This window comes from Aminobacter sp. BA135 (assembly GCF_050859125.1).
GTDB lineage: Bacteria > Pseudomonadota > Alphaproteobacteria > Rhizobiales > Rhizobiaceae > Aminobacter > Aminobacter ciceronei.
Genome location: NZ_CP139572.1, coordinates 1,627,008 through 1,681,954, shown reverse-complemented (window position 1 = coordinate 1,681,954; position 54,947 = coordinate 1,627,008). Strand labels below are relative to the sequence as shown.

Genomic DNA, 54,947 nt, shown 5'->3' with positions numbered 1-54,947 from the left:
CGAGGCGCGCATGGTGTCGATGCGGATGTCCTCGGAACGGATCTCGATGTCGACTTCCTCGGCTTCCGGTAGGACGGCGACGGTGGCAGCGGAGGTGTGGATGCGGCCGCTGGCCTCGGTCGCCGGCACGCGCTGGACGCGGTGCACGCCCGACTCGAATTTCAGATGCGCGAACACGCCTTTGCCCGAGACACCCGCAATGATTTCCTTGAAGCCGCCGGCATCGCCGTCGCTTGCCGACACGACTTCGAAGCGCCAGCCCTTGGTAGCGGCGTAGCGCTCGTACATGCGGTAGAGGTCGCCGGCAAACAGCGCCGCCTCGTCGCCACCGGTACCGGCGCGGATTTCGAGGATGGCGTTCTTGTCGTCCGCGGCGTCCTTGGGCAACAGCAGGATCTGGATCTCGCGCTGAAGCGCCTCGATACGTTCCTCGACCTCGGGCTTGTCCATTTCGGCAAGCGCCCGCATCTCGGCGTCGGTGCCCTTGTCGGACAGCATCGCATCGAGATCGACGAGCTCCTGCTCGGCGGAGCGCAATTCGCGGATCCTGGCCACGAGGTCCTGGATGTCGGAGTATTCGGAGGCGAGCTTGACGTAGACGTCGGGCGCCGGACCGGCGGCCATCTGCGCTTCGAGCATGTCGAAGCGTTTGACGACCTGGTTCATTCTGTCGTGGGGCAGGCTGATCATAATGGTATGGAACGGTCGTCCGCAAAGGCCTGGAGCAGCGCGCGCATCGGCAGGCGGGCGGCAGGACCGGCAAGGTTGTCGTCGAGGAAGGCGGTAAGTTCGCCAAGCGGCAGTTCGGTCAGCATCGCCTTGACCGGACCGATGGAAGCAGGCGACATCGAGATAGAGCGGTAGCCGAGGCCAAGCAGCGCCATCGCGGAGATCGGCTTGCCGGCGAGCTCGCCGCACAGCGTCACCGGCGTGTGGTTGCGCAGGCCGGCATCGGCGATCTGCTTCAGCACGCGCAGGAACGGCACCGACAGCGTGTCGAAGCGGTCGGCAAGCTGAGTGTTGCCGCGGTCGGCGGCCATGACGAACTGAAACAGATCGTTTGAGCCGACCGACACGAAATCGACGGCCTGCATCAGCTCGTCGAGTTGCCACAACAGCGACGGCACCTCGATCATCGCGCCGAGCTTCAGGCTGGTCGGCAAATGGTGGGCGAAGCGGGAGAGGTGGCGGACCTCGCGGTCGATGATCTCGCGCGCCTGGGCGATCTCGCCAAGCTCGGTGACCATCGGCAGCATGACCTTGAGCTCACGGCCGCCGGCAGCCTTGAGCAGCGCGCGGATCTGGGTACGCAACAGGCCGGGACGGTCGAGCGTGAGGCGGATGGCGCGCCAGCCAAGTGCGGGGTTTTCTTCTTCCTGCGCCGAGCCCTTGAAATAGGGCAGCACCTTGTCGCCGCCGATGTCGATGGTGCGGAAGGTGACGGGACGGCCACGCGCAGTGTCGAGCACGTCGCGGTAGAGCTTTTCCTGCGCTTCGGCGCGCGGGAACGTCGAGGCGACCATGAACTGCAGCTCGGTGCGGAACAGGCCGATGCCGGCAGCACCCGCCTCGGCGAGCTGCGGCAGGTCGACGGCGAGGCCGGCATTCATCAACAGGTCGACCTTGACGCCGTCCTTTGTTTCGGACGGCTTCTTGCGCAGTTCGCGGTAGAGTTCCTGGCGGCGGGCGCGGAAGCGCACCTTTTCAGCATAGGCTGCTTCGAGATCGGGCTGCGGCCGAAGGTGGACAGCGCCTTCGACACCGTCGACGATGATCGGATCGCCGTTCTCCGACATGGAAACGACGCCCTTCATCTGTCCGGCGACGGGGATGCCCATGGCGCGCGCGACGATGACGACGTGGGACGTCGGCGCACCGTCTTCCAGCACCAGGCCGCGCAAGCGATCGCGCGGATAGTCGAGCAGCTCGGCCGCCCCCATCGAACGCGCAACGATGATGGCGTCCTTGGGCAGGCTCTCGGCGATGGTCTCGGGGCCGCGACCCAGCAGCTGGCGCAAAAGGCGGTTGGCGAGGTCGTCGAAATCGCTCATCCGCTCGCGCAGATAGGGATCGGTCATGTGCATCATGCGCGCGCGCATGTCGCTCTGCACCTTTTCGACCGCGGCTTCCGCCGTCAGGCCGTTGCGGATCGCCTCTTCGAGACGGCGCACCCAGCCACGGTCGTTGGCAAACATCCGGTAGGCTTCGAGAACCTCGCGGTGCTCGCCCTCGAAGGCGACGTCGCGGCGTTCGAGCATGTCGTCGATCGACAAGCGCAGGGAACCGAGCGAATCCTCGAGCCGGCGCAGCTCCTCGTCACTGTCTTCATTGAACAGGTTGGTGACGACGATGCGCGGCTCGTGCAGCACGACATGGCCGAGGCCGACCCCTTCGTTGAAGGCAATGCCGGTGAAGCTCGCCGGGCGCGACAGATCGAGTTCGAGGCCGGGACGGCTGAGGCGACCAATGTCGCCCGAGGCGATCATCTCGGCAATCACCATGGCGGTGGTTTCGAGCGCCTCGATCTCATCGTCGCGGTAGTGCCGCATGGTCTTGTTCTGGACGACCAGAACGCCGAGCGTGCGCCCTGCCCTGAGCACCGGCACGCCGAGGAAGGAATGGTAGATCTCCTCGCCTGTCTCAGGCAGGTAGGCGAAGGCGGGATGTTCCTGGGCGTTGGACAGGTTGAGCGCGCGGGCGCTGGCAGCAATCGTGCCGACCAGACCCTGGCCGAGACGCAACTGCGCCAGGTGGACGGCGTTGGGATTGAGACCGACGGTCGCATAGAGCTCGAGCACCGAGTCGGCGCGGAGCACATAGAGCGAGCAGACTTCGGCCACCATGTTGGCGGCTATATCGCGCACGATCCTGTCGAGCCGTTCCTGTGGCTCGAGGGGCTCCGCCATCAATTCGCGGAGCCGTTTCAGAAGTACGCGCGGCCCGGCGGCCATGTCACGTATCATTCACCGTCTCCATGGTTGGACCCGGCGCGGCACGTGCTTGCCACGCCGGCAACGCGGTGACGCTCGACTCCTAATACTACTGCTTATCCAGACCGTAGACGGAATGCAAAGTCCGAACCGCAAGTTCAGTATAAGGCCCGTCGATAAGGATCGAAATCTTGATCTCGGAGGTGGTGATGGCGCGGATGTTGATGCCCTTGGCGGCCAGTGCCTGGAAGGCGGTGGCCGCGACGCCGGCATGGCTGCGCATGCCGATGCCTATGACCGACACCTTGGACATGCCCTCGTCGTGCTGGACGGCATCATAGCCAATGTCGGGGCGGATCTTCTCAAGCACGGCGAGCGCCTTGTTGACGTCGCCCGATGGCACGGTGAAGGTCATGTCGGTGAACTTGCCGTCCTCGGAAATGTTCTGGACGATCATGTCGACATTGATGTTGGCCTCGGCCAATGGGCCGAAGATCCCGCCTGCAACGCCCGGCCGGTCGGCGACACGGCGCAGCGAGACCTGGGCTTCGTCCTTGGCATAGGCAATTCCGGTGACGACCTGCTGTTCCACGATTTCATCCTCGTCACAAATGAGAGTACCAGGCGGGTTGAGGAAATCACCCATGCCGGGCGCATCGGGATCCTCGAAGGAAGAACGCACAAAGGTACGGACCTTGTGCACCATGGCCAGTTCGACCGAGCGGACCTGCAGCACCTTCGCGCCGAGCGAAGCCATTTCGAGCATTTCTTCAAACGAAATGCGCGACAGGCGACGCGCCTTGGGCTCGATGCGCGGGTCGGTCGTATAGACTCCGTCGACATCGGTGTAGATATCGCAGCGATCGGCCTTCACCGCTGCCGCGATTGCGACAGCCGACGTATCGGACCCGCCACGGCCAAGCGTGGCGATGCGGTTGTCCGGGCCGATGCCCTGGAAACCGGCGACGACAGCAACCTGGCCTTCCTGGAAACGCTTGATCAGGAACGAGCCGTCGATGTCGAGGATGCGGGCGGCACCATGGGCGTTGTCGGTCTTGATCGGAATCTGCCAGCCCTGCCAGGAGCGTGCATTTATCCCCATCGCCTGCAGCGCAAGCGCCAGCAATCCCGACGTCACCTGCTCGCCCGAGGCGACCACGGCGTCATATTCGCGGGCGTCGTAAATGTTGAAATTGGCGCCTTCGGCCTTCGAAGCCTCCTGCACCCAGCCGACCAGCTCGTTGGTCTTGCCCGACATCGCCGAGACGACGACAGCGACTTCGTGGCCGGCGTCGACCTCGCGTTTGACATGACGCGCCACGTTGCGGATTCGGGCGATGTCGGCGACGGATGTCCCGCCGAATTTCATCACGATGCGCGCCATAGAAGCGAAATGCCCTTGCCATATACGCCGGCCCCGACGGGGCCGGAAAATGAGTGAAAACACCGATGAATTGCACGGTGTCGAATGCGCGGCCTGCATAGCCAAAACCCACGCATTCCGCAAGGACGCCCGGCCAGACAAATCACCGCGACCTTTTTTTGCCGGCACAGCGGCATGGGTACGGCTCGCGGGGCAGTGCATGGGTGCTCGCGGAAATGTCGCCTTGACAATCGGGACGCCAGACCCGACTTCCTTGCGCTCGCCCAACGTCCTTGCGCCCGACGGAGACCACAGCAATGCCAGATCCCCGCCCATCGACGATCGATGCCGGAGAAGTCGAGCGGTTCTCGGCGCTCGCAGCCGAATGGTGGAACCCCAACGGCAAGTTCCGTCCGCTGCACAAATTCAACCCCGTCCGCCTCGGCTACATCCGCGACCAGGTCGCCCAGCGTTTTGGCCGCGACACTCACGCCGCAAGGCCCTTCGAGGGCCTGCGCATCCTCGACATCGGCTGTGGCGGCGGCCTGCTGTGCGAGCCGATGGCACGCCTGGGCGCCGAAGTGGTCGGCGCCGACGCCTCCGCCACCAATATCGAGGTAGCCAAGATCCATGCCGCCGAAAGCGGCGTGAAGGTGGATTACCGCGCCACCACGGCCGAGGATCTCGCTGACGCCGGCGAGAAGTTCGACATCATCCTCAACATGGAAGTTGTCGAGCACGTCGCCGACGTGGAGCTGTTCGTCAGCAAGTGCGGCGAGATGGTCAAGCCCGGCGGCATCATGTTCGTCGCCACCATCAACCGCACCTTCAAGGCGCTCGGTCTCGCCATCGTCGGCGCCGAATACGTGCTGCGCTGGCTGCCGCGCGGCACCCACCAATACGGCAAGCTGGTGCGCCCCGAAGAGCTGGACAAGGCGCTGACGGGCGCCGGCCTTGCCACCATCGACCGCACCGGCGTGATCTACAATCCGCTGGCCGACCGCTGGCAGAAATCCCGCGACATGGACGTCAACTACATGGTGTTGGCGGAAAAGGCGGCCTGAGGCCGCCTCTCCCGTCGGTCCGACATCAGGCGTCGAGCGGCCGGTAGCCGCCGCGCCAGTAGAGCAGCGCCTGACCGGCATCCTGCGTCCTGACCGCCTCGACCGAGCCGATGATGATCGAATGCGTGCCGCGATCAATCATCTCGTCGAGGCTGCAATCGAAAGCGGCGACCGCATCCGACAGCACCGACGCCCCGGTCTTCAGCGTGAGCCAGTCAGCACCTTCGTAGCGTTCATTGCCCTTGATGCCGCCGAAGCCGGAAAAACGCTCGGCGACCTGCTGATGCTGCGGCCCAAGCGAATTGACGGCGAAATGGCCATGCCGCTCGATGACCGACCAAGTCGACGACGACCGGTTGACGCAGGCGATGACCTTGGGTGGCTCGGCCGACAGTGAAACGACCGAAATCACCACCAGTCCTGAGCGGTCATCGCCGACGCCGGCGGTGATGACGCTGACATTGCCGACGATGAGCCGCATGGCGGCGCGGAAATCAGCGGCCCCCACGGGGACGAGAGGAACGGAAACGGGGATCGTCATGACCTCGTCGCCCTTCACGCCGCCGAACGCTGCGCCAGAGGCGGGATGCGTATGCCTCGCGCCTCCAGGATCGGCAGCACGTTGTCACGGAAATAGGGGAATTCCTCCGCGTAATCGACGAACGACAAGGTGGTTCCGCGGAAGCCTGTTTCATGAAGCGCGGTGATGCCATCCGCCACCTGCTCAGGCGTGCCGACAAGCGGGAAGCCGCCATGACCCGCCGCCATGCGGTCGCGGATGAGTGCGAGCAGATCGTGCGGGAAGGACTGTGCATGGGCGAACTGTAGCCGGACGAGATTGTCGACGGCCTCCCAATCGGCGTTCTCCCGGGCCGAATAGTTGAGGAAGTCGAGCGCCTCCCTTTCAGTCGGACGGCACACGACATGCGAGAAGGTCAGCACATCGACGGCGCGGCCGGCCTGCTTCGACTGCGCCTTCAGCGCGGCGATCTCGTCCTTCGAGCGGGCCAGGTCGATCGCCGGGGTGAACAGGAAGTCGGCGTTCTGGATCGCGAACTTGCGGCCATGATCGGAGCCGGCAGCGTTGAGGATCGGCAGGCGCGCCGAAGGCCTGGGATCGCCAAGGACCTGCTTGAGCTTGAAATAGGTGCCGTCCCAGTCGAAGGCCTCGGCGCGGCTCCACAATGCCCTGACCACGTCGAACCATTCCTGGGCATAGCCATAGCGGGTGACGTGATCGTCGGGCAGCGTCAGGCCAAGCGCTTCATATTCGGGCTTGTTCCAGCCCGCGACGATGTTGAGGCCGACGCGTCCACCGCTGATCTGGTCGATCGTCGCCAGTTGCTTGGCAACGACGACAGGATGGTTGGCGACAGTGTGGATGGTGGCGAAGACCGTGATGTTGCGGGTGTGGGCTAGAAGCGCCGTCGCCCAGGTCATCGTCTCCAGCACGTTGCCGTGGAAATTGGTCTCGCCGCCATAACCGATCCAGCGGGCGATCGGCAGCATGAAGTCGATGCCGGCGTCGTCGAGAAGCTTGCCGAGGCGCAGATTGTTGCCCCATGAATTGTCCCAGCGATCCGGGATCCTGGTGACGGTCATGCCGCTGGAACAGTTGGACGCAAAGGTGCCGAGAAAGAAGGGTTGCACTGCGGGTGCAGTGGCGCCGAGCATGCTCATGTTTGGGTCTCCTCCCCATAAAATGAACTTTATAATAGAAAGTCTATCATAAATTCATGTGGACGCAATGTGCTGCGCCAAGGCATGGTCCGAAGGATCAGGAGGGCGAAGAATGAGCAAGGAAAACAAACCCGTACCGGGCTCCGAACTGCTTGATCGCGGCTGGCATCTCGCCCGGACGCCGCTCGAAATCGACGTCACCGAAGTGGAATATGCGTTGATGCGCTCCTACGAAGCATTCGGACGCTGGCAGGCGGAATGCCTCGCCACGGTGATCGAATTTTCGGCGACGGGTGCAGAGAACGCCTTGCTGCACGTCATCCGAATGAACGATCGGCCCAAGACCATCCACGACCTCGCCCACATGACCAATCGCGAGGACGTTCCCAACATCCAGTACAGCCTGCGCAAGCTGATCAAGGGCGGTTTCGTCAAGCGCACCGGCAGCGGCAGGACCGGCGTGACCTATGAGGTGACGCCGCTCGGCCATCGCGTCACAGAGCGCTACGCCGATATCCGCTCGGTGCTGCTCATCGATGCGGTGACCCGCGTGCCCGACCTGGCCGCCAAGCTGGCCGACGCAGCACACACGCTGGAATTGGTGACAGGTATCTACGAACAGGCCGCCCGCGCCGCCGCCACCCACCGCCGCCGCCATCCGCAGCTCGATCCCGAGGCCGAAGGCGACTGAGGACGTCCTCGGCAGCGATTTGGTCGTGAAGCGCCCCTGCGCAACTTGCGCTGTCCGCGGCAACTCTCGACATTAAGGGCAGACAATTACGGGTTCGAATACCATGACACCAGAAGATGTCAGACGCATCGCCCTGGAACTGCCAGGAGCGACCGAGAAATCGCATTTCGGCAAGCCCGACTTCCGTGTCCGCGACCGTGTCTTCGCCACCCTGCCCGGGGACGGCAATGCCGTGATCAAGCTGACGCGCGACCAGCAGGAAGTGATGTGCGGAGCGGAGACCACGGTGTTCCGGCCGGTCGAAGGCGGCTGGGGCAAGCAGGGCTGGACGCGGGTGATGCTTCAAGCTGCCGACGAGCCGACGCTGCGCAGCGCGCTGGTGGCCGCCTGGCGCAACACCGCACCAGTCACCTTGCGCAAGGTCTTCGACCTGGCGGGTGGCTGACGACGATCGCGGCTGAGGTGCGACGGGTCTTCCCTCATGTCCGTTTCCATGCGAGCTTGCCCGCAGGACACCGCTCCTCACCTGGTATGCGCATTGCCGCCCCTGCCTTTTCGCCATCGGGAGCACATTATGAGTCCATCCCCCATTCATTCGATCAGCTTCGGCCGGGCGGCCCCAGGCCTTGCCGTCCGTGACATCCAGGCGGCATTCCGCTTCTACTCCGAGATCCTCGGCATGCAGAAAGTGTTCGAGAACGGCAGTCCCGTGGGTTTCATGGTGCTGAAGAAGGACGCCGCCGAGATCCATCTGAGCCAGAGCCGCGACCACGCGCCTTCAACCGTCAACGCGTTCCACATGTTCGTCGACGACATCGACGCGCTCTACGCCATCTGCGAGGCCGCCGGCGTTCGGATCATCAAGTCGCTGAAAGACAAGGACTACGGCCAGCGGGCCTTCGTGTTTGCCGACCCCGACGGTAACAGGATCGACGTGGGACAGCGTATCTAGCTCGGCGCCGAGGACGCGGCAGACCTTTTCGGGAGAAGAGGAACGTCTCCGGCTCAGTTCCGGTCGTCGGGGAACACCGGAAGCGGCATGAATTCGATGCCGTCTTCGGCAAGGCCCTTGGCCTCGTCGAGGGTGGCGGCGCCGTAGATGCCGCGGGCTTCGGTCTCGCCAAAATGGATCTTGCGCGCCTCCTCGGCGAACTTGTCGCCGACATTCTCGGCATTCTCGCGAACCTTCTCGGACAGGTCCTTGAGGGCGGCCATCATCTTGCGCTGCTGCTCGCCCATGGCGAGCGCCACCTTTTCCTGCTTGCGCGAGGTCGAGACGGCCGGCGCCATCAGCGCCTTTTCGACCTTTTGCGAGCCGCATTCCGGGCAGGAGACGAAACCGCGCTTGCGCTGGGTCTCGAAGTCGTCGTTGCTGCGGAACCAGCCCTCGAAGTCATGCGCGTGGTCGCAATGCAGCGAAAAGCGGATCAAGATGCGGCTCCCCGGAGCGCTCCCTGGCCCGCGCGAAGCGCGACGCCGAATTCGCGAGCGTTCTTGAGATTGGGGATCTTCTTGCGTGCGTCGGCCGAATGCTGGGTGTCGATCTCGGCGATGATGACGCCCGGCTCGTCATGGTCGGCTTCGGCCAGGATGCGGCCCCACGGATCGATGATCAGCGAATGGCCGAAGGTCTCCCGGCCGTCCTCATGCTTGCCGCCCTGGGCGGAGGCGATGACGAAGGCGCCGTTTTCGATGGCGCGCGCCCGCAGCAGCGGATGCCAATGGGCAAGGCCGGTCTGGCGCGTGAAGGCGGCGGGAACGGTGAGCAGCTCGGCACCGGCCAGCGCCTCGGCGCGGAAAAGTTGCGGGAAACGCAGGTCGTAGCAGATGGCAAAGCCGATCTTTGCCAGTGACGTGTCGGCAACGATGGCTTCGGTGCCCGGCTCATAGGCCGAAGATTCGCGCCAGCTTTCACCATTGTCGAGGTCGACGTCAAACATGTGGATCTTGTCGTAGGTGGCAAGCGTGCCGCCGTCGGGGCCGAACAGGAAGGCGCGGTTGGCGAGCTTGCCATCGGCGCGCACGATCGCGGTCGAGCCGACATGCAGATGGATGCCAAGCTCGGCTGCAAGTTTGCGGCCCAAGGCGATGATCAGGTCGCGATCCTCGGAGGTGAAGGCCGCGGCGCGCGCATCCTTGTCGCCGACGATGGCGCCGGTCATTTCGGGCGTCTGCACATAAGTGGCGCCGAGACCGGCAGCCTCGCGCACCAGTGCCTCGAAATCGCGCGCATTACGCTCCGGCTCCTTGCCCGAACGCATCTGCACCGCTGCCGCCTTGAAAATCGCCATTGTCCGTCCTCAGGTCTATGCGCCGGCGGCAAGAAGCTGGTCGAGCCTGCCTTGCGCGTCGAGGTCATGCAGGTCGTCGCAACCGCCGACATGGGTGTTGCCAATGAAAATCTGCGGGAAAGTCGCACGGCCGTTGGCGCGGGTGATCATTTCCTGCCGAAGCTCGGGCGAGAAGCTAGCGTCATGCTCGGTGAATGCAACGCCCTTGCGCTCGAGAAGGCGCTTGGCCGCAGTACAGTAGCCACACATCATGCGCGTATAGATAGTCACATCGACCATGACGAAAATCCGTTGTCCTTGGTCGACTATATAGTGTCCGTATCGTCGGGCCGGAAGTCCCCCGGCAAAACCCTGGCGAAAGTCAGCACATCGACGGCGCCGGCGCCGCCTTTCCTGAGCGCACGCGTCACCGCCGCGACAGTGGCGCCTGTCGTGTAGACGTCGTCGACCACCAGCACCCGCCTGCCTCTGACGTCGATCTCGGCTTCGGGCGGGACCAGGAAGGCCGCACGCACATTGTCCTCTCGCTCGCGCTGGCCAAGGCCGATCTGCTGTCGCGTGCGCCTGGTGCGGCGCACCGCCATCGGCGCAAACGGCAGGCCGGAGAGCGACGCTATGGCACGGGCGAGTTCCGCCGACTGATTGTACTGGCGCCAGAAGAAACGCCGCCAGTGCAAGGGCACGGGCACGATGACCTCAGCATCGGCAACGAGCTCGGCGCCCGCTCGCAGCATCCAGCGCGCCATCCACGGCGCGAGGTCGGTGCGGTCGTGGAACTTGAGGCCCTGGACCATGCGCCGGGCGATGCCGGTATAGGCGACGGCGGCGCGGGCCCTGCTAAAGGGCGGCGGGTTGGCGATCGCTTCGGCGGACAGGAAGCCGGTGCCGAAATCATGGCTGAACGGCGTGCCCATCACCTCGCACCAGGGCTTTTCGAGGAAGCGCAATTGCGGCCAGCAGGCACCGCACAAGGCACCGGGTTGCGTGACCTCGCGGCGGCAACCGGCGCAGACCGGCGGGAACAGCATCCGCGCCGGCCAAGCGGCAACTGACAATGCGAGGCTCTTGATCTCAGGCATCGGATCGGCCACGACAGGTTCGGGTCGGGCGACCATAGCAGAAACCCGGCAAACAAGGACATCTCGACGTGCAAGCCATTTTCGACGCCAGCCTCGTGATCGCGCACCGGCGCCGAGCCCTGGCGCAAGCTACACCAGGCGCCGACTTCCTGATGGCCCGCGCGGCTGAAGACCTCGGCGAACGTCTCTCGACGGTCGAGCGCAAGTTCACGCGCGGCGCAGCGATCTTCTCGGTCAGCCCGGCGGCAACCGCTGTTCTGGCTGCCAGCGGCAAGGTCGACGAATTGCTTCGCGTCGAAGCCGACAGGGCCTTTCTCGGCGGCGGACCGGGCGTCGTGTCGGATCCCGAGACGATCGAGCTGGATCCGGCGAGCATCGACATCGCCGTATCGCTTCTGGCGCTGCAGGAAGCCAACGACATCCCCGGCCAGTTGATCCAGATCCGCCGCGCACTGAAGCCGGACGGGCTGTTCCTCGGCGTGCTTGCTGGTGCCGGCACGCTCGTCGAACTGCGCGAAAGCCTGCTCGCCGCCGAGACGGAGCTTTCGGGCGGCGCCAGCCCGCGCGTTATCCCCTTCACCGACGTACGCGATGCCGGCGGGCTGCTGCAGCGGGCGGGCTTTGCCTTGCCGGTCGCCGATGTCGAGACGGTGACGGTGCGCTACGACACGATGTTCGGGCTGATGCAGGACCTGCGCGCGATGGGGGCGACCAGCGCGCTTGCCGACCGGTCACGGAGACCTGCGACACGCCGGCTGTTCCAGCGCGCGGCCGAGATCTACGCCGAGCGCTTCTCCGATCCTGATGGACGGGTGCGGGCGAGCTTTTCATTCGTCTGGTTGTCAGGCTGGGCGCCTGATGCCTCGCAGCAGAAGCCGCTCAAGCCGGGTTCGGCGCAGGTGTCGCTGACAAAGGTGCTTGGCGAGGACGGCAAGCAATAGCGGTTACAATTCCATGAAAAATGTACGGCGGTTTTCCGTCGGGAATTGAGTAAGAACAATGAGATAGAGGGGTTTCGCAAATCGAGGAAAAGCGGAAAACGTCTAGTGCACGGCGACCTTGGTGCCGATGTTTTCCCAGTAGAGCTGAAGGGCTGTGCCGAACTGGCCCAGGCCGCCGATGATCCCCAGGGCGATGAGCGTCGCGATCAGGCTGTATTCGATCGCCGTGGCGCCTCTTTCGTTCCTGAGAAATCGCCTGATCATCGGTCGCGTCCACCCGTCATTGTTGCCCGACCATAACGCCGACGTCTTAAGAAAGGTTAACGGCGCACGCTTAACAGGCGGTGAAGCGATAAGCGGGCATCGTCAGCAGTCGCCGGTATGCTCGCCGTGCGGATGAATGACACACACCGACTGCGGCGTTTCCTGCAGCACCGAACGGCGCAGCGTGTAGGTGTTGGTGCGGCTGATCGATCCTGTGGCGGTGTAGTCGAGCCCGTCAAGGCGCAACTGGCCGAGGATTGGACGTGCCCTGTCTTCCAGGAACGGCGTGGCGAACAGGGTCAGGGCTATCGCGATCAGGCCGAACAGCAGCGAGACGCGCAGGATGCCGGCCCGCGCCCTCGCAGTCGGGGACGATCGCTCTGGGCGGATGAGGTCCCACTCGTTGTCAGCTTGCATTGGCAACGTCCCTCGCGAAAAGCCGTGTCGATGCGCAGCCGAGGCGGGCGGCGGCCATTCAATTTTTCACAATTGGATAAACTTTGGCTTAACGCTGGCAGACATGCCCATCAAAGCAGGTCGATGAGGAACGGAATCAGCGGCTCGTCGGCAGGCGGCATGGGGTAGTCGCGCATCTGCTTGGGCCGCACCCATTTCAGGGTCTGGCCTTCCTTCGGCTCCGGAATGCCCCAGAAGCGGCGGCAGACATAGAGCGGCATCAGCAGATGAAAGTCGTCATAGGTGTGGCTGGCGAAGGTCAGCGGTGCCAGGCACGCCGTCTTGGTCTCTATGCCGATCTCCTCGCGCAGCTCGCGAATGAGGGTTTCTTCCGGCGTTTCGCCCTGCTCGACCTTGCCGCCAGGGAATTCCCACAGGCCGGCAAGCGACTTGCCTTCGGGACGCTGGGCAAGAAGCACGCGACCATCGGCGTCGACGAGCGCGCAGGCGGCCACCAGAAGCAGGCGTTTTCCCTGATGGGTCAAGTCAGGCCTCCGGCGGACGGCGGTAGTGGTAGCGATAGACTTCCTTGAAGCCCATTTTCTCGTACAGGCGGATGGCGCCCGCATTGTCAGCCTCGACCTGCAGCCACGCCTGGCGCGCGCCACGCAGGCGTGCCCATTTCAGAGCCGACAGGACCAGCCTGCGGCCAAAACCCTTGCCGCGTTCGGCCTCGGTGGTGGCGATCTCGAACAGGCCGGCAAGGTCGGTGTCGTGGACGCAGATCGCCGCCGTCACCGGCTGCTCGTCCTGCTCGAGCACGAACATGCCGGCTTCCGGCTGAATGGCGCCGATGATCTCGGACAGGCCGGGCCTGAGCGATGCATCTAGCCCGTGCACCGCCATGGAAGCGCTGACGAAGCGGCCGATGTCCTTGAGCGGGATCTGGTCCATCGCATGCTCGACGACGCCGTCGTCGAGCGACAGCCGCATCACCATCGATTCCGAAAACGTGCTCCAGCCCTCGCGGTCGAGATGGGCTGTTATCGCCGGCCCCGACAAGGGCGACATGCGAAAGGTGAGCGGCCGGCCATAGGCCTCGAAGCGGCGGCTGGCGCGGGCGATGCGGTCGGGAATGTTGCGGATGTCGGCCGGATCGAGCGGATTGACCGAATTGAGCCGCTTGGCCGGATGGCCCGCCGTCAACCGGACAAGCCAGGTGCCGTCGTAATGCACGGCCGCCGCCGGCCATGCGCGAAAACCCGCCGCCTCGTAGCGGCGGACGATCGCAAGTTCGTGCGACGGGCGGTTCTGGTTCACGTCAGCTCCGGTAGTCGCCGTTGATGGCGACATATTCCTTGGTCAGGTCGCAGGTCCACACCGTTGCCTTGCCACGGCCAAGGCCGATGTCGGCGCGGATGACGATGTTGTCGCCCTTCATATAGGCCGAGGTCGCCGCTTCCGAATAGCCCGGATCGCGCTCGCCATTGTGGGCGAGGCGATTGTCGCCAAACCAGATCGACAGGAGATCGCGGTCGGCGGGCTCGCCGGCCTTGCCGACGGCCATGACGACGCGGCCCCAGTTGGCGTCCTCACCGGCAACCGCGGTCTTGACCAGCGGCGAGTTGGCGATCGACAGCGCGATGCGCTTGGCCGAGCGCGCCGACTTGGCACCGGTGACAGTAACTTCGACCTGCTTGCGCGCGCCTTCACCGTCACGCACGACCTGCAGCGCCAGCGTCTTCAGCATCTTGTTGAGCGCGCGGCGGAAGGCGCCGAGCCGCGCATCCTTGGGGTCGGTGATCTTGGGCGCGCCGCGCTTGGCAGCGGCCCCGGTGGCAAACAGCATCAGCGTGTCGGAGGTCGAGGTATCGCTGTCGACGGTGACGGCATTGAAGGTCTTGGCGGTGCCGCGCGACAGCATGTCCTGCAGCACGTCGGCCGCAATGGGTGCATCGGTGGCAACGAAGGACAGCATTGTCGCCATGTCGGGTGCAATCATGCCGGCGCCCTTGGCGATACCATTGATGGTGACGTCGGTGTCGCCGAGCTTGACGGTCGCGGTAACCACCTTGGGATAGGTGTCGGTGGTCATGATCGCCTTGGCGGCTTCGGTCCACTGGTCGGGCCGGGCATCCTTGACCATACCTGAAAGCAAGTGGCTAAATTTGCCGGCGTCGAGCGGCTCGCCGATGACGCCGGTGGATGCCAGGAACACTTCGCTCGACTTGCAGCCGGCGGCCTTGGACGCCGCCTCGCCGGTCAACGTCGTGGTCTCGCGGCCCTTCTTGCCGGTGAAGGCATTGGCATTACCGGAGTTGACGATCAGGACGCGTGCCTTGCCACCGGTGAGGTTCTGGCGACAGAAATCGACCGGAGCCGAGGGGCACTTGGACCTTGTGAACACGCCGGCGGCCGTCGTGCCCTCATCGAACACCATGGCCAGCACGTCGGTGCGACCCTTGTACTTGATCCCGGCTTCGGCTGTGGCGATGCGCACGCCCTCGACGGCAGGCATCTTGGGGTACTTCTTGGGGGCGAGCGGGGAAACGGCAGTCGACATGAAGGAACCTCTGCGGGCTCGGGAAACGGTTGAAGTTGGCACCGTTTGCCCGATAGCGCGAGGCTTCGCAAGGCGTTTTCACCTCACGAAGATGTGGGCCAGCCTCGGCCGACGACCGGATTGAGGAAACCGCGGAAGACGCGCTGAACCGTGGGGATCAAGCCCCAGATCATCACTGATACCATCAGCGGCGCAATCAGCAGCGTGCGCTGCCAGATCGTCCAACCGTCGGTCAGAGGCATGATGATGTAGAGCAGTGCGGTGATCAGCGGATAGACCCCGAGCAGGACCATCAGGGCGAAACGCGGGCGGGAAAAGCGGGTTTGGGAGGCAGTCATCTTCAACTCCATCGGAACGAAACGTTTCGTTATATAAAACGGGCCGTTTCGTTTCGTCAAGAGGTGGTGTAGAGATAATCCAGCAATGGAGACCGGAATGAGCATTGAGGCCGAAGCCGCGCGCAAATCGATCGGCGCCAAACGCAGCCTGGAAAGTGCGGAAGCCATCCTCGAGGCGGCCGAGGCGGTGCTGATCGAGAACGGCTATTCCGGCTTCTCCATCGAGGCGGTGGCGCGTCGGGCCCGCGCCGGCAAGCCGACGATCTACCGCTGGTGGCCGAGCAAGACCGCGCTTTTGCTCGAGGTCTATCAGCGCCAGAAGCGCGACATCACTTACCCGGACACCGGCGGCATCGAGGAAGACTTGTTCATCTTCGCCAAAAGCCTGTTTGCGCAGTGGCGCGAGACGCCGGCCGGCGACATCTTCCGCTCGCTGGTCGCCGAGGCGCAGCAGGACCCAGCCGCCGCCGAGGCGCTGGCCGAATACTCTGCCGGGCGACGCGCCCATACCGGCAAGCTGATCGAACGGGCCAAGGCCCGTGGCGAGGTGGCCGCCGATGTCGACCCCAGCCAGGTCGCCGACATGGTTTCGTCCTACGCCTGGGTGCATCTCCTGACCGGACGGCTCGACGAGGACGAGGCTATGCTAAGGCGGGCTATCAGGCATATCGTGCATGGCATCGCCGTCAGGAGGTAAGCGACCATGGACGACATGAAGCCGGCGGTATTGCCGATAAGCCTGATCGTGGTTTCCGACTATCTGTCGGCCGACGGCGATGGCGAGCTGCGCCAGTCGCTCCAGGCCTATCTGTACGACCGAGCGGGGGTGCCGGCCGAAATCATCGTCATGCTGCCGGCGGAAAGCACTTTTTCGTACAGCTCTGGTCCGGACGAACCATCGGTCGTCCTCGTCACCCACGACAGTGACGAATCCTCCCAGCTCAAGGATGCGGCCCTGCCCTACTGCCACCAGCCGCTGATCGCGGTCGTCGAGGCCGATTGCCTGCCGCAGCCAGGATGGATGGCCACGCTGCACAAGGCCCTTGACGACAACCCCACCGTCGCAGCGGTGTCAGGGCGAACCTCCTATGGCGACGGCAGCATGATGAAGCGAGTGATGTCGCTGCTCGACCGCGGCTTCATCGAGTGCCGCGACCGCCGTGGCAAGGTGATCCACGTCTCCAGCAACGGTGCGATCTACCGGCACGCACTGCTCGAGCGATATCGTTTTCGGCCTGGACAAGGACCGTTCGTCAGCGCCCACATCAGGCAAGACGCGATGAACGAGGACAATGTGGAATTGGCGGTGGACCCGCGCGCCGTCTCCATCCACGCCTATGACGGCCTCGGCTTCATCTGGGACGTCCGGCGTAACAAAGGATACCAGTTTGCGTTGATGAAACTGCGCAAACGCCGCGATCGCTCGCGGCTGGGGCTGGCGGTCAGCGCAGTGATGGCATCGTTTCGGGAAAATCACCGGACCATCGATGCGGTGGGCGACCAGTTCTGCCGGGCATCCGACCGGCCGCTGCTGTGGCTGATGATGCTGGCGGTCCGCGTGCCTGAGTTCGTCGGCGCGCTGGCGGCCGCCGACCCGGTCGCATTCAAGGCTTCGACCCGCTATCGCTGACCGCTTCACGGCGGCGAAATGGCGCACGCAAACAAAGGGGGCGGCACCGTAGGTACCGCCCCCTTTGTTGTCTCTGGTGAGAAAATTACTTCGACGCGTCGATGGCGTCGATGGCCTTCTTCAGCGCCGGATCGGTGATCTCGACCTTGCCGGCGCCGCGAACCTGCTTGACCAGCTCGATGTATTTCTCGCGGATCAGCAGCGAGCGGACCTGGTCCTTGACGGTCTCGAATGCCGGCGGCTGCTGGGCGCGCTTGTCCTCGACCTTGATGATGTGCCAGCCGAACTGGGTCTGCACCGGCTCCTTGGAATAGGCGCCAACTTCAAGGGCGAGTGCCGCCTTCTCGAATTCCGGCACCATCTGGCCGGGGCCGAAGAAGCCGAGATCGCCGCCCGAGGTCTTGCCACTGGGGTCGGTGGTGTTTTCGTTGGCGAGCTTCTGGAAGTCTTCGCCGCCTTCGAGCTTCTTGATGATCGCGTCGGCCTCTTCCTTGGTCTTGACCAGGATATGGCGGGCATGGACCTCGTTGACCGGCTTCTGGGCCGCGATTTCCTTGTCGTAGCGGGCGCGGATCTCATCGTCGGTGATCTTGCCAGCGACTTCCTTCTCCACCAGTTCGCCATGCAGGGCGCGCTGGTCGAGGAAGGCGACGCGGCGCTGGAAGTCGGCGTCCTTGTCGAGACCCTTTTCGACCGCCTGAGCGGCCATCAGGCGAATCTCGATGATCGACGACAAGGCAGCAGCACGGCGCTGCTCCGGCGGCAGGTTGCCGAACTGCTGGCCAAGGTCCTGCTCGGCCAAGGTGATGTCGGCTTCAGTGACGTTCTCGCCATTGATCGTCGCCACGATCGCGTTCGGATCGACGGCAGCGGCCGCAGGGGCAGCGACCTGGGGTGCAGGCGCTGTTTCCTGTGCAACCAGCGGCAGCGACGACAGCGCCACAAGCCCGGCGGCAAGCCCGACGCGGGCAAGCGAGGCGCTACGGAACGAAAAAGACATCTAAACTCTCCGGTGGGGTGATGACCGCACTTCCAAATCAACCTGAATGTGGCGGAATTTGGCGTCTCCGGCAGGCTCTCTGCAACGTTGACATAAGTTGTGCCCCCTCTTATCTGTCCATCGTCTTCGCGTCCAGAAGGGTTTTTCCGGGCGCTTTTCGTGTTGAGTCTGCCAGCCTATGTTCCTCGGCAGGCTTGGCCGGCGGACAGTCGGCTTCATTCGAATTGAAAGGACCACTTGATGGTCAGTCTCGGCGGTCTCGCCCGTAAGATTTTCGGTTCCTCCAACGACCGCCGAGTCAAGTCGACCCGGCCCCGGGTGGAAGCGATCGCTGCAATGGAAAATGAACTGCAGGCGCTGACCGACGACCAGCTTCGGGCGCGGACCGAGCAATTCCGCAAGGACATCGCCAACGGCGCCTCGCTTGACGACCTCCTGGTCCCGGCCTTCGCCACGGTGCGCGAAGGCGCCAAGCGCGCGCTCGGCATGCGTCCCTTCGACGTCCAGATGATCGGCGGCATGGTTCTGCACGGCCGCGGCATCGCCGAGATGCGCACCGGCGAAGGCAAGACGCTGGTCGCCACCCTGCCCGTCTACCTCAATGCCCTGACCGGCAAGGGCGTGCATGTCGTTACCGTCAACGACTACCTGGCCCGCCGCGACGCCGAATGGATGGGCCGTCTCTACAAGTTCCTCGGCCTGTCGGTCGGCATCATCGTGCACGGCCTGTCCGACGAAGAGCGCCGCGCGGCCTATGCCTGCGACATCACCTACGCCACCAACAACGAGCTCGGCTTCGACTATCTGCGCGACAACATGAAGTATGAGCGCGCCCAGATGGTGCAGCGCGGTCACTTCTTCGCGATCGTCGACGAAGTCGACTCGATCCTGGTCGACGAGGCCCGCACGCCGCTGATCATTTCCGGTCCGCTCGAGGACCGTTCGGAAATGTACAACACCGTCGATGCCTTCATGCAGCAGATGGTTCCGTCCGACTATGAAGTCGACGAGAAGCAGAAGACCGCCATCTTCACTGAAGAAGGCACCGAGAAGATGGAGAACCTGCTGCGCGAGGCAGGCCTGCTCAAGGGCGAGTCGCTCTACGACGTCGAAAACGTGGCCATGGTCCACCACGTCAACAATGCGCTCAAGGCGCATCGCCTGTTCCAGAAGGACAAGGACTACATCGTCAAGGACAACGAAATCGTCATCATCGACGAGTTCACCGGCCGCATGATGCCGGGCCGCCGTTTCTCGGAGGGCCTGCACCAGGCGCTGGAAGCCAAGGAACACGTGGCGATCCAGCCGGAGAACCAGACGCTGGCCTCGGTTACCTTCCAGAACTACTTCCGCATGTACGAAAAGCTCGCCGGCATGACCGGTACGGCGCTGACGGAAGCCGAAGAGTTCGGCAACATCTACAATCTCGACGTCACCGAGGTTCCGACCAACCTGCCCGTCAGCCGTATCGATGAGGACGACGAGGTCTACCGGACGGTCGAGGAGAAGTACAAGGCGATTGTCCGCGAGATCAAGGAAGCCAACGCCAAGGGCCAGCCGACGCTGGTCGGCACGACCTCGATCGAGAAATCCGAGCAGCTGGCCGAGCGCCTGCGCAAGGACGGCTTCAAGGACTTCGAGGTCCTGAACGCCCGTCACCACGAGCGCGAGGCCTCGATCGTCGCCCAGGCCGGCAAGCCCGGCTCGATCACGATTGCCACCAACATGGCCGGCCGCGGCACCGACATCCAGCTCGGCGGCAACGCCGACATGCGCATTGCCGAGGAACTGGGCGACATGCCGGCCGGTGCCGAGCGCGACGCCAAGGAAAAGGCGATCCGCGAGGACGTCGCCCGCCTCAAGGAAAAGGCGCTGGCCGCCGGCGGCCTCTACGTGCTGGCCACCGAACGCCATGAAAGCCGCCGCATCGACAACCAGCTGCGTGGCCGCTCCGGCCGCCAGGGCGATCCGGGCCGCTCGAAGTTCTTCCTGTCGCTGCAGGACGATTTGATGCGCATCTTCGGTTCCGAACGCATGGACGGCATGCTGACCAAGCTCGGCCTCAAGGAAGACGAGGCCATCGTCCACCCCTGGATCAACAAGGCGCTGGAAAAGGCGCAAAAGAAAGTCGAGGCGCGCAACTTCGACATCCGCAAGAACCTGCTGAAGTACGACGACGTGTCGAACGACCAGCGCAAGGTGGTGTTCGAGCAGCGCATCGAGCTGATGGATGCGACCAGCCTGACCGACCGCGTCGCCGAGATGCGCCACGACGTGATCGACGATCTCGTCGCCAAGCACATTCCCGAAAACGCCTATGCCGAACAATGGGATGTCGCAGGCCTCAAGGAGGGCGTGATCCAGTATCTCAATCTCGACCTGCCGATCGAAGAGTGGGCAAAGGAAGAGGGCATCGCCGAAGAGGAAGTGCGCGACCGCATCACCGCCGAAGCCGACAAGGCGGCTGCCGACCGCGCCGAGCGCTTCGGCCCCGAAGTGATGACCTATGTCGAGCGCTCCGTGGTGCTGCAGACCATCGACCATCTCTGGCGCGAGCACCTGGTCAATCTCGACCATCTGCGTTCGGTCGTCGGCTTCCGCGGCTATGCCCAGCGCGATCCGCTGAACGAATACAAGGGCGAGGCCTTCGAGCTGTTCCAGGCGATGCTCGGCAATCTGCGCCAGGCCGTCACCGCGCAGCTGATGCGCGTCGAGCTGGTGCGCCAGGCAGCGGATGCCCCGCCGCCGGAAGCACCAGAAATGCACGGCCACCACATCGACGGCACGACCGGCGAGGACGATTTCGGCGAGGGCTCGGTTGCGGTGCTCGAGGACAGCCGCGTCGTTGCCGCCGAGGATCGCAACCCCAACGACCAGTCGACCTGGGGCCGCGTCGGCCGCAACGAGCCCTGCCCCTGCGGTTCGGGCAAGAAGTACAAGCACTGCCACGGCACCTTCGCCTGACAGGCTTCGCAGCCTTTGTATGAAAACGGCGGCCTGACGGGCCGCCGTTTTCGTTTGCGATCGGGCTACAGCAGCGTGCCGTGAAGGATTACCAGCGCGATGCTGAAATAGATCACCAATCCGGTGACATCGACCAGCGTCGCGACGAACGGCGCCGAGGCAGTCGCCGGGTCGAAACCAAGTCGCTTCAGCACAAACGGCAGCATCGAGCCGGTCATCGAGCCGAAGGTCACGATGCCGACAAGCGTCGCGCCGATGGTCAGGGCGACCAACTGCCAGTGCGGACCGTAGTCGTAGAAGCCGAGCATCTGCCAGGTGACGATGCGCACCATGCCGATGACGCCCAGGATCGAGCCCAGCGTGAGGCCGGCCGGCAACTCGCGCAACGCCACCTTCCACCAATCGCCCAGGCGCACTTCGTGCAGCGCCAGTGCCCGGATCAGCAGCGAGCTTGCCTGGCTGCCGGAATTGCCGCCCGAGCTCATGATCAGCGGAATGAACAGCGTCAGCACGATGGCCTTTTCGAGCTCGCCCTCGAAGCTCTGCATGGCAGAAGCCGTCAGCATTTCGGACAGGAACAGCACGCTCAGCCAGCCGGCCCGCTTTCGGATCATCCTGAAAAAGCCGATGTCCATATAGTGCTCGTCCAGCGCCTCCATGCCGCCCATGCGATGAACCTGCTCGGTGTCGCGCTTGACCATGGTGTCGATGACGTCGTCGACGGTGACGATGCCGATGAGGTGGTTCCTGCTGTCGACAACCGGTACCGCCAGCAGGTCGTATTTGGCAATCAGGCGCACGGCCTCCTCACGCGGCGCCAGCGCAGACGTCTTGATCAGCCGGCGCTTCGGAACGGCTGACAGGATCGAAGCTCTCGGATCAGCCGAAATGACGCGCCGCAGCGGCACCGCATGGACAAGGGTTTGCCGCAAGGGATCGACAACGAACACCGCATAGACGGTTTCGCGCGTGCTCTCGACCGCCCGCACGTGGCGAAGTACCTCGGCCACCGTCCAATTGGACGGCACCGAGACGAATTCCGTGGTCATCATGGCGCCGACGCAGCCTTCCGGATAGGCCAGAAGCCGTTCCAGCGCCGCGCGCGTTTCGCCGTCGAGGCCGGTCAGCAATTCGGCCCGTACGCCGGGATCTATCTCGCGCAGCGCATCGGCGGCACGGTCGGCGGACATGCCCGCAAGCAGGCGCGCGGCCGTATGCCCCGGCAGAATCGAAAGCAGTTCGGCCGCATGGTCGAATGCCGGCTGGTCGAGCACTTCGACAGCCCGCTCCACCGGCATCAACTCAAGCAGTTGGGCGGTTTGCCCGATATCGCAAGTGTTGAGCACCTCGACGATGTCGGGTGCCGTTTCCTCCGCAAGACGCGAAGCGATGGCCGCGTTGTCGCGGATGACTGCGTCGTCGCGCAGCTCTTCGATGATGGTGGTGTAGCTCATTTCTCACCCCTTCAGTCGCGCCGAAAGCCATCGGCGGCGACCCGGGGGAGCGATCAACCGCGATCAGTCCCTTCGGTCGGCGTCGACGGCTTGGTCGATCGACTATGACTGTCGCTGTTCATGGTTGTTTCCTTGGGTTCATGCGGCGCAGTCCGTTGGGTAAACTGCCCACGCGGCCTAGATGGCTCCGACAAGCGAGCCAGTCAACCCCACGGCGTCCGGCTTCCCGATCAAGCCTTGGTGTTCGCCAGTTCGATGAGGTTGCGCAGCGCCGCCACGCCCAGGCTGTTCATGTGCTTGCGCCCGACTGATATGTCGATGCGCATAGCGATCTCAAGCGGATCGGCGCCCTTGAGATCATCGAGACGCGTGATGCCGATGTCCTGGAGATAGCTGATCATCTTCGGGCCGATCGAATGCGCCCGCAGCATCGATTTGCGTTCGTCGTCTGAGATCATGCCGCCCCTCTCCCCCGGTTGTCTGGTCCACCCAACCGTTTCTTAATCGCTATCGGCTACATGCTGTGAGCGAAATCGCGGAAGAAGGAGTGTATCGAGTTGCGTTTTTCCGCAGCGATGACGGCCGAACGGTGGCTGCCGGGGCAGATCGCCTCGCGCATCATGCCGCTGTTGCGCCGCGTCGACGCAGTCCTGTTCAGCACCGACGAGCGCAGCGAGGCCGGCCGCATGTCGCTGTTTGCGTTCGCCGTGCGCATCGTCAGTGCTGCCATCGCCTTCGTCAGCCAGGTGCTGCTGGCGCGCTGGATGGGCAGCTTCGAATACGGCATTTTCGTCCTGGTGTGGGTGACGATGATCATCGTCGGCTCGCTGTCCTGCTTCGGCTTCCACACCTCGATCATCCGCTTCATGTCCGAATACCGTGAAAAGGGCCTTCTGGACGATCTGCGCGGCGTGCTGGTGGCGAGCCGCCTGTTCGTGATCATCGCCTCGACAATCATCGCAGCACTTGGCATGGCCGGCGTCTGGGCATTTTCCGGCCGGATCGAGAGCTACTATTTCGTGCCGTTCTTCCTCGGGATGATCTGCCTGCCAATGCTGGCGTTGTCAGACGTGCTGCAAGGCGTCGCCCGGGCCAATTCCTGGGCCTTCGCCGCGCTTGTGCCGACCTACATCACACGGCCGGTGCTGATCCTGGTGTTCATGGCCGGAGCCGTCGCCACAGGCTTTGCGCCGACGGCCGAGACCGCGGTCATGGCCTCCATCCTCGCCACCTATGTGACGACGCTCAGCCAGCTCGTCCGCATCACCTCACGCGCCGACAGGCGTACCCCCGCTGGCCCGCGCAACTACCGGCTCGGCTACTGGCTGAAGATCTCGCTGCCGATCTTCCTTGTCGAGAGCTTCTTCTTCCTGCTCACCAACGCCGACGTGCTGATGGTCGGCGCCTACATGGAGCCGGACAAGGTGGCGGTCTATTTCGCCACCGTGAAGACGCTGGCGCTGGTGCATTTCGTCTATTTCGCGGTCAAGGCGGGCGTCGCCCAGCGCTATGCGCGGATCGCCCATGGCGACACCGAAAAGCTCGACGGCTTTGCCCGCGAGACGGTGTCGTGGACGTTCTGGCCGTCACTGGCGATGGGCATCGTGGTGCTGCTGCTCGGCGAGCCGCTGCTCGCCATGTTCGGCCCCGGCTTCAGCGATGGTTACCCGCTGCTGTTCCTGCTGGTTTCGGCCGTCGTCGCGCGTTCGGCGGTAGGCCCGTGCGAGAGCCTTTTGACGATGAGTGGTCACCAGAATGTCTGTGCCATGGTTTATGCCGCGACGCTCGCACTCAACATCGGCCTCAACGTGCTGCTGATCCCGACGCTCGGACTGTGGGGCGCGGCGATCGCCACGTCGGCGGCGATGATCTTCGAGGCCACCGCCCTGTCTTTCACCGTCTGGCGCAAACTCGGTATCGTCATGGTCCTGTTCATTCCCACGAAACGCACGGTAGAGAACGCCTGATGGCAGCCATACCGCTTCTCGAGGAAACCAGTGGCGGCACGGCGGGCTCGCTGATCGCCGGCATTGCCGGCGTACCGGCCGACGCCGCCGATCTCGCCCATCTCGAACTGACATCGGCCGAAAGACCGCTGCGCAGGCTGGCGATCTATCCGGCTTCCGCCGGCTTCGACCTGGTCGAGGAGCTCGACCATCTCTGCGCCCGCACAATCGAGCCCAACGTCTTTTTCAACCCGCGTTTCCTGGCGCCCGCCATGCCGCGGCTCGAGGACCGCGAGGTGCGCCTCGCTGTGATCCGCGACGGTACCGAGTATCGCAGCCGGCTGCGGCTGCTGGTGCCCTATTCGGTGGAGAAGCCGGCGGTGCCGCTGGGCATACCTGTCATGCGGACATGGTCGAGCCCGTTCGGCCCGCTCGGCACGCCGCTGCTCGACCGCGACGATCCTGAAGGGGTGATCGCCGACTTCTTCGCCATGCTGGCACGGCCGCATCTCAAGCTGCCGAAAGTGTTCGTCATGCCCGACATGCGCCTCGACGGCGCCGTGGCGCGGATGCTGAGCGCAACGGCCGAATCGCGCAACCTGCCGCTGGTGGTGACCGGTCAGTTCGAACGGCCCTTCCTCGAAAGCGACGCCGAGGGCGAAGACTATCTCAAGGAGGCGCTCGGCAGCCGCCACTACAAGGAATTCCGCCGGCTGGGCCGCCGACTCGCTGATCAGGGCGTCGTCGAGCACAAGGTTGCCCGCACCCAGGACGACGTGCGCCACGCCATCGAACAGTTCCTGACGCTGGAAGCTTCCGGCTGGAAGGGACGCCAGCGCACCGCCATGGCGATCGACCGCTACCGCGCCGCTTTCGCCCGCGAGGCGGTGCACCGCATGTCGGAACAGGACATGTGCCGCATCCATTCACTGATGCTCGACGGCCGCACCATCGCCAGCCTTGTCGTTTTCGTCGAGGCCGGCGTCGCCTACACCTGGAAGACCGCCTATGACGAGACGCTGTCGGCTTTTTCACCGGGCGCGTTGCTGATGATGGCGGTGACCGAACATCACCTCGACGACCCCAACATCATGATGACCGACAGCTGCGCCGTGCCCGACCATCCGCTGGTCGGCAAGATGTGGAGCGAGCGCAAACCGATGGGCACCTTCGTCGTCGGGCTGACGCCGGACGCCGACCGCGTTACACGGCAGGCGGCCTCGCAGTTGCACCTCTACCGCGAGACACGCAAGCTCGCCGTCAAGCTGCGCGACCGCGTGCGCAGCCTGCTCAAAAAGCGCTAGGCAAGGCTCCGGATCAAGCTCAGCTTGTCTTCGTCTCGCGCTTCGCCCGGTCGCGAAAAATGCGGCGAATGACCTTGCCGGTGGTGGTCAGCGGCATGGAATCGACGAACTCGACCTCGCGCGGATATTCATGTGCCGACAGGCGCTCGCGCACCCAGAGCTTGATCTCGTCGGCGAGTGTCGCGTCGCCCACAGCCCCATCCTTGAGCACGACATAGGCTTTGACGATCTCGGTGCGCAGCGCGTCGGGCTTGCCGACGGCGGCTGCAAGCGCCACCGCCGGGTGGCCTGTCAGGCAGTCCTCTATCTCGCCGGGGCCGATGCGGAAGCCGGCCGAGGTGATGACGTCGTCGTCGCGACCGAAGAAGGAGACGTAGCCGTCCTCGTCCTCGATGCCCTGATCGCCCGTCGTCATCCACTCGCCGATGAACTTCTTCTGGGTCGCCTCGGGGCTCTGCCAATATTCGAGGAACATGACAGGGTTCGGCCGGGCAACGGCAATCTGGCCCGACACGCCCGGCGGCACGCGGCGGCCGTCGCCGTCGATGATGGCGACGCGATGGCCTGGTACCGCCTTGCCGATGGCCCCACCCTTGCTGATGCCGAGGCCGGCGCAGGAGGCGAGCACCGCATTGCATTCGGTCTGGCCGTAGAACTCGTTGACGACAAGCCCGAGCTCGGTTGTGGCCCAATCGTAGGTTTCGCGCCCAAGCGACTCGCCGGCCGAGCCGACACTGCGCAGGCTGAGCCGGAAGCGCTTGCCGATGTCGGGCACGACCTTGAGCATGCGCAGCGCCGTCGGCGGGATGAAGGCGTTGCGCACCGCCATCTTTTCCATCAGCAGCAGTGCGGCCTCGGGTGCGAACTTGTCGAAGCGGGCAGCGACCACCGGCAGGCCGAAATAGAGCCCGGGCAGCAGCAGGTTGAGCAGGCCGCCGGCCCAGGCCCAGTCGGCCGGGGTCCACAACAGGTCGCCCGACTGCGGCATGAACTCCTGCGCCATCTGGATACCGGGGAGATGGCCGAGCAGGACTCGGTGGCCGTGCAGCGCGCCCTTCGGCGGGCCCGTCGTGCCGGAGGTGAAGATCATCATCGCCGGATCGTCTGGGCCAGTGTCCTCGGCTGTAAAGTCAGGCGAATGCGCGGCGAGCAGGCGATGGAAATCGTCGACATCGCCGCCGCTGACAACGACGATCGCTTCGAGCTCGGGCAGCCGGCCGCTGACCTGGCTGACCTTTGCGAAACCTGCCTCGTTGGTGACGATCGCCCTGACGCCAGCTGTCTGCAGCCGGTATTCGAGCGCCTCGACGCCGAACAGCAAGGCCAGCGGCACGACGATCGCGCCGAGCTTGTAGATCGCGACATGGGCGATCGCCGTCTCGAAGCTTTGCGGCAACAGCAGCGCCACCCGGTCGCCGCGGCGTACGCCCCTGGCCCGCAAGGAATTGGCGAATGCGTTGGAGCGGCGCGAAAGCTCGCCGAAAGAAAGCTCTTCGGCTGCACCGTCGATGCGGTAGTCGAGCAGCGCCGTTCGGTCAGGGTCGACAGCAGCCCAGCGGTCTGAAACAGCGGTGCCGATGTTGAACTTTTGCGGAATCTGCCAGCGGAAATCGCGATAGAGGGCGTCGTAAGTGTCGCGCCGTTCGAGCATGGACGGTCGTCTCCGCTCCTCCGCGAGGGATTTCATTGTGGCTGGATCGGAGTTGACCTACCAACCAACAGAAAGCCTGCCTAATATCGGAAGCGCTCGGCGTCAAGAAAACGGTCCAGAGCGCCGCGCCTCGGCAGGCATTCCATTGCGTCTGCCGGTGTCCGACCGCCAAAGCAACACCAGACCGGGATCGGAATGCCAAAATTGCGACTTCTGCGGTCCCTCAAGAAGCGTGTTGCCAAGATCCGCTACCACGAATTCGAGGTCATCAAGTCCAGGTTCAATCGAAGCCTCGGCAGGGACGAGCCATATCAGGTTCACCAGGGCAAGCGGCATCACCCGGGCAGCGTGTACGCCATCTTCCTGATCTGGCAGCCCCACAAGACGCCATGGTATGTCGACAATGCACTGGCATCATTGGACGAGGCCCAGGCGAACGTCGTCCTGGTGGTCAATCACGGCCTGGACGCCGAGCGACTGGCCGATCTAAAGCAACGCTGTTCGAAGCTCATCGTTCGCGACAATGCCGGCCTCGACTTTGGCGGTTATCGGGATGCGACACTTCACCTGCTCGAAAATACCGGGGCAACGCGCCTGCTCTACCTGAATGACAGCGTGTACTTCTTCAGCAACGGGCTCACTCCGCTGTTCAGGGAGTTGGCAGGCGCGGAAGCCGACATGGTCGGTTCGTTCGAAAACCGGGAACATGGCTACCACATGCAGTCCTTTTGCTTCTCCGTGGGGCATAGGATCGTTGCAAGTTCCGAATTCACGCGCTTTTGGAAGCAATACCTGCCGGTGAATTCGCGGCTATGGGCGATCCGAAAAGGGGAAATCGGTTTCTCCGCGGCAATCCTGCCGATCGCAAGATCCGTTTCCACCGTCTACACGCCGGACAAGCTCAGGCTGCGGCTGACCGAAATTGACGGCGGGGATGTTGGGGCGATGAATGGCCAGATCTGTCGGGATCTCAGGCTTCCGGCGACGAGCTTGGGCAGCGAAAGCTGGGCCGCAATCGTCACGAAGATATGCGAACGCATCGCCACGCGTTCTCAGTGCCCTGGGCGGCCTTGAAGCCCGATTTCAGGCGTGCCGACGCGGATGGCCGACGTGGCTGTCTCGTAAAGGCGTAGCTGTCGTTGAAGCCGGCATGTCCAAACGGATCGGCGCTCGAGGCGATGCGGCGGCCAAGGGCGACGCCCCCCAGACCCAGACAGCGTTCGAACGCATGCGCCATCGTCCCGTCGAACTGGTTGTCCTGCGCCTCGAAGGCCTTGGCCGTGAAGCCGAGATCGGCCAGTGGCGCGATGACGTCTGTACGCGCCATGAACATCGTTCCAGCGCAATAGCCGGCATCAAGCAGCTGCGCCCGGCCCAGGCCAAGGCGCTGGGCGATGGCAAGGACGCGCGCTTCGTTTCCGCCCATGTAGCGGGCGAGCGAGAGGAAATGACCTTCGGGACAGACAATGCCCAGCGAAGCGTCGGCCTGAAATGCCGAAGTCAATTGCTGCAGCGCCTGGGGCTGCAGCAATGCAGCGACCAACATACGGCGCCAGCTGTCGCCATCCTTCAGATGCGGCGATTTCTTGGTGTGAACCTTGATGACGACGTCAAAGCCCTCGGCGCGAACAGCTGGAAACATGCGAAGGAAAGGCAGGATGTCGCGGCCCCGATTTTCGAAGACGCCAAGGCTGTAGTCTCGCTCCGCAGCATCGAGCCGCGAGCGCACCAGCGCCTCATGAACCGGAACGGTCGTTACGAAGAGCTTGTGTTGTGCCGGGAGAGCTTGGGCGAGGTCGAGGATTTCATCGAATGCATCCATGTAGAATGCATGGATGACAATCGCGACCCGAAACTCTCCGCGCATGTGCAAAAGCCTGTTAATAGACGATAAACGCTTCAATGGCCGATTTTATACACCGGCTCCTAATATTGTGACAAACGCGCAAACGATCTATTTTTGGTAGTACTTGAAAGGCGCTTGCGACCTTGCCTGCCGGATTTTTGCCCGAAGGCTCACCTCACCGCGACGGCACAATGCAAGGCATGATTGAGCAATCAAAGCCGCCTTCCGCGCCGCAGTGCTGCGTGAAGGTCAATGGTGCCCCTAGCCGGGATCGAACCAGCACTCCTTGCGGAACTCGATTTTGAGTCGAGCGCGTCTACCAATTCCGCCATAGGGGCCTGCCCTAAACGGACAGAATGGTCGCGGACTATACGGTCGGGCGGCCCTTCGTCAACTGGGGAGCGGCGCCTTTGCTCAACTTCATGCCGGTACGGCGTTCGCCGGCACAGCAAAAGCGGTCGCGCGCAACTACCTGCCTCCGTCAAGACGTGCCAGCAGCCGCTCGCGCAGGTAGCGCGCGGCGGGGCCTGGGGGCTGGTCGATGCGCCAGAGCAAGTAGGCGGACAGCGCTGTCTCGGACTGTGAGCCCAGGGCCGTGGCAGTGACGCGCACAAGGGCGCCGCGGGCGAGGTCGACGTCGACCATCCAGCTGGGAAGATTGCCCCAGCCGATGCCGGCCCGGATCAGTGCCAGCTTGGTCGCGAGGTCGCTGACACGCCAGGTGCCGGGTGACAGCACGCCGAAATCCAGCCCTTCGCTCATCGGCGAGGGATCGCTGACGACGATCTGTAAGTGGTCGGACAGGTCCACCGCCGACCAGCCGGCTGCGTGCGGCGCCGCGAGCGGGTGATGGGCAGCACACACAGCGACGAAAGGCTGCGCGGGGCCAAGGAACTCGGCTTCGACGAGGCTGTCGCGCTGGGTGTCGGTGGTGATGGCGAGCGTGCAGTGCCGGTTGATGAGTGCGTGCAATGCCGCACGCATCGGCAACGTCTTCAGCGCGACACCGACCGAGGGGTGTTCGGCGCTGAGGTCGAGAAGCGCGCCGGCCAGGATGCCGGCAGGGATAACCGGATCGACGGCTATTGCGAGCGAAAGCTCCAGCCCCTGCCCCAGCCCACGCGCCCGGGCGCGCATGGCGTCGACCTTGATCAGGATCGCCCTGGCATCAGTGAGCAGCGCCTGCCCTTCGGCGGTCAATTCGGGCTTCCGGCCGGTGCGGGTGAACAGCGCCACCTTGAGCTCGGCTTCAAGGTTGCCGATGGCATGGCTGATCGCCGATTGCACCCGCGACAGCCGCGCAGCACCGGCGCGAAAGCTGCCACCTTCGACGACGGCAACGAAGGTTCGCATCTGGTCCAGCGTCAGATTGTCAAGCACAGTTCGATTTCTTCGATCAGCGGTTGCAGAACAATAGCAATTACCAAGATCAGTGTTCTGTCGCAACTTGTCGCTATCCAAGACAAACGAGGACACAACATGCATATCGACAAGGCCCTGATCTATGAAGCTCCCGGCGCCGACCCGACCATCGACCGAAGCGTGCTGGAGACGCCGGACGGCAGGATCACCATCATTGCCCTGGGCGATCCGATACAGGCACCGGCGGTGGCGCATGAGCTCGCCGCGCAGGGAGCCAAGCTGATTGAGCTGTGCGGCGGCATCTCGCCGGCGTGGCGCCCCAAGGTCTCGGCCGTCGTCGGACACGACGTCAAGGTGAGCTCGGTGACCTTTGGCATCGAATCCTTGCAGCCGGCGGCTGCCTACAATCAGGCCTTCATCGACGGCAAGCCGCCGCTGGCGGCCTTCATCATCCTGAAGCGGGATGCCGAACCGGAGCGTGACAGGTTCGTGACCAGTTTTCCGCCGCTCGACACGCATTTCATTGCCGTTCCGGATGGGGCAACCGCCGCCGAGGTTGCAGCACGGCTCGCCCGGGAAGGATTTGGCCTGATCGAGCTCTATGGCGGGTTTTCGACCGAGGACGCGGCCGAGATCATCCAGGCGGTGGACGGGCTGGCCCCGGTAGGCGTGGGCAGCTTCGCGCTCGATGCGCTGCAGCCCGGGCAGCATGTGGCGGCCGGGCGCGCCGCATAGCACCACACCATGATCGGCGGCCACGGCCGCCGATTGCCTGCCATCGCGCTTCATCTGCGGCGATGGCCCGGGCAAGTATGTCTCAAGCGTGATCACGCGACAGGATGTAACGTTGCCCCGGCTTTCACATTCGTGAAGACCCCAAGCATTGTGCGCCACAGCAATTCTTCCTAAACAGGCAGCGCATATCTCAAGGGGGCCAGATGCTTCGCCGACTCTACGACTGGACCTTGTCGCTCGCGGCAAGGAAATCCGCCGAATGGTGGCTGGCCTTCATCGCCTTCGTCGAAAGCTCGGTCTTCCTGGTACCGGCCGACGTGCTCTACCTGCCGATGGCGCTGTCGCGACCGGACAAGGCCTATCGTTACGCAATCATCGCCACCGTGGCCTCAGTGCTCGGCGGCATCGCCGGTTGGTATATCGGCCACTACGCCTTCGAGGCGGTGGCAAAGCCGGTGCTCGAATTCTACGGCAAGTATGACGAGTTCGAAGCGCTCAAGGGCTCGTCGGGCGCCGGCATCATCCTGTTGATGCTGGTCACCTCAGGGCTGTCGCACCTGCCGCCGATCAAGGTGGTGACCATTCTCGCCGGCGTCGTCAGCTTCCCGCTTGGCTGGTTCATCGTCTCGGCGATCGTCGCCCGCGGCGCCCGCTTCCTGTTCCTGGCCTGGCTGCTGCGCACCTATGGCGAGCCGATCCGCGAATTCATCGAAAAGCGCCTCGGGCTGCTCGCCGGCCTCGCCGCCGTTGCCCTTATTTTGCTCTATCTTCTCGTCAGATACCTCCACTGAACGGCAAATGCCGGTAACAACAGCTGGGCACCCAAGAATGACCTCCCTCGCCTCTCCGACCGGCCGCAGCCAGACGCTGACCGCAATCTTCCTCACCGTCGCCATGGCAGCCGTCGTCGGCACAGCACTCGGCTTCCAGCACATCGGCGGCTACCTGCCCTGCAAGCTCTGCCTCGAGCAGCGCACGCCCTATTATGTCGGAGTGCCGCTGATGGCGCTGGCGGCGCTGTCGTCGGCGCTACACTGGCCGGCCTGGATGACTCGCGCGCTCCTGGCCGTCGGTGGATTGCTGATGCTCTACGGGCTCTATCTCGGCGCCTACCATGCCGGTGTCGAATGGCGCTGGTGGGCCGGCCCGACCGATTGCGCGGCCGTCAGCGGCACGATCGACACCGGCGGCAAGGGCCTGCTCGACGTGCTCAACAACGTCGTGCCGCCACGTTGCGAGGATGCCGCCTTGCGCGTGCTCGGCCTGTCCTTCGCCGGCTGGAACGTTCTCGCCAGCGCTTTCCTGGCGGCGGTGGCGTTGCGTGGGGCTTTCAGAAAGGGGTAGCACCTCAGGGGTCGCGATCCTTCGCCCCCTCGGTCCTGCCGGACATCTCCCCCAAAAAGGGGGAGATCAGCCTTCATCAAGGCTCGAGCTCAACATCCCAGTAGAGATAGTCCATCCAGCTTTCGTGCAGATGGTTGGGTGGGAACAGCCGGCCATTGTTGTGCAGGTCGTGCACCGTCGGCTGGAACGGCTTCTGCAGCGGCCACATCTTGGCCTGCGACGGCATCATGCCGCCCTTCCTGAGATTGCAGGGCGAGCAGGCCGCGACGACGTTTTCCCACGTGGTCGCCCCGCCGCTGTGGCGCGGGATGACGTGGTCAAAGGTCAGATCCTCCGGGGTGCCGCAATATTGGCACTGGAAGCGGTCGCGCAGGAAGACGTTGAAACGGGTGAAGGCGGGATAGCGCGACGGCTTCACATAATGCTTCAGGCTGACGACGCTGGGCAGCTTCATCGAAAAGGTCGGCGATGAGACGGCGTGCTCGTATTCGGCGACGATGTTGACGCGGTCGAGGAACACCGCCTTGATCGCGTCCTGCCAGGACCACAACGACAAGGGGTAGTAGCTGAGCGGACGATAATCCGCATTCAGCACTAGTGCTGGGAGCCCATCCGGAGACACGGCAACCGTCACTTCCTGCACCTCCTTGGTCCTCGAACCTAACGGCACGAATACTGTAAGCCCGAGGTGACAGGAATGTGAAGCGTCTGGCCGGTCATATAACCCGTTAAAAAACCGCGATTTTGCGGATTTACGCAGGATTTCCAGCCGGCGGCGCGCCATCGCGACCACGGGTCTCGCGATAATACGCCCAGAACAGCCTCGATGCGACCCCTCGCCACGGCGCCCATGATTCGGCAAGCCGAATCAGTGCCTTCTCAGCGGGGCGCGGATCGATGCCCAGCGCATGGCCTACGGCCGATTGCAAGGCGACATCGCGGGCCGGAAAAATATCGGGATGGCCGGCGGCGAACAGCAGATACACCTCCGCCGTCCACGGGCCGATACCGGGAATTGCGATCATCGCCGCCATCGCTTCCTGGGCGTCGAGCCGGCAGAGCCCGTCGAGGTCGAGGCCGTCGGTCGCTGCCTGCGCCACCGCCTGAAGCGTGCGCTGCTTTGGCCGTGACAGGCCGGCCTCGCGGAACATGCCCTCACCTGCGGCAAGCAGGCCTTGCGGCGTCAGTGGATCGACCAGAGCTGTCAGGCGGCCGAAGATCGCCTTGGCACTTGCCGTCGACACCTGCTGCGAAACGATGATCGAGGCGAGGCTGGCAAAGCCCGGTTCGGTCAGCCTGAGCGGCACCTCGCCGGCCATGCCGCGAACCGCCTGCAGGCGTGGATCGATCGCGCATAACGCGTCGAGGCCGAAATTGACGTCGTCGAGATTGGAGATGCGGCGCATGCGTCACTTGTTAGGTTGCGGCAGGCAACGTAGCAATCGGCAAGGCACACCTTCAATCCGGCACCAGCAACGCTCATGACGGCTCCTGTCTTTCGCTTCGCGCCAAGTCCCAACGGCGAATTGCACCTCGGCCACGCGCTATCGGCGTTGACCAATGAAAGGATGGCGGCCAGTGCCGGCGGCCGGCTGCTGCTGCGCATCGAGGACATCGACGTAACTCGCTGCAATCCGGAGTTCGAGGCCGGCATCTTGCGCGACCTCGCCTGGCTGGGTGTCGCCTACGAGCGGCCGGTACGGCGCCAGTCGGACCATTTCGCCGAATACGAGGCAGCGCTCGAACGGCTGAAGAAGGACGAACTCGTCTATCCCGCCTTCATGAGCCGGGGCGAGATACGCGGCGCGATCATGGACCATGAGGCGTCGGGAGAAAGCTGGCCGCGCGATCCAGACGGCGCGCCGGTCTATCCCGGCGCAGACAAGGAGATGTCGCAGCGGGAGCGCCGGCGCCGTATCAATGCGGGCGCGCCCTTTGCCTGGCGGCTCGATACCGCCGCAGCACTGGCGCGGCTGGACGGCCATTTGAGCTGGCGCGAATGGGCCGACGAGGCGATGGATGGCGTGGCGGAAATTGCCGCCGACCCGCTGCAATGGGGCGACGTGATCATCGCCCGACGGGAGATCCCGACGAGCTATCACCTGTCGGTGGTGCTCGACGACGCACTGCAGGGCGTGAGCCATGTCGTGCGCGGCAAGGACCTCTATTTCGCGACCTCGGTACAGCGCCTGCTGCAGCAGGTGCTCGGCCTGCCGCAGCCGGGCTATTTCCACCACCGGCTGATAACAGGTCCTGATGGACGAAAGCTGTCGAAAAGCCAACGCGACACCGGCCTCGCCGCATTGCGGGAGGCCGGTGAGACGCCAGAGTCGGTCAAGGCGATGCTGGAGCGCCGTGCATTCGATTGGCCGTACAAAGGACGCTCCAGCCCCTAAGAATCTGTGCATCGTGCGTTCCGAAAATCGATGCCGATTTTCGGGCCGATGCACCAGGCCAATGCACTAAGGTTGTAGCATCCGCGCGATCGCCGCCTTGATCAGCGCAAGCACGCTGATGAAGATGAACGCGCCGCCAAGCCCCCAGGCGGTCGCCAGTTGCAGGTCGCGCAGCGTGATGCCGTAGCTGTTGGCGACGAGCACCGCGCCGAAGAAGCCAGTGGTGAACAGCAGCATGTTGCCGGTCGGGCCGAAGCCGTCGTCCTTCATGATGGCGTCGAGTGCAGCACCAAAGAAGAAGGCCATGACGGCGACGAATGCGACCGCCATCATCAGCCAGCCCGGATCGAGATTCCACAGCATGCGCGGTCCTTTCAGAGGCCGACTGTGCAGTTCTCCCAGGCCCCCTCCCGGGCAAGCTTCTCCCAGATCAGGTCGTCAGATCAGGTCCGGTGAACCTATGGATCAATCGTTTCATTTTGATTGTCCTAATGTTCGGCATTAGAGCGATCCCGGTAAGATTCCTTCCGGAAGCGGCGTCCGGCGACGCCAGGGGTATCCATGACATCTTCTCCAAAGCGGCTGATTCCGGCCACCTTCGTGCTGCTCTGGGCAACAGGCTTCATCGGCGCGCGCTACGCCATGCCCTGGGCGGAGCCGTTCACCTTTTTGGCCGTGCGCTTCGTCCTCGCCTTCCTGCTGCTCGGCGCAGTGATGCTGGCGCTCGGCTCCACCAGGCTCACGCGGCGGGCCGCCCTGCACTCCGTACTCATCGGCATGCTGCTGCATGGGGTCTATCTCGGCGGCGTGTTCTGGGCGATCCACCAGGGCTTGCCGGCGGGCCTGTCTGCGCTGATCGCCGGGCTGCAGCCGCTGGTCACCGCCGTACTTGCAGGAAAGCTGCTCGGCGAGGAGATCAAACCCAAGCACTGGGTCGGGCTTGCTATTGGCTTCGTCGGCGTGGTGATCGTGCTTTCCCCCAAGCTCGGCGCGATCGGCGGCGGCGTGACCTGGCAGACGCTGACTGCGTCAGTGATCGCCATGGCCGGCATCAGTGCCGGCACCATCTGGCAGAAGCGCGTCGGCGCGGCCAGCGACCTGGTATCAGGTACATTCTGGCAATATGTCGGCGCAGCGATCCTGATGACCATCGCCTCCTTCGCCTTCGAACACCAGCAGGTGACGATCAATGGCGAGCTGATCTTCGCCATGGCCTGGCTGGTGTTCGTGCTGTCGATCGGCGCGATCTTCCTGTTGATGGTGATGATCCGCGACGGCGCCATGTCGAAGGTGGCATCGCTCTTCTACCTCGTGCCGGCGGTGACCGCTGTCCTTGCCTGGCTGCTGTTCGGCGAGGAACTGTCGACGATCCAACTGGTCGGCATGGCGATCGCCACGCTCGGCGTCGGCCTGGCGACGGCTCAACCCGGCACGCGGGCGCGGGCTTCGAGATAGCGGCTGATCGCGGCATTGAGCTCGCCGCCGAGGATGAAGATCGCCGAGACGATGTAGAGGAAGACCACCGCGATCATGATCGAGGCGAGGCCGGCATAGGTGGTGACGTAGGACGAGAAGGTATCGAGATAAGCGGCGAAGATCGTCGAGCCGACAACCCAGGCGATGAGCGTGAAGACGATGCCGGGGATGATGCTGAGGAAGCGACGGCGGCCGGCCGGCAGCCACATGTGCACGGCAAACAGGCCAAAGACGATGACCGCCGAAGCGATGGTGAAGCGCCAGACGGTAATGGTGCCCATATAGGGCTGGATCCATTCGAACTTGGCTTCGAGGATGCGCGCTATGATCGGCGCGAACACCAGAAGCACCGAGATGGCGACGAAGCTGATCGTGGCGATGAGCACGAAGAAGATGCTCTGGATACGCCGGAACCAGAAGGTACGGGTCTCGGTGATGCGGTAGGCACGGTTGAGCGAGGTGCGCAGCGCCTCGACGCCGTTTGAGGCAAAGTAGGCGGCAAGCACGACGCCGTAGGTCAGAAGGTCGGTGCGCGGCACGGTGAGAACATTGACCACCTCGCGGGCGATGGGGGCCGCGATCTGGTCGGGCCAGGTGTCGAAGACGAGATGCACGGCCGTTTCGGCGAACGCATCGGCGCCCAGAAAGCTGGCGAGCGTGGTGGCGAAGATCAGGAACGGAAACAGCGCCATCAGCGCCGAAATGGCGAGATGACTGGCCATCGCCCAACCGTCGTCGTCATGGAAATGGCCGGCTGCGTCGAAGAGCACGCGCCTCGTGGCGACGATCTTGCGCATCAGCTCCAGTTTTCCGCTCCGTCCGTTGGGTCCTGGCCAACTACCTAGCGGCCGACTGTGACACGGCCAATCATGAATTGGCCAATTGTTTCGTGGCGGCGAATATGGGAAGGCTTTGCCCTCATTTGCAAGGCCGGGCAAAAACGAAGTGAACCCGATCAACGAGTTACGCACGATAATCGTGACCGGCGCGTCGTCGGGCATCGGTGCCTATTGCGCCCGCGCACTGAAGGCCGAGGGCTGGCGCGTGTTCGCCACGGCGCGCAAGGCCGAGGATCTGGCGGCACTCGAGACCGACGGTCTCGAGGCGTTGTTCCTCGACTACGCCAAGCCGGAATCGATCGAGGCGTTGGTCGAAACCGTGCTTGAACGTACCGGCGGCAGGCTCGACGCGCTGTTTAACAATGGTGCGCACGCCCAGCCGGGCGCAGTCGAGGATCTGCCGATGGCGGCACTGCGGGACCAATTCGAGGCCAACTTCTTCGGCTGGCACGACCTGACACGGCGCGTCGTTCCGGTGATGCGTGCGCAGAACCACGGCCGCATCGTCAATTGCTCGTCGATCCTCGGCCTGACGCCGGTGCCGTTCCGCGGCGCCTACTCCGCCTCCAAGCATGCGCTGGAGGGACTGATGCTGTGCATGCGTCAGGAGCTCGCCGGCAGCGGCGTCCATGTCGCGATGATCGAGCCCGGCCCGATACGCTCGAAGATCGCCACCAACGGGCTCGACTGGTTCCTGCGCTACATCGACCACGAAAACTCGCCCCACCACGTGGCCTACCGCGCCCAACTCGACAGGCTGTCCAGCGGCGGCTCGAAATCGCGGCTCAAGCTGGGACCGGAAGCGGTTCATGCGGTATTGCGACACGCCCTGCTGTCGCCCCGACCGCGTCCGCATTATGTTGTCACGACGCCCGCGAGAATCGGCGTCGTGCTGAAGCGCCTGCTGCCCGCCTCGCTGCTTTACAGAATTCTGGCCCGCCAAGCCTGACCGGCCGCCGACTGAACTGGAACCAATATGGCTACCGTCTTCAACATCCTCGCCGTCGTCTTCATGTTCGCCGTGGTGGTGGTCCTGATCCGCGGCCTGATCCACATGCTGCGCGGCGGCTCCGGCAACACCTCGAACAAGCTGATGCAGGCACGCGTGCTGCTGCAGGCAGTGGCGCTGGTGTTCATCCTGCTCACCCTTTATTTCACCCGTGGCGGCTGAGCGGAGCGCGGAATGGTCAAGCTCAACAAGATCTACACCCGCACCGGCGACGACGGCACCACCGGCCTGGGCTCGGGCGAAAGGCGGCTGAAATCAGACCTGCGCGTCGAAGCCTATGGCGCCGTCGACGAGGCCAATGCCTGCATCGGCATGGCGCGGGTGCATACGGCGACGGAGCACCCCGACATCGACGCAATGCTCAACCGCATCCAGAACGACATGTTCGATCTCGGCGCGGATCTGTCGACCCCCGATACCGGCAAGGACCTGGGCTATGAGCCGCTGCGCATCATCGCCAGCCAGACCGCACGCATAGAAGCCGACATCGACGCGCTGAACGCGCATCTCGAGCCGTTGCGCTCCTTTGTGCTGAATGGCGGATCGCCGGCGGCGGCAGCGCTGCATCTGGCCCGCACGGTTGCCCGCCGCGCCGAGCGTGTGATGGTGGCGCTGGCGCAGGACCCCGGCGAACACGTCAACCGCGAAGGCATCCGCTACATCAACCGGGTTTCCGACGTGCTGTTCGTTGCCGCGCGTGTGGTCAATGACAACGGAAAAGCCGATGTGCTATGGGTTCCCGGCAAGAACCGCTGATTTGCTGATAAGGTTGCCGGGAGGGCGGAAGCGAGCCGCATGTTCATTCCGCTCTATGATTCCAATCACCTGCGCCACATCAGGCTGCAATATGTAACCCTCGGCCTGATCGCGATCAACGTCATCGTCTATCTCTTGACCACGGTCGGAGGCGAGGACTTCGCCACCGCAGCTGTCCTTGGGTTGGGCTACATTCCCTCCGTCGTGCACGACCTGGCGGAGCTGTCGCCGGATCTGATCATCATTCCGGAAGACCTGAGCTACATCACCTATTCCTTCCTGCACGGCGACATCTTCCATCTCGGCGGCAACATGCTGTTCCTGTGGGTGTTCGGCGACAATGTCGAAGACGCGCTCGGGCATTTCCGCTTCCTGGTTTTCTACCTCTTATGCGCGGTCGCCGGCGCTTTCCTGCACGGGCTGATCCTGCCGGATTCGCAGACGCCGCTGATCGGCGCCTCGGGCGCCATCGCCGGCATCGTCGCCGCCTACCTGATCCTCTACCCTCGGGTGAAGGTGTGGGTACTGGCCTTTGCCCGTATCCCGCTGCGCATCCCGGCCTGGATTCCACTGATCCTGTGGGTCGCCTTTCAGTTCCTGATGATCGCCATCGGCGGCGACGACGAGGTCAGTTGGGCGGCGCATGTCGGCGGCATCGTCGCCGGTGCCGTGCTGGTACTCGTCCTGCGCCGCCGCGAGGTGCCGCTGTTTGCCGATGCCGAAGAGGCGGTGCCGAGCCCTGACAAGGCCGAGGCGCCGGCCATGCCGGAGCCCGCTACGCCCGAGCCGCCGACAGCCCAGCCGACGACGCGCTGGGGCCGGCAATAGCGGTCACTGGCACAGCTTTTTTCAAACGATTTGAGCTTCAAGCAGATATTGACGCTAAGGTTAGCCGCAACTACGGTCCCGCCGCTTGCGGCAGCCCTCCCGCCACCAAAAGCGCGAGATCAAGTCTGTTTTTCCGCCCAATATGTCGGCAATCGACAATTGCGTGGGGCCAAGCGCTGCTATAGCGCGCACAATATCGCTGTTCAGAGAGGTACCAGCCCATGAAAGTTCTCGTCCCGGTCAAGCGGGTTGTCGATGCGAACGTGAAGGTGCGCGTAAAATCGGACGGCTCGGGCGTTGAGCTCGCCAACGTCAAGATGGCGATGAACCCGTTCGACGAGATCGCGGTGGAAGAGGCCATCCGCCTCAAGGAAGCCGGCAAGGTGGAAGAGATCGTCGTGGTTTCGATCGGACCTGCGCAGGCCCAGGAAACGCTGCGCACCGCTCTCGCCATGGGCGCCGATCGCGCCATCCTGGTGAAGACCGACGAAGCCGTCGAGCCGCTCGGCGTCGCCAAGGTGCTGAAGGGCGTGGTCGAGGCGGAGACGCCGGGCCTGGTGCTGCTCGGCAAGCAGGCGATCGACGACGATTCGAACCAGACCGGCCAGATGCTGGCGGCCCTGCTGGGCTGGGCCCAGGGCACCTTCGCCTCGAAGATCGAGCTCGCCGGCGATCATGCCAACGTGACGCGCGAAGTCGACGGCGGCCTGCAGACGGTGTCGCTCAAGATGCCGGCGATCGTCACCGTCGACCTGCGCCTCAACCAGCCGCGCTATGCCTCGCTGCCCAACATCATGAAGGCCAAGAAGAAGCCGCTCGACGAGAAGTCGGCCGCCGACTTCGGTGCCGACATCACGCCGCGCCTCAAGGTGCTGAAGACCGAGGAGCCGGGTGGCCGCAAGGCAGGCATCAAGGTCAAGACCGCGGCTGAGCTCGTCGACAAGCTGCGCAACGAAGCCGGCGTGCTCTAAGCGAAGCGGAAAGGGATCAAACACATGGCAATTCTCCTCATCGCCGAACACGACAACGCTTCGCTCTCCGACCAGACCGCCAAGGCGCTGTCGGCGGCCCAGAAGATCGGTTCCGACATCGACGTGCTGGTCGCCGGCAAGGGCGCCAAGGCAGTGGCCGATGCAGCCGCCAAGCTGAAGGGCGTGCGCAAGGTTCTGCTCGCTGAAAGCGAAGAACTGGCCGAACGCCTGGCCGAACCGACGGCGGCACTCGTCGTCAGCCTCGCCGGCAACTACGACACCATCGTCGCCGCTGCCACCTCGACCGGCAAGAACGTTGCTCCGCGCGTCGCGGCCCTGCTCGACGTCGCCCAGGTCTCGGAAATCATCGAGGTCGTCGCCCCGGACACCTTCAAGCGTCCGATCTATGCCGGCAACGCCATCCAGACGGTGCAGGCACCCAGCGCCAAGAAGGTGATCACCGTGCGCACTGCCTCGTTCCAGGCAGCCCCCGAGGGCGGGTCAGCCGCCGTCGAGGCGGTTGCTGCAGCCGCAAATCCCGGCCTGTCGAGCTTCGTCGAGAACAAGCTGTCGGAGAGCGATCGTCCGGAACTGACCTCGGCCAAGATCATCATCTCAGGCGGCCGCGCCCTCGGCTCGTCGGAGAAGTTCCAGGAAGTCATCCTGCCCGTCGCCGACAAACTCGGCGCCGCCGTCGGCGCCAGCCGTGCTGCGGTCGACGCCGGCTACGCCCCCAACGACTGGCAGGTCGGCCAGACCGGCAAGGTGGTGGCACCCGACCTCTACATCGCCTGCGGCATCTCGGGTGCGATCCAGCACCTCGCCGGCATGAAGGACTCGAAGGTCATCGTCGCCATCAACAAGGACGAAGAGGCCCCGATCTTCCAGGTGGCCGACTATGGCATCGTCGGCGACCTGTTCACTGTCCTGCCCGAGCTCGAAAAGGCGCTTTGACGCCCGATCAGCTCAGGGATTAAAATGTGACGGCCGGGGTAGACGAGTGCTACCCCGGCCATTTAGTTTGCATTGCACAAAACCAAAAGAGCCTGCGACGGGATAGGTGTGATGACGGGTAAGATCGAGACGATCGGCATTGTCGGCGCTGGCCAGATGGGCGGCGGTATCGCACATGTTTCGGCACTCGCCGGCTACAGTGTGCTGCTCTACGACTTGTCGCCGGAGCGCATCGAAAAAGGCATCGCCACCATCAATGGCAATCTGGCGCGCCAGGTCGCTTCGGGCAAGCTCGAGGACCAGGCCCGCAAGGATGCGATGAACCGCATCTCGTCCGCACCCGCCATGGCCGACCTCGCCAGCGCCGATCTCGTCATCGAGGCGGCGACCGAAGACGAGACGATCAAACGCAAGATCTATGCGCAGCTGTGTCCGCAGCTGAACCCGGAGGCGATCCTCGCCACCAACACCTCGTCGATCTCGATCACGCGGCTGGCCGCCCAGACCGATCGACCGGAGCGCTTCATCGGTATCCACTTCATGAATCCGGTGCCGGTGATGAAGCTGGTCGAGCTGGTGCGCGGTATCGCCACCGAAGACAAGACTTTCGAATCCGCCAAGGCCTATGTCGCCAACCTCGACAAGACGGTGACGGTCTCGGAGGATTTCCCGGCTTTCATCGTCAACCGCATCCTTTTGCCGATGATCAACGAGGCGATCTACACGCTGTATGAAGGCGTCGGCACCGTCGAAGCCATCGACACGGCAATGAAGCTCGGCGCCAATCACCCGATGGGACCGCTGCAGCTCGCCGACTTCATCGGCCTCGACACCTGCCTGTCGATCATGCAGGTGCTCCACGACGGCTTGTCGGACTCGAAGTATCGCCCCTGCCCGCTGCTGGTGAAGTATGTCGAAGCCGGCTGGCTCGGCCGCAAGACCGGACGCGGCTTCTACGACTATCGCGGCGAGCACCCGGTCCCGACACGCTGAGCGGCGTTCCGGCTTGCTTAGCTACTCGAGTCGCCTGAAGCCCTAATTCGGCAGACCGGGATGATACCAGCTCGGCGTACGTTCCGGCGGCATCGGCGCGAGTTCGACGCGGTTACGGCCTGCACCTTTGGCTTCGTAGAGATGCAGGTCGGCGACGCGGAATAGTTCCTCGAATACCACCGGCCGGTCGAACAGCGCTCCGCCGACGCTGACCGTCAGCGTGTGGCTGTAGCCGCCGGGTCTGAAAGGCGCGTCGGCCACAGAGCGGCGGATACGCTCGGCGATGTCGGCAGCGTTGAGCGGTGATGCACCTGGCAGGAAGACGGCGAATTCCTCGCCGCCGAGGCGGCCGAGCATATCGTCTCCCCTCAGACAGGGCTGGATCGCGGCAACGATGATGCGCAGCGCCTCATCGCCCTCGGCATGACCGAAGCGGTCATTGACCGACTTGAAGTGATCGGCATCGATGACCAGAAGCGCGCCCATGGCGCGCTGGCGCCGTGCGATCTCACGGGAGAGCACGTTCTCGACACGCGTCGAGAAGGCTCCCCTGTTGAGACAGGCGGTAAGCGCATCGGTAGATGCGGCGACGACAAGCTTGTGGTTGACGACGGCGAGTTCGCGCAGCTTGAGGGTCAGGTAGAAGAACAGCGGGGCCGCCAAAAGGATCGGCACGACGGTCGCTTCAATCAGCGCAAGGTCGAGCATCTCCGGACCGGCGTGGCGGAACAGCGCAATCGTGACCACCAGCGAAGCGGCGACACAGCCAAGCGTTCCGAATACGGTCCAGCCCGCGAGTTGCAACCATGCGCTTGGCGACAGTTTCTTAAGCGATACCGGCAACCCTGCCACCTCCCTCGTCGTGTGCCGATCTTCGATCAGGCTGCATGAACAAGAGGTTAGTGCAGGTCGTCAAATTCGAACGATCCTGCTCAGGATTTGGTGTTGGACCGGCGTGCGTCCTTCGACAACTCAGGACGAGGACCGCTTGCGCTGGCCGTGCTGCCTCAAACCCTCTTCCCGTCGCTGCCGAAGAAATGCAATTTTTCGCGGCGCGCAAACATCGGCAATTGGTCACCCGCCTGCACCTCGGTGCGGCCAGCGACACGCACGACGATCTTGCCGCCGCCTGCCGCGCAATAGAGAAAACTCTCGGCACCCACCGGTTCGACGCCCTCGACCCTGGCCATCAGCCGGAGGCCGTCACTGGACGCAGCACCATCGGCGCCGACTTCGCAATCCTCGGGGCGGAAGCCGATCGTCGCGGCATTGCCCGCGACTTCCGGAAGTGTCACTGCACCTTCGAGCTGGCCGCTGCGCAGCGGCAGAAGGTTCATTGGCGGCGCGCCGATGAACGAAGCAACAAAAGTAGAAGCCGGCTTTTCGTAGATGTCGAGCGGCGCGCCGAGCTGTTCAACCAGACCGGCGTTCATCACCACCAGAACGTCTGCCAGCGTCATCGCCTCGAGCTGGTCATGGGTGACGTAGACCGAGGTCACGCCGAGCTGGCGTTGCAGGCTCTTGATCTCGACGCGCATCTGGCCGCGCAGCTTGGCGTCTAGGTTGCTGAGCGGTTCGTCGAACAGGAACACCTTCGGGTTGCGCACGATGGCGCGGCCCATGGCGACGCGCTGGCGCTGGCCGCCCGAGAGCTCACGCGGGCGACGTTCAAGCAGGTGCTCGAGTTCCAGCGTCTTGGCAGTGGTCCGCACGCGCTTGTCGACCTCGTCCTTCGGCATGCCGCGGTTGCGCAGGCCGTAGGCCATGTTGTCGTAGACCTTCATATGCGGGTAGAGCGCATAGTTCTGAAACACCATGGCGATGTCGCGCTCGGTCGGGCCGATGGCGTTGACCACCTTGCCGTCGATCGAGCAGGTGCCGGCCGAAATAGTTTCCAGCCCGGCAATCATGCGCAGCAGCGTGGACTTGCCGCAGCCCGAGGGGCCGACGAGCACGCACAAAGCCTTGTCGGGAATGGCGATGGAGACGCCCTTCACCGCTTCGACCCCGCCGGGATAAATCTTGCGTACGTCCTTGAGATCGACGGTTGCCATTATTTCTCCGTATCGACGAGGCCGCGGACGAACCAGCGTTGCATGAACACGACCACCAGGATGGGTGGGATGATGGCGAGCATGGAAGTGACCATCACCAGATGCCATTCGGTGTCGGCGTCGGCGAAGGAGATCATCTTCCTCAGCGCAATGACGATGGTGTTCATGTCGTTGCGGTTGGTGACGAGCAGCGGCCAGAGATATTGCGTCCAGCCATAGATGAACAGGATGACGAACAACGCCGCGATGTTGGTGCGCGACAAGGGCAGCAGGATGTCCTTGAAGAAGCGCCATGGCCCGGCGCCGTCGACGCGCGCCGCCTCGACCAGCTCGCCCGGAATGGTGAGGAAGAACTGGCGGAACAAAAGCGTCGCGGTGGCGGACGCGATCAGCGGCACGATCAGCCCGGTGTAGGTGTCGATCAGGCCGAGGTCGACCATCACCTTGTAGGTCGGCAGGATCCGCACCTCGACCGGCAGCATCAGGGTGATGAAGATCAGCCAGAAGAAGAACATCCGGCCGGGAAAGCGGAAGAACACGATCGCATAGGCCGACAGGATCGAGATGATGATCTTGCCGATGGCGATGCCGAAAGCGACGATGGTGGTGTTGATGAGCAGCGTCGCCACGCTGACGCCGCCGATGCGGCCAACGCCGCCGAACAGCGCCTCGGAGTAGTTTTCGAGGAAGCGGTCGCCGGGCAAAAGAGGCAGCGGCGGACGCAGGATTGTCTGCAGCGAATGCGTCGAGGCAACGAAGGTGTAGTAGATCGGGAACGCGACGATGACGATGCCGAGGATCAGGATGGCGTGCGCCATATAGACGCCAGCCATCGACTGGCCGATCATCAGCTTGTCGTGCCCGCTTGCGGGCGGAAGCGGCTTCGGCTCAGCCATAATGCACCTTCCTCTCGACATAGCGGAACTGGATGGCGGTGAGCGCGATCACGATGACCATCAGGATCACCGACTGCGCCGCCGAGTCGCCGAGGATGAGATTGACGAAGCCGTCATTGTAGACCTTGTAGACCAGGGTCTCGGTGGCCTTGCCCGGCCCACCGCCGGTCACCGCATGGATGATGCCGAAGGTGTCGAAGAAGGCGTAGACGGTGTTGACCACGAGCAGGAAGAAGGTGGTCGGCGCGAGCAGCGGGAAGACGATGGTCCAGAAACGCTTGTTCTCGCCGGCGCCGTCGATGGCCGCCGCCTCGATCAGCGTCTTGGGGATCGCCTGCAGGCCGGCGACGAAAAACAGGAAATTGTAGCTGATCTGCTTCCAGGACGCGGCAGCCACCACGAGCACCATCGCCTGCTCGCCATCGAGCAGCGGGTCCCAGTTGATGCCGAGCCAGCGCAGGCCATAGGCAAGCGAGCCGATCGAGGGGTTGAACAGGAACAGCCACAGCATGCCGGCAATGGCGGGTGCGACCGCATATGGCCAGATCATCAGCGTGCGGTAGAGCCCGCGGCTGCGCACCACCTTCTCGGCCATGACGGCGAGCAGCAGGGCGGTAGCCATGGCGACGGCGGCGACCGAGATCGAGAAGATCGCGGTCACCTGGATCGAGTTGAGATAGTTGGGGTCCGACAGGACCTTCTTGAAATTGTCAAACCAGACGAATTTCGACGACAGGCCGAACGGGTCTTCCCTCAGCATGGACTGGCGCAGCGCCTGGCTGGCCGGCCAGTAGAAGAACACCAGCGTGATCGCCAACTGCGGCGCGACCAGCAGATAGGGCAGGATCTTGTTGGGGAAGACGACGCGTGGGGACAATGAGGGCCTCTCGTTACGCGTTTGTCAGAAGCTGGATGGCATCACTGCCGGATCCTTCGGCTCAGCGTTCGCGCTGCCTGACCCTTACCCTCTCCTCGTGAAGGACGGGGAAAAGGAGGGCTTCTACGTTGCCGTATGTCCCTTCTCCCCGTCATTGCGGGGAGAAGGTGCCGGCAGGCGGATGAGGGGCAGCGCTACGATGACATTGGAGCGCGTCAGTTCCCCAGCGCTTCCTGGATCGCCTTGTTGCCGCGGGTGACGACGTTGTCGAGCGCCTGCTGGGCGGTCTGCTGGCCGGCGAGCATCTTTTCGAGCTCCTCGTTCTCGATGTCACGGACCTGCGGCAGGTTGACGAGACGGACGCCCTTCGAGTTTTCAGTCGGGGCTTTGCCCATCATCTGCTTGATCGGGATCTCGCGGGCCGGGTTCTTGTCGTAGAATCCCGACTTCTTGGTCTCCTCATAGGCAGCGAGCGTGACCGGCAGGTAGCCCGAAACCTGGTGCAGGCGGGCCTGGATCGGAGTCTGCGACAGGAAGTTGAAGAAGGTCGCAACACCTTTGTACTGCTCTTCCGGCAGGCCGGCGAAAACCCAGAGCGAAGCACCGCCCGGAATGGTGTTCTGCGGCGCACCGGCGGCGTCAGCCTCGTAGGGCAGCTGGCCGGTGCCGTAGTTCATGCCCGACTTGACGATGTCGCCGAGACCGCCAGAGGATTCGGTGAAGATGCCACACTCGCCGGCAAGGAAGATCTGCTTGGCCTCGGAAGTGCGGCCGCCATATTTGAAGGTGCCGTCCTTGGCGAGGTCGGCGAGCTCCTGGAAGTGCTTGACGAAGGCCGGCGCATTGATCTTGAGCTCGACATTGGTGCCGCCGATGCCGTTTTCATTGGTGCCGTAGGACAGGTTGTTCCAGGCGGCGAAATTCTCGGTGTGGATCCAGGTCAGCCAGGTCGAGGTGAAGCCGCAAGGGGCTGCACCGCTCGACTTGATCTTCTTGGCGGCATCCCAGACTTCGCCCCAGGTCTTGGGCGGGTTGTCGACGTCGAGGCCGGCTTTCTGGAAGATGTCCTTGTTGTAGTAGAGGATCGGCGAGGACGAATTGTAGGGGAACGACAGCATCGTGCCGTCAGGCTTGGAATAGTAGGCGACGATGCCCGGCAGGTACTGGCTCTTGTCGAAGGCCTGACCGCCCATCGACAGAATCTCGGCGACCGGCTTGATGGCGCCTTCGGCACCCATCATCGTGCCCGTGCCGGCATCGAAGACTTGCATGATCGCCGGAGGCTGCTTGGCGCGGAAGGCGGCGATGCCGGCGTTCAGCGTCTCGGGATAGGTGCCCTTGAAGACCGGAACGATCTTGTACTCGCTCTGGCTCTTGTTGAATTCTTCGGAAAGCTGGTTGACGACCTCGTTGTTCGCGCCGGTCATGGCGTGCCACCATGAAATCTCGGTGACGGCGAAGGCGGAGGTGCTGGACAACAGCGTCATGGTGGCGGCAACACCGGCCGCGAAGCCTAGGGTCTTCATGTCTCGCTCCCGTTCTGGTTGGCGAAATGTTTAGTTCCGCGAGGACCAGTATTGTCGGATTATGACAGCGCCACAACAGTTTTGTAGCGATCGTATGAAGGTCGCATTCGGCTCGCTTCGATTTCGCTTTCGCCACAACCTTATGAGAAGCTTTCGCTTTTCCAAAAAACGAAAGCAATTTGCCGAGAATTAGACCCATCTCAACTGCCAGCGCGCCGGCTAATGAAAGGCTTGAAATGGAATGAACATGCCGCGAAGCGTCCTTCGCGGAAGAAAATCGCGAAAATTCACGCTCAAATCCTGCAATCTGAAATTGCAGAGATGGACAGGCAAACGTGTGTGGACACGCCCGCCTTATTTGGCGAGTGCGGCCTCGATGAGCGTTTTCGCATCAGGGCTAGCCCATTCAGCCGGGCCGTTCATGTTGGCCAGCAGGCAGCCTTCGCCGTCGATCAGCAAGGTGACAGGCAAGCCAAGCGCCAGCCCTCGCTTCTTCAGATCGTTGAACACGGCGAGCGTGTTGTCGCGGTAATGGCCAAGCGAGGAGATGCCGATCTCTTCGAGGAACTTCTTCGGCTTGGTGTCGTCGCCGGTGTCGACATTGATCGCCACGACCTCGAACTCCTCGCCGCCCATCTCGCGCTCCAGAGCATCGAGCGCCGGCATCTCGGCGCGGCACGGCGCGCACCAGGTGGCCCAGAGATTGACCAGCAACGTGCGGCCGGCATGGTCGGCGATGGTCATCGGCTTGCCCTCGGGATCGTTGAAGGCAAGCGTCTTCAGCGACTGCGGCGGGTCGGCCGGCATCATCGCGGCGACATGGCCGACGGCGGCGGCACCCACGGCCTTGGCTCTTTCGGTCTTCGCCGCGCACAGCTTGTCGTCGGGGCTTGCAGAACCGGTGTCGGCGGCGACCGTCGGCTGCGGCGTCTTGTTGCCAGGACGGGTCGTGCTGACATATACCGCGACCGCGCCGGCGATCACGCCCGCAACGGCGGCAATCAGTATATGGCGTGGGGCTGGAAACATTTTTCTGCGGTCCGACATCTAATCAATTTTCTCCGGAGCCCGGGTATCACGATGAGCGACAAGAAGGCCAGCAACCAGATGTGGGGCGGACGTTTTGCCTCGGGCCCGGCTGCGATCATGGAAGCGATCAACGCCTCGATCGGCTTCGACAAGAAGCTGTATGCCCAGGACATCCGAGGGTCCGTCGCCCACTCCGAGATGCTGGCGGAAACGGGCATTATTTCGGCTGGCGATCAACAGAAAATCGCTCACGGCCTGAACACGATCCTGCGAGAAATCGAGGACGGCAAGTTCGCCTTCTCGACCCGGCTCGAAGACATCCACATGAATGTCGAGTCGCGCCTTGCCGAACTGATCGGCGCCTCCGCCGGACGCCTGCACACTGCACGCTCGCGCAACGACCAGGTGGCCGTCGACTTCCGGCTCTGGGTCAAGGACGAGTTCAATCGCGTCGCCGAGGCGCTGAAGGGGCTGATCGCCGCCTTCCTCGAACGCGCCGAGCAGCATGCCTCTACCGTGATGCCCGGCTTCACCCATCTTCAGACGGCGCAGCCGGTAACCTTCGGCCATCACTGCATGGCCTATGTCGAGATGTTCGCCCGTGACCTCAGCCGCGTGCGCGACGCCATCGAACGCATGAACGAGAGCCCGCTGGGTGCGGCAGCGCTTGCCGGCACCGGCTTCCCAATCGACCGCTTCAAGACGGCCAAGGCCCTCGGCTTCCGCGAACCGACGCGCAACTCGCTCGACAGCGTGTCGGACCGCGACTACGCGCTGGAGTTCCTGTCGATCGCTGCGATCTGCGCCACCCACATGTCGCGCCTCGCCGAAGAGATCGTCATCTGGTCGACGCCGCAATTCGGCTTCGTGCGCCTGTCGGATTCGTTCTCCACCGGCTCGTCGATCATGCCGCAGAAGAAGAACCCCGACGCCGCCGAGCTGGTGCGCGCCAAGACCGGCCGCGTCAACGGCCACCTGATCGGCCTCTTGACCGTCATGAAGGGCCTGCCGCTGACCTATTCCAAGGACATGCAGGAAGACAAGGAAGCGGTGTTCGACGCCGCCGAGACGCTCGACCTGATGCTGGCAGCGATGACCGGCATGGTCGGCGACATGACGATCAACGAGCAGGCGATGAAAAAGGCCGCCGGCTCGGGCTACTCGACCGCCACCGACCTAGCCGACTGGCTGGTGCGGACGCTGGGCATGCCGTTCCGCGAGGCACACCACGTCACCGGCCGTGCCGTGGCGCTGGCCGAAAGCAAGAAGGTCGGGCTCGAAAAGCTGGCACTGGAAGACCTCAAGTCGATCCATGACGGCATCACCGACGACATCTTCTCCGTGCTGTCGGTGCAGAACTCGGTGAAGAGCCGCACGTCCTTCGGTGGAACAGCACCTGCAGAGGTCAAGAAGCAGGTTCGCTATTGGAAGAAACGGCTGGCAAAAGCGTGATCTAGCCGGGGTGCAAAGCCCAAGAATCTCCGCTACAAGCAGCGGGGAAATTTTCGCGGACGGATGGAACATGACCGCTGGCAGGATTCTGGTGACGCTCGGGCTGATTGCGGCGGTTGGCATGGCTTCCGCCTGCGGCCGCAAGGGCGACCTCGACACCCCCTATGAGGCTGCCGTGCAGGCGCAGAAGGATGCCCAGAAGGCCGGCCAGCCGGCTGGCCCGGCACCGGTAAAACCGGTCGAGGACAAGCCTTTCATCCTCGACCCGCTGCTCTGAGCCGCTCTTCATTTTCGAAAGCATGCTGCCGTGAACCATTTCGACTATCGTAACGGCGTCCTCCACGCCGAAGACGTGGCGCTGACCGATATCGCCGCTGCCGTCGGCACGCCGTTCTACTGCTACTCGACCGCGACGCTGACGCGCCATTTCCAGGTCTTCTCCAAAGCCTTCGCCGATCTCGATGCGCTGGTCTGTTACGCGCTCAAGGCCAATTCGAACCAAGCGGTGCTGAAGACGCTGGCAAGGCTGGGTGCTGGCGCCGACACGGTTTCGGAAGGCGAGATGAGGCGCGCGCTCGCCGCCGGCATCCCGGCCGGGAAGATCGTGTTTTCGGGCGTCGGCAAGACGGCGCGCGAAATGGACTTCGCGCTGCAGGCCGGCATCCTGTGCTTCAACGTCGAATCCGAGCCGGAGCTTGAGCTTCTGTCGGCACGCGCTGTTGCCAACGGCAAGACCGCACCAGTGTCGCTGCGCATCAACCCCGATGTCGACGCCAAGACGCACAAGAAGATCTCGACCGGGCTTGCCGAGAACAAGTTCGGCATCCCGCGTCAGCGGGCGCGCGAAGCCTATGCCCGCGCAGCAGCCCTGCCCGGCATCAAGGTGACCGGCATCGATATGCATATCGGCAGCCAGATCACCGAGCTGCAGCCTTTCGACGACGCCTTTGCGCTGATGGCCGAGTTGGTGGAAACGCTGAAGGCGGACGGCCATGAGATCGACCATGTCGACCTCGGCGGCGGCCTGGGCATTCCCTACAAGACCGACAACAACCCGCCGCCTTTGCCCGACGCCTATGCCCAGATCGTGCACAAGCGCGTCGGCAAGCTCGGCCTCAAGGTGATGTTCGAGCCGGGCCGGCTGATCGTCGGCAATGCCGGCATCCTGGTTTCGGAAGTCATCTTCGTGAAGGAAGGCGACGCCAAGAATTTCCTCATCGTCGATGCGGCGATGAACGACCTGATCCGGCCGACGCTTTACGATGCCTATCACGACATCCGCCCGGTGGTGCAGCCGGCGGCAAACGCGCCGCGCATGACCGTCGACATCGTCGGGCCCGTCTGCGAGACCGGCGACTATCTCGGCCTCGACCGCGACCTGCCCAGGCTGAAGGCCGGCGACCTGATTGCCGTCGGCACTGCCGGCGCTTATGGCGCGGTTCAGGCAGGCACCTACAACACGCGGCTGCTGGTGCCCGAAGTTCTGGTCGACGGCGACCGTTTCCATGTCGTGCGCCAGCGCCGGACCTATGAAGAGCTGATCGGCCTCGATTCCGTGCCCGACTGGCTCGCCTGACGGCGCTCCAGATTGTCAGGGTGAGCAGGGAATTCTACGGCGTTCCTTACGCCTCCCCCGGAAGTGCTGTGCGTTGAGCTTCACGATTACGTTGGTCGCCTCGCCTTCGCCGCGATTGATGGTATTCTCCCAGAGGCAGAGTGGCTGCATCCCGCGCCGCCCAAGCGGAAGGGCCGATGACGGAACCGACACGACCAGCGCTGCATCGTAGCATTGCCGCCGGCCTGGGCAGGACGCGCCTGGCCATCGCCACGGCGATGATCGTCGAGCGCGGCTGGCCGCTGGTGTTGCCGCTGATCGTTATTGCCAGCCTGTTCATCAGTCTGTCCTGGCTTGGCCTGTTCCGGCTCCTGCCCGACTTGGCGCGACTGGGGCTGGCCGTGACCTTCGTCGCAGTCGCGTTGGCCTCGCTCTATCCGCTGCGCTTTTTCCGCCTGCCGAGCTGGGCTGAGATCGACAGCCGTCTCGAACGCGCCAACCAGCTGCTGCACACGCCGGTGCAGGTCCAGACCGACAAGCCGTCGGGCAAGCCGGACAGCTTTGCCGACACCTTGTGGCGCGAGCACCAGAAGCGCATGGCCGAACGACTTGGCACGCTGGGCGGCGACCTGCCCCGGACGCAAGTACCCGAACGCGACCCATGGGCACTTCGCGCCGCCGCTGCCCTGTTGTTCGTTTGCGCCTTCGCATTTTCGTTCGGCCCGACCGGCGGCCGGCTGGGCGACGCCTTCCGGGCGCATGCGGCGCACGACACTGTGCCGCCGCGCATCGACGCCTGGGTGACGCCGCCGACATATACCGGCAAGGCACCGATCTTCCTGACCGCCGATGCAAGCAAGGACGTTCCTGTCATCAACGTGCCCGAGGGCAGCGAACTGTCGCTACGCGTCACCGGCGGCTCGGGCGACGAAACGCTCGCCTTCACCGATGCCGCAGGCACAGTGCGCGACATCGTACCCAATGGCGTCAACACCGACGCAGCAACGCCTGTCGCGACAGGCCCGGTTGCCACGGTCAGGCAGTTTGCCGAAAAGCTCACCGCCCAGGGTAAGCTGACGCTGAAATCCGGCGACGACGAACTCGACAGCTGGGCCTTCACCGTCATTTCCGACAGCGCGCCGAAAATCAGCTTCGTCGGTGAGCCCAAACGCGCCGTCAACGGCACGCTGGAACTGACCTACAATATCGAGGACGATTATGGCGCGGCCTCGGCCAAGGCCGACTTCGCCCTTGCCGACGCGCAGCCGGTGGATGCACGCCCACTCTATGGCCCGCCCGAAATGCCGCTTTCCCTTCCCCGCCGTGGTGCCGCCAAGAAGCCGGTCAAGGCGACGCGCGACCTGACAGAGCATGTCTGGGCCGGTGCTTCGGTGAAGCTCACCTTGCATGCTAGCGACGATGCCGGCCAGGAAGCCAAGAGCGAAACCAAGACGATCATCCTGCCGGAAAAACCGTTCACCAACCCGCTCGCCCGGGCGGTAATCGAACAGCGGCGCCTGCTGGCGCTCGACGCCAACGCCAAGCGGCGCGTGCTTGATCTGATGGACGCGATCACACTGCGTCCCGAGGACACGATCGACAATCTCTCGCACTATCTGGCGCTGATGAGTGCCCGCTCGCGGCTCAAGATGGCCAGCTCTGACGACCAGCTGCGCGAGGTGGTCACCTATCTCTGGCAGGTGGCGCTCGGCATCGAGGACGGCGACCTGTCGGCGGCGGAAAAGCGCCTGCGCCAGGCCCAGCAGGCCTTGCAGGACGCGCTCGAACGCGGCGCCAGCGACGAAGAAATCGACAAGCTGATGGCCGAGCTGCGCGAGGCGATGAACGACTTCCTGCGCGAGTTCGCCGAACGCAACCAGCAGAACAAGACCGCGCAGGACCAGACGCCGGCCCAGGAATTGCGCCAGAGCGACCTGCAGCGCATGCTCGACCAGATCGAGAACCTCGCCAAGTCGGGCAACCGCGACCAGGCGCGCGAGTTGCTGTCGCAGTTGCAGGACATGATGAACAACCTGCAGGCCGGCAAACGGCAGCAGGGTCAGCAGGGCCAGCAGAATTCCGAGATGCGCCAGCAGATGGACAAGCTCGGCGAGATCATGCGGCGCCAGCAGGAGATGATGAACGAGACCTTCCGCATGGACCAGATGCAGCGCGACCAAGGCGAGCAGAGCGATCCCTTCGGCGAGAACGGCGAGCCCGGCCAGCAGCAGCAACAGGGCGAGCAAGGCCAGCAAAACAAGGGCCAGCAGGGCCGGCCGATGACGCCGCAGGAGTTTGCCGACGCGATGAAGCAGCTGCAGCAGGGCCAGGGGCAGCTGGAAAAGGATCTCGAAGCGCTGATGAAGGGGCTCGAGGGCCTCGGCATCAAGCCGGGCAAAGGCTTTGGCGACGCCGGTGAATCGATGAACCAGGCCGAGGGCTCGCTCGGCAAGGGCGAAGGCGACCGCGCCGTCGGCCACCAGGGCCGTGCGCTCGAAGC

General features: G+C 63.8%; 58 protein-coding genes and 1 tRNA gene (2 of these 59 cut by a window edge). 27 read left to right on the top strand and 32 right to left on the bottom strand.

Going from position 1 to position 54,947, the window contains the following annotated elements:
- The 3 genes from prfA to SLT36_RS08305 form a co-directional block, all read right to left on the bottom strand.
- A protein-coding gene (gene prfA, locus SLT36_RS08315; protein WP_432286791.1) for a peptide chain release factor 1 crosses the window boundary here: on the bottom strand, nt 1-690 show its 5' portion. It extends 390 nt beyond the left edge of the window; the window shows 690 of its 1,080 coding nt (coding positions 1-690); the start codon lies at nt 688-690; its stop codon lies beyond the left edge, outside the window.
- Nucleotides 687-2,963: a phosphoenolpyruvate--protein phosphotransferase gene (gene ptsP, locus SLT36_RS08310; RefSeq protein WP_154386162.1), complete on the bottom strand. Its 2,277-nt coding sequence runs from the start codon at nt 2,961-2,963 to the stop codon at nt 687-689. Before ptsP ends, prfA begins: the two co-directional genes overlap by 4 nt.
- Nucleotides 2,964-3,039: 76 nt before the next feature.
- Nucleotides 3,040-4,314, bottom strand: a complete 1,275-nt coding sequence (locus SLT36_RS08305) for an aspartate kinase (protein ID WP_432286790.1) — start codon at nt 4,312-4,314, stop codon at nt 3,040-3,042.
- A gap of 296 nt (nt 4,315-4,610) precedes the next feature.
- Here SLT36_RS08305 and ubiG point away from each other — a divergent pair, with 296 nt between their 5' ends.
- On the top strand, nt 4,611-5,357 hold the full coding sequence (gene ubiG / locus SLT36_RS08300) for a bifunctional 2-polyprenyl-6-hydroxyphenol methylase/3-demethylubiquinol 3-O-methyltransferase UbiG (RefSeq protein ID WP_432286789.1): 747 nt from the start codon (nt 4,611-4,613) through the stop codon (nt 5,355-5,357).
- Between the two features lie 25 nt (nt 5,358-5,382).
- Here the strand turns inward: ubiG and SLT36_RS08295 are convergent, their stop codons facing one another.
- Nucleotides 5,383-5,898 carry a flavin reductase family protein gene (locus SLT36_RS08295; protein WP_432286787.1) on the bottom strand — a complete coding sequence of 172 codons (516 nt, stop codon included), beginning with the start codon at nt 5,896-5,898 and terminating at the stop codon, nt 5,383-5,385.
- 14 nt (nt 5,899-5,912) lie between these two features.
- Nucleotides 5,913-7,037 carry an LLM class flavin-dependent oxidoreductase gene (locus tag SLT36_RS08290; RefSeq protein WP_432286785.1) on the bottom strand — a complete coding sequence of 375 codons (1,125 nt, stop codon included), beginning with the start codon at nt 7,035-7,037 and terminating at the stop codon, nt 5,913-5,915.
- 112 nt (nt 7,038-7,149) lie between these two features.
- On the opposite strand from SLT36_RS08290, the gene SLT36_RS08285 reads away from it, so the two are divergent.
- The 3 genes from SLT36_RS08285 (at nt 7,150) to SLT36_RS08275 (ending at nt 8,680) form a co-directional block, all read left to right on the top strand.
- A complete protein-coding gene (locus SLT36_RS08285) occupies nt 7,150-7,728 on the top strand; it encodes a winged helix DNA-binding protein (RefSeq protein ID WP_432286783.1) in 579 nt (192 codons plus the stop codon).
- A 103-nt stretch (nt 7,729-7,831) separates the two neighbouring features.
- Nucleotides 7,832-8,173, top strand: coding sequence for an MmcQ/YjbR family DNA-binding protein (locus SLT36_RS08280; protein ID WP_432286782.1), 342 nt, complete (start codon nt 7,832-7,834; stop codon nt 8,171-8,173).
- A 129-nt stretch (nt 8,174-8,302) separates the two neighbouring features.
- Nucleotides 8,303-8,680 carry a VOC family protein gene (locus SLT36_RS08275; protein ID WP_432286780.1) on the top strand — a complete coding sequence of 126 codons (378 nt, stop codon included), beginning with the start codon at nt 8,303-8,305 and terminating at the stop codon, nt 8,678-8,680.
- Nucleotides 8,681-8,733: 53 nt separating this feature from the next.
- On the opposite strand, the gene SLT36_RS08270 is transcribed toward SLT36_RS08275, so the two are convergent.
- From SLT36_RS08270 to SLT36_RS08255, 4 genes are read right to left on the bottom strand one after another with little or no spacing between them, the layout of a single operon-like run.
- Nucleotides 8,734-9,159 (bottom strand): DUF1178 family protein, encoded by a 426-nt coding sequence (locus SLT36_RS08270; protein WP_432286779.1) that lies wholly within the window; start codon nt 9,157-9,159, stop codon nt 8,734-8,736.
- Nucleotides 9,156-10,019, bottom strand: coding sequence for a carbon-nitrogen hydrolase family protein (locus SLT36_RS08265; protein ID WP_432286777.1), 864 nt, complete (start codon nt 10,017-10,019; stop codon nt 9,156-9,158). The genes SLT36_RS08270 and SLT36_RS08265 overlap by 4 nt, the downstream gene beginning before the upstream one ends.
- A 15-nt stretch (nt 10,020-10,034) precedes the next feature.
- Nucleotides 10,035-10,298, bottom strand: coding sequence for a glutaredoxin 3 (gene grxC / locus SLT36_RS08260; RefSeq protein ID WP_067957776.1), 264 nt, complete (start codon nt 10,296-10,298; stop codon nt 10,035-10,037).
- A 26-nt stretch (nt 10,299-10,324) separates the two neighbouring features.
- Entirely contained in the window at nt 10,325-11,110 is a 786-nt protein-coding gene (locus tag SLT36_RS08255) for a ComF family protein (protein ID WP_432288282.1), read from the bottom strand.
- Between the two features lie 56 nt (nt 11,111-11,166).
- Here SLT36_RS08255 and SLT36_RS08250 point away from each other — a divergent pair, with 56 nt between their 5' ends.
- Entirely contained in the window at nt 11,167-12,039 is an 873-nt protein-coding gene (locus SLT36_RS08250) for a methyltransferase domain-containing protein (RefSeq protein WP_432286776.1), read from the top strand.
- A gap of 102 nt (nt 12,040-12,141) precedes the next feature.
- Here SLT36_RS08250 and SLT36_RS08245 read toward each other — a convergent pair whose 3' ends face one another.
- The 6 genes from SLT36_RS08245 to SLT36_RS08220 form a co-directional block, all read right to left on the bottom strand.
- Complete coding sequence (locus SLT36_RS08245) at nt 12,142-12,303, bottom strand: Flp family type IVb pilin (protein WP_083948485.1); 162 nt, start codon at nt 12,301-12,303, stop codon at nt 12,142-12,144.
- Nucleotides 12,304-12,405: 102 nt separating this feature from the next.
- Nucleotides 12,406-12,720 carry a hypothetical protein gene (locus SLT36_RS08240; protein WP_432286775.1) on the bottom strand — a complete coding sequence of 105 codons (315 nt, stop codon included), beginning with the start codon at nt 12,718-12,720 and terminating at the stop codon, nt 12,406-12,408.
- Nucleotides 12,721-12,830: 110 nt separating this feature from the next.
- Nucleotides 12,831-13,244: a (deoxy)nucleoside triphosphate pyrophosphohydrolase gene (locus tag SLT36_RS08235; protein WP_154386154.1), complete on the bottom strand. Its 414-nt coding sequence runs from the start codon at nt 13,242-13,244 to the stop codon at nt 12,831-12,833.
- Between the two features lies 1 nt (nt 13,245).
- Nucleotides 13,246-14,052 carry a GNAT family N-acetyltransferase gene (locus tag SLT36_RS08230; protein WP_432286774.1) on the bottom strand — a complete coding sequence of 269 codons (807 nt, stop codon included), beginning with the start codon at nt 14,050-14,052 and terminating at the stop codon, nt 13,246-13,248.
- On the bottom strand, nt 14,021-15,262 hold the full coding sequence (gene argJ, locus SLT36_RS08225; protein ID WP_432286773.1) for a bifunctional glutamate N-acetyltransferase/amino-acid acetyltransferase ArgJ: 1,242 nt from the start codon (nt 15,260-15,262) through the stop codon (nt 14,021-14,023). The genes SLT36_RS08230 and argJ overlap by 32 nt, the downstream gene beginning before the upstream one ends.
- A gap of 83 nt (nt 15,263-15,345) precedes the next feature.
- Nucleotides 15,346-15,600: a hypothetical protein gene (locus SLT36_RS08220; protein ID WP_432286771.1), complete on the bottom strand. Its 255-nt coding sequence runs from the start codon at nt 15,598-15,600 to the stop codon at nt 15,346-15,348.
- A gap of 97 nt (nt 15,601-15,697) precedes the next feature.
- Here SLT36_RS08220 and SLT36_RS08215 point away from each other — a divergent pair, with 97 nt between their 5' ends.
- Nucleotides 15,698-16,297 (top strand): TetR/AcrR family transcriptional regulator, encoded by a 600-nt coding sequence (locus SLT36_RS08215; RefSeq protein WP_432286770.1) that lies wholly within the window; start codon nt 15,698-15,700, stop codon nt 16,295-16,297.
- A gap of 6 nt (nt 16,298-16,303) precedes the next feature.
- Nucleotides 16,304-17,230 (top strand): hypothetical protein, encoded by a 927-nt coding sequence (locus tag SLT36_RS08210; protein ID WP_432286768.1) that lies wholly within the window; start codon nt 16,304-16,306, stop codon nt 17,228-17,230.
- An 85-nt stretch (nt 17,231-17,315) separates the two neighbouring features.
- Here the strand turns inward: SLT36_RS08210 and SLT36_RS08205 are convergent, their stop codons facing one another.
- Entirely contained in the window at nt 17,316-18,230 is a 915-nt protein-coding gene (locus tag SLT36_RS08205; RefSeq protein WP_192314448.1) for a peptidylprolyl isomerase, read from the bottom strand.
- A gap of 240 nt (nt 18,231-18,470) precedes the next feature.
- On the opposite strand from SLT36_RS08205, the gene secA reads away from it, so the two are divergent.
- Complete coding sequence (secA, locus tag SLT36_RS08200; RefSeq protein ID WP_432286767.1) at nt 18,471-21,194, top strand: preprotein translocase subunit SecA; 2,724 nt, start codon at nt 18,471-18,473, stop codon at nt 21,192-21,194.
- Between the two features lie 65 nt (nt 21,195-21,259).
- On the opposite strand, the gene mgtE is transcribed toward secA, so the two are convergent.
- Nucleotides 21,260-22,648: a magnesium transporter gene (gene mgtE / locus SLT36_RS08195; RefSeq protein ID WP_432286765.1), complete on the bottom strand. Its 1,389-nt coding sequence runs from the start codon at nt 22,646-22,648 to the stop codon at nt 21,260-21,262.
- A 230-nt stretch (nt 22,649-22,878) separates the two neighbouring features.
- Nucleotides 22,879-23,106 (bottom strand): hypothetical protein, encoded by a 228-nt coding sequence (locus SLT36_RS08190; protein WP_432286763.1) that lies wholly within the window; start codon nt 23,104-23,106, stop codon nt 22,879-22,881.
- 249 nt (nt 23,107-23,355) lie between these two features.
- On the opposite strand from SLT36_RS08190, the gene SLT36_RS08185 reads away from it, so the two are divergent.
- Together SLT36_RS08185 and SLT36_RS08180 are read left to right on the top strand one after the other, a co-directional pair.
- Nucleotides 23,356-24,615 (top strand): lipopolysaccharide biosynthesis protein, encoded by a 1,260-nt coding sequence (locus SLT36_RS08185; RefSeq protein ID WP_432288281.1) that lies wholly within the window; start codon nt 23,356-23,358, stop codon nt 24,613-24,615.
- Complete coding sequence (locus tag SLT36_RS08180) at nt 24,615-25,898, top strand: GNAT family N-acetyltransferase (protein ID WP_432286762.1); 1,284 nt, start codon at nt 24,615-24,617, stop codon at nt 25,896-25,898. The genes SLT36_RS08185 and SLT36_RS08180 overlap by 1 nt, the downstream gene beginning before the upstream one ends.
- Nucleotides 25,899-25,917: 19 nt before the next feature.
- On the opposite strand, the gene SLT36_RS08175 is transcribed toward SLT36_RS08180, so the two are convergent.
- Nucleotides 25,918-27,549 (bottom strand): AMP-binding protein, encoded by a 1,632-nt coding sequence (locus tag SLT36_RS08175; protein WP_432286761.1) that lies wholly within the window; start codon nt 27,547-27,549, stop codon nt 25,918-25,920.
- A 195-nt stretch (nt 27,550-27,744) separates the two neighbouring features.
- On the opposite strand from SLT36_RS08175, the gene SLT36_RS08170 reads away from it, so the two are divergent.
- The gene (locus SLT36_RS08170; protein WP_432286759.1) at nt 27,745-28,623 is read left to right on the top strand and encodes a rhamnan synthesis F family protein; all 879 of its coding nucleotides are present in this window, start codon (nt 27,745-27,747) and stop codon (nt 28,621-28,623) included.
- Here SLT36_RS08170 and SLT36_RS08165 read toward each other — a convergent pair.
- From SLT36_RS08165 to SLT36_RS08155, 3 genes are all read right to left on the bottom strand, one after another.
- The gene (locus SLT36_RS08165) at nt 28,568-29,371 is read right to left on the bottom strand and encodes a rhamnan synthesis F family protein (RefSeq protein ID WP_432286758.1); all 804 of its coding nucleotides are present in this window, start codon (nt 29,369-29,371) and stop codon (nt 28,568-28,570) included. The genes SLT36_RS08170 and SLT36_RS08165 overlap by 56 nt on opposite strands.
- A 277-nt stretch (nt 29,372-29,648) precedes the next feature.
- Nucleotides 29,649-29,733: transfer RNA gene (locus tag SLT36_RS08160), tRNA-Leu, on the bottom strand.
- Nucleotides 29,734-29,863: 130 nt separating this feature from the next.
- Nucleotides 29,864-30,775 carry a LysR family transcriptional regulator gene (locus SLT36_RS08155; protein WP_432286757.1) on the bottom strand — a complete coding sequence of 304 codons (912 nt, stop codon included), beginning with the start codon at nt 30,773-30,775 and terminating at the stop codon, nt 29,864-29,866.
- A gap of 99 nt (nt 30,776-30,874) precedes the next feature.
- On the opposite strand from SLT36_RS08155, the gene SLT36_RS08150 reads away from it, so the two are divergent.
- The 3 genes from SLT36_RS08150 (at nt 30,875) to SLT36_RS08140 (ending at nt 32,836) form a co-directional block, all read left to right on the top strand.
- On the top strand, nt 30,875-31,492 hold the full coding sequence (locus SLT36_RS08150) for a DUF6506 family protein (protein WP_432286755.1): 618 nt from the start codon (nt 30,875-30,877) through the stop codon (nt 31,490-31,492).
- A gap of 203 nt (nt 31,493-31,695) precedes the next feature.
- On the top strand, nt 31,696-32,283 hold the full coding sequence (locus tag SLT36_RS08145) for a YqaA family protein (RefSeq protein ID WP_432286753.1): 588 nt from the start codon (nt 31,696-31,698) through the stop codon (nt 32,281-32,283).
- Nucleotides 32,284-32,320: 37 nt separating this feature from the next.
- The gene (locus SLT36_RS08140) at nt 32,321-32,836 is read left to right on the top strand and encodes a disulfide bond formation protein B (RefSeq protein WP_182575187.1); all 516 of its coding nucleotides are present in this window, start codon (nt 32,321-32,323) and stop codon (nt 32,834-32,836) included.
- Between the two features lie 76 nt (nt 32,837-32,912).
- On the opposite strand, the gene SLT36_RS08135 is transcribed toward SLT36_RS08140, so the two are convergent.
- Nucleotides 32,913-33,470, bottom strand: coding sequence for an HNH endonuclease (locus SLT36_RS08135; protein ID WP_067966138.1), 558 nt, complete (start codon nt 33,468-33,470; stop codon nt 32,913-32,915).
- Between the two features lie 118 nt (nt 33,471-33,588).
- The gene (locus SLT36_RS08130) at nt 33,589-34,242 is read right to left on the bottom strand and encodes a DNA-3-methyladenine glycosylase family protein (protein WP_432286751.1); all 654 of its coding nucleotides are present in this window, start codon (nt 34,240-34,242) and stop codon (nt 33,589-33,591) included.
- A 75-nt stretch (nt 34,243-34,317) separates the two neighbouring features.
- Here SLT36_RS08130 and gluQRS point away from each other — a divergent pair, with 75 nt between their 5' ends.
- Nucleotides 34,318-35,232 (top strand): tRNA glutamyl-Q(34) synthetase GluQRS, encoded by a 915-nt coding sequence (gluQRS, locus tag SLT36_RS08125; protein ID WP_432286749.1) that lies wholly within the window; start codon nt 34,318-34,320, stop codon nt 35,230-35,232.
- A gap of 66 nt (nt 35,233-35,298) precedes the next feature.
- Here the strand turns inward: gluQRS and SLT36_RS08120 are convergent, their stop codons facing one another.
- Nucleotides 35,299-35,595 carry a hypothetical protein gene (locus tag SLT36_RS08120; protein ID WP_067957722.1) on the bottom strand — a complete coding sequence of 99 codons (297 nt, stop codon included), beginning with the start codon at nt 35,593-35,595 and terminating at the stop codon, nt 35,299-35,301.
- Nucleotides 35,596-35,793: 198 nt separating this feature from the next.
- On the opposite strand from SLT36_RS08120, the gene SLT36_RS08115 reads away from it, so the two are divergent.
- Complete coding sequence (locus SLT36_RS08115) at nt 35,794-36,687, top strand: DMT family transporter (protein ID WP_432286747.1); 894 nt, start codon at nt 35,794-35,796, stop codon at nt 36,685-36,687.
- Here SLT36_RS08115 and SLT36_RS08110 read toward each other — a convergent pair.
- Nucleotides 36,654-37,505, bottom strand: a complete 852-nt coding sequence (locus SLT36_RS08110; RefSeq protein ID WP_182575183.1) for a YihY/virulence factor BrkB family protein — start codon at nt 37,503-37,505, stop codon at nt 36,654-36,656. The genes SLT36_RS08115 and SLT36_RS08110 overlap by 34 nt on opposite strands.
- Before the next feature lie 148 nt (nt 37,506-37,653).
- Between SLT36_RS08110 and SLT36_RS08105 the strand changes: the two genes are divergently transcribed.
- From SLT36_RS08105 to SLT36_RS08075, 7 genes are all read left to right on the top strand, one after another.
- Nucleotides 37,654-38,496 carry an SDR family oxidoreductase gene (locus tag SLT36_RS08105; RefSeq protein WP_432286745.1) on the top strand — a complete coding sequence of 281 codons (843 nt, stop codon included), beginning with the start codon at nt 37,654-37,656 and terminating at the stop codon, nt 38,494-38,496.
- 27 nt (nt 38,497-38,523) lie between these two features.
- Nucleotides 38,524-38,718 carry a twin transmembrane helix small protein gene (locus SLT36_RS08100; RefSeq protein WP_067957711.1) on the top strand — a complete coding sequence of 65 codons (195 nt, stop codon included), beginning with the start codon at nt 38,524-38,526 and terminating at the stop codon, nt 38,716-38,718.
- 12 nt (nt 38,719-38,730) lie between these two features.
- Complete coding sequence (locus SLT36_RS08095; protein ID WP_432286743.1) at nt 38,731-39,312, top strand: cob(I)yrinic acid a,c-diamide adenosyltransferase; 582 nt, start codon at nt 38,731-38,733, stop codon at nt 39,310-39,312.
- Between the two features lie 39 nt (nt 39,313-39,351).
- A complete protein-coding gene (locus tag SLT36_RS08090) occupies nt 39,352-40,140 on the top strand; it encodes a rhomboid family intramembrane serine protease (RefSeq protein WP_432286742.1) in 789 nt (262 codons plus the stop codon).
- Nucleotides 40,141-40,361: 221 nt separating this feature from the next.
- Nucleotides 40,362-41,111 (top strand): electron transfer flavoprotein subunit beta/FixA family protein, encoded by a 750-nt coding sequence (locus tag SLT36_RS08085; RefSeq protein WP_067957703.1) that lies wholly within the window; start codon nt 40,362-40,364, stop codon nt 41,109-41,111.
- 24 nt (nt 41,112-41,135) lie between these two features.
- On the top strand, nt 41,136-42,065 hold the full coding sequence (locus SLT36_RS08080; RefSeq protein WP_432286740.1) for an electron transfer flavoprotein subunit alpha/FixB family protein: 930 nt from the start codon (nt 41,136-41,138) through the stop codon (nt 42,063-42,065).
- Nucleotides 42,066-42,176: 111 nt separating this feature from the next.
- Entirely contained in the window at nt 42,177-43,058 is an 882-nt protein-coding gene (locus SLT36_RS08075; protein ID WP_067966133.1) for a 3-hydroxybutyryl-CoA dehydrogenase, read from the top strand.
- Between the two features lie 42 nt (nt 43,059-43,100).
- Here the strand turns inward: SLT36_RS08075 and SLT36_RS08070 are convergent, their stop codons facing one another.
- From SLT36_RS08070 to tlpA, 6 genes are all read right to left on the bottom strand, one after another.
- Nucleotides 43,101-43,901, bottom strand: a complete 801-nt coding sequence (locus SLT36_RS08070; RefSeq protein WP_432286738.1) for a GGDEF domain-containing protein — start codon at nt 43,899-43,901, stop codon at nt 43,101-43,103.
- Between the two features lie 164 nt (nt 43,902-44,065).
- Complete coding sequence (ugpC, locus tag SLT36_RS08065; protein WP_432286736.1) at nt 44,066-45,112, bottom strand: sn-glycerol-3-phosphate ABC transporter ATP-binding protein UgpC; 1,047 nt, start codon at nt 45,110-45,112, stop codon at nt 44,066-44,068.
- Nucleotides 45,112-45,960 carry a sn-glycerol-3-phosphate ABC transporter permease UgpE gene (gene ugpE, locus SLT36_RS08060; protein ID WP_432288280.1) on the bottom strand — a complete coding sequence of 283 codons (849 nt, stop codon included), beginning with the start codon at nt 45,958-45,960 and terminating at the stop codon, nt 45,112-45,114. Before ugpE ends, ugpC begins: the two co-directional genes overlap by 1 nt.
- A gap of 40 nt (nt 45,961-46,000) precedes the next feature.
- Nucleotides 46,001-46,885 (bottom strand): sn-glycerol-3-phosphate ABC transporter permease UgpA, encoded by an 885-nt coding sequence (ugpA, locus tag SLT36_RS08055; protein WP_432286734.1) that lies wholly within the window; start codon nt 46,883-46,885, stop codon nt 46,001-46,003.
- Nucleotides 46,886-47,100: 215 nt separating this feature from the next.
- Nucleotides 47,101-48,411 carry a sn-glycerol-3-phosphate ABC transporter substrate-binding protein UgpB gene (ugpB, locus tag SLT36_RS08050; protein ID WP_432286732.1) on the bottom strand — a complete coding sequence of 437 codons (1,311 nt, stop codon included), beginning with the start codon at nt 48,409-48,411 and terminating at the stop codon, nt 47,101-47,103.
- A gap of 354 nt (nt 48,412-48,765) precedes the next feature.
- Nucleotides 48,766-49,458, bottom strand: a complete 693-nt coding sequence (gene tlpA / locus SLT36_RS08045; RefSeq protein ID WP_432286731.1) for a thiol:disulfide interchange protein TlpA — start codon at nt 49,456-49,458, stop codon at nt 48,766-48,768.
- A gap of 33 nt (nt 49,459-49,491) precedes the next feature.
- Here tlpA and argH point away from each other — a divergent pair, with 33 nt between their 5' ends.
- From argH to SLT36_RS08025, 4 genes are all read left to right on the top strand, one after another.
- Nucleotides 49,492-50,892: an argininosuccinate lyase gene (gene argH / locus SLT36_RS08040; RefSeq protein ID WP_432286729.1), complete on the top strand. Its 1,401-nt coding sequence runs from the start codon at nt 49,492-49,494 to the stop codon at nt 50,890-50,892.
- 70 nt (nt 50,893-50,962) lie between these two features.
- Nucleotides 50,963-51,169, top strand: coding sequence for a lipoprotein (locus tag SLT36_RS08035; protein ID WP_154386139.1), 207 nt, complete (start codon nt 50,963-50,965; stop codon nt 51,167-51,169).
- Nucleotides 51,170-51,199: 30 nt separating this feature from the next.
- The gene (gene lysA, locus SLT36_RS08030; RefSeq protein WP_432286728.1) at nt 51,200-52,468 is read left to right on the top strand and encodes a diaminopimelate decarboxylase; all 1,269 of its coding nucleotides are present in this window, start codon (nt 51,200-51,202) and stop codon (nt 52,466-52,468) included.
- 176 nt (nt 52,469-52,644) lie between these two features.
- Nucleotides 52,645-54,947: the 5' portion of a TIGR02302 family protein gene (locus tag SLT36_RS08025; protein WP_432286727.1), read on the top strand. 283 nt of this gene lie beyond the right edge of the window; the window shows 2,303 of its 2,586 coding nt (coding positions 1-2,303); the start codon lies at nt 52,645-52,647; its stop codon lies off the right edge, out of view.

What these genes read in the sequence shown, in the direction of transcription:
- ptsP (WP_154386162.1), bottom strand. Translation starts at nt 2,963, where the DNA reads ATGATACGTGACATGGCCGCCGGGCCGCGCGTACTTCTGAAACGGCTC.
- SLT36_RS08305 (WP_432286790.1), bottom strand. Translation starts at nt 4,314, where the DNA reads ATGGCGCGCATCGTGATGAAATTCGGCGGGACATCCGTCGCCGACATC.
- ubiG (WP_432286789.1), top strand. Translation starts at nt 4,611, where the DNA reads ATGCCAGATCCCCGCCCATCGACGATCGATGCCGGAGAAGTCGAGCGG.
- SLT36_RS08295 (WP_432286787.1), bottom strand. Translation starts at nt 5,898, where the DNA reads ATGACGATCCCCGTTTCCGTTCCTCTCGTCCCCGTGGGGGCCGCTGAT.
- SLT36_RS08290 (WP_432286785.1), bottom strand. Translation starts at nt 7,037, where the DNA reads ATGAGCATGCTCGGCGCCACTGCACCCGCAGTGCAACCCTTCTTTCTC.
- SLT36_RS08285 (WP_432286783.1), top strand. Translation starts at nt 7,150, where the DNA reads ATGAGCAAGGAAAACAAACCCGTACCGGGCTCCGAACTGCTTGATCGC.
- SLT36_RS08280 (WP_432286782.1), top strand. Translation starts at nt 7,832, where the DNA reads ATGACACCAGAAGATGTCAGACGCATCGCCCTGGAACTGCCAGGAGCG.
- SLT36_RS08275 (WP_432286780.1), top strand. Translation starts at nt 8,303, where the DNA reads ATGAGTCCATCCCCCATTCATTCGATCAGCTTCGGCCGGGCGGCCCCA.
- SLT36_RS08265 (WP_432286777.1), bottom strand. Translation starts at nt 10,019, where the DNA reads ATGGCGATTTTCAAGGCGGCAGCGGTGCAGATGCGTTCGGGCAAGGAG.
- grxC (WP_067957776.1), bottom strand. Translation starts at nt 10,298, where the DNA reads ATGGTCGATGTGACTATCTATACGCGCATGATGTGTGGCTACTGTACT.
- SLT36_RS08245 (WP_083948485.1), bottom strand. Translation starts at nt 12,303, where the DNA reads ATGATCAGGCGATTTCTCAGGAACGAAAGAGGCGCCACGGCGATCGAA.
- SLT36_RS08240 (WP_432286775.1), bottom strand. Translation starts at nt 12,720, where the DNA reads ATGCAAGCTGACAACGAGTGGGACCTCATCCGCCCAGAGCGATCGTCC.
- SLT36_RS08230 (WP_432286774.1), bottom strand. Translation starts at nt 14,052, where the DNA reads ATGTCGCCATCAACGGCGACTACCGGAGCTGACGTGAACCAGAACCGC.
- argJ (WP_432286773.1), bottom strand. Translation starts at nt 15,262, where the DNA reads ATGTCGACTGCCGTTTCCCCGCTCGCCCCCAAGAAGTACCCCAAGATG.
- SLT36_RS08220 (WP_432286771.1), bottom strand. Translation starts at nt 15,600, where the DNA reads ATGACTGCCTCCCAAACCCGCTTTTCCCGCCCGCGTTTCGCCCTGATG.
- SLT36_RS08215 (WP_432286770.1), top strand. Translation starts at nt 15,698, where the DNA reads ATGAGCATTGAGGCCGAAGCCGCGCGCAAATCGATCGGCGCCAAACGC.
- SLT36_RS08210 (WP_432286768.1), top strand. Translation starts at nt 16,304, where the DNA reads ATGGACGACATGAAGCCGGCGGTATTGCCGATAAGCCTGATCGTGGTT.
- SLT36_RS08205 (WP_192314448.1), bottom strand. Translation starts at nt 18,230, where the DNA reads ATGTCTTTTTCGTTCCGTAGCGCCTCGCTTGCCCGCGTCGGGCTTGCC.
- secA (WP_432286767.1), top strand. Translation starts at nt 18,471, where the DNA reads ATGGTCAGTCTCGGCGGTCTCGCCCGTAAGATTTTCGGTTCCTCCAAC.
- mgtE (WP_432286765.1), bottom strand. Translation starts at nt 22,648, where the DNA reads ATGAGCTACACCACCATCATCGAAGAGCTGCGCGACGACGCAGTCATC.
- SLT36_RS08190 (WP_432286763.1), bottom strand. Translation starts at nt 23,106, where the DNA reads ATGATCTCAGACGACGAACGCAAATCGATGCTGCGGGCGCATTCGATC.
- SLT36_RS08180 (WP_432286762.1), top strand. Translation starts at nt 24,615, where the DNA reads ATGGCAGCCATACCGCTTCTCGAGGAAACCAGTGGCGGCACGGCGGGC.
- SLT36_RS08175 (WP_432286761.1), bottom strand. Translation starts at nt 27,549, where the DNA reads ATGCTCGAACGGCGCGACACTTACGACGCCCTCTATCGCGATTTCCGC.
- SLT36_RS08170 (WP_432286759.1), top strand. Translation starts at nt 27,745, where the DNA reads ATGCCAAAATTGCGACTTCTGCGGTCCCTCAAGAAGCGTGTTGCCAAG.
- SLT36_RS08165 (WP_432286758.1), bottom strand. Translation starts at nt 29,371, where the DNA reads ATGGATGCATTCGATGAAATCCTCGACCTCGCCCAAGCTCTCCCGGCA.
- SLT36_RS08150 (WP_432286755.1), top strand. Translation starts at nt 30,875, where the DNA reads ATGCATATCGACAAGGCCCTGATCTATGAAGCTCCCGGCGCCGACCCG.
- SLT36_RS08145 (WP_432286753.1), top strand. Translation starts at nt 31,696, where the DNA reads ATGCTTCGCCGACTCTACGACTGGACCTTGTCGCTCGCGGCAAGGAAA.
- SLT36_RS08140 (WP_182575187.1), top strand. Translation starts at nt 32,321, where the DNA reads ATGACCTCCCTCGCCTCTCCGACCGGCCGCAGCCAGACGCTGACCGCA.
- SLT36_RS08130 (WP_432286751.1), bottom strand. Translation starts at nt 34,242, where the DNA reads ATGCGCCGCATCTCCAATCTCGACGACGTCAATTTCGGCCTCGACGCG.
- gluQRS (WP_432286749.1), top strand. Translation starts at nt 34,318, where the DNA reads ATGACGGCTCCTGTCTTTCGCTTCGCGCCAAGTCCCAACGGCGAATTG.
- SLT36_RS08120 (WP_067957722.1), bottom strand. Translation starts at nt 35,595, where the DNA reads ATGCTGTGGAATCTCGATCCGGGCTGGCTGATGATGGCGGTCGCATTC.
- SLT36_RS08115 (WP_432286747.1), top strand. Translation starts at nt 35,794, where the DNA reads ATGACATCTTCTCCAAAGCGGCTGATTCCGGCCACCTTCGTGCTGCTC.
- SLT36_RS08110 (WP_182575183.1), bottom strand. Translation starts at nt 37,505, where the DNA reads ATGCGCAAGATCGTCGCCACGAGGCGCGTGCTCTTCGACGCAGCCGGC.
- SLT36_RS08100 (WP_067957711.1), top strand. Translation starts at nt 38,524, where the DNA reads ATGGCTACCGTCTTCAACATCCTCGCCGTCGTCTTCATGTTCGCCGTG.
- SLT36_RS08095 (WP_432286743.1), top strand. Translation starts at nt 38,731, where the DNA reads ATGGTCAAGCTCAACAAGATCTACACCCGCACCGGCGACGACGGCACC.
- SLT36_RS08090 (WP_432286742.1), top strand. Translation starts at nt 39,352, where the DNA reads ATGTTCATTCCGCTCTATGATTCCAATCACCTGCGCCACATCAGGCTG.
- SLT36_RS08085 (WP_067957703.1), top strand. Translation starts at nt 40,362, where the DNA reads ATGAAAGTTCTCGTCCCGGTCAAGCGGGTTGTCGATGCGAACGTGAAG.
- SLT36_RS08080 (WP_432286740.1), top strand. Translation starts at nt 41,136, where the DNA reads ATGGCAATTCTCCTCATCGCCGAACACGACAACGCTTCGCTCTCCGAC.
- SLT36_RS08075 (WP_067966133.1), top strand. Translation starts at nt 42,177, where the DNA reads ATGACGGGTAAGATCGAGACGATCGGCATTGTCGGCGCTGGCCAGATG.
- ugpC (WP_432286736.1), bottom strand. Translation starts at nt 45,112, where the DNA reads ATGGCAACCGTCGATCTCAAGGACGTACGCAAGATTTATCCCGGCGGG.
- ugpE (WP_432288280.1), bottom strand. Translation starts at nt 45,960, where the DNA reads ATGATCGGCCAGTCGATGGCTGGCGTCTATATGGCGCACGCCATCCTG.
- ugpB (WP_432286732.1), bottom strand. Translation starts at nt 48,411, where the DNA reads ATGAAGACCCTAGGCTTCGCGGCCGGTGTTGCCGCCACCATGACGCTG.
- tlpA (WP_432286731.1), bottom strand. Translation starts at nt 49,458, where the DNA reads ATGTCGGACCGCAGAAAAATGTTTCCAGCCCCACGCCATATACTGATT.
- argH (WP_432286729.1), top strand. Translation starts at nt 49,492, where the DNA reads ATGAGCGACAAGAAGGCCAGCAACCAGATGTGGGGCGGACGTTTTGCC.
- SLT36_RS08035 (WP_154386139.1), top strand. Translation starts at nt 50,963, where the DNA reads ATGACCGCTGGCAGGATTCTGGTGACGCTCGGGCTGATTGCGGCGGTT.